61 protein-coding genes (1 of these 61 running past the window's edge) are annotated in these 57254 nt (G+C 38.3%); 27 read left to right on the top strand and 34 right to left on the bottom strand.

What is annotated here, in order from left to right; all coding sequences use genetic code 11:
* Together rlmD and OQX64_RS22500 are read right to left on the bottom strand one after the other, a co-directional pair.
* Nucleotides 1-440 carry the 5' portion of a 23S rRNA (uracil(1939)-C(5))-methyltransferase RlmD gene (gene rlmD, locus OQX64_RS20095; RefSeq protein ID WP_265820101.1) on the bottom strand. Its footprint begins 973 nt before the window's first position, so 440 of the gene's 1413 nt are visible here — the first part of the coding sequence; the start codon lies at nucleotides 438-440; the stop codon falls past the left edge of the window.
* A 158-nt stretch (nucleotides 441-598) separates the two neighbouring features.
* Entirely contained in the window at nucleotides 599-709 is a 111-nt protein-coding gene (locus OQX64_RS22500) for a phenylalanyl-tRNA synthetase subunit alpha (RefSeq protein WP_088303062.1), read from the bottom strand.
* A 229-nt stretch (nucleotides 710-938) separates the two neighbouring features.
* Between OQX64_RS22500 and OQX64_RS20085 the strand changes: the two genes are divergently transcribed.
* Nucleotides 939-2642, top strand: coding sequence for a M28 family peptidase (locus OQX64_RS20085; protein ID WP_265820100.1), 1704 nt, complete (start codon nucleotides 939-941; stop codon nucleotides 2640-2642).
* A 4-nt stretch (nucleotides 2643-2646) separates the two neighbouring features.
* A complete protein-coding gene (gene crtD, locus OQX64_RS20080; RefSeq protein ID WP_265820099.1) occupies nucleotides 2647-4119 on the top strand; it encodes a 1-hydroxycarotenoid 3,4-desaturase CrtD in 1473 nt (490 codons plus the stop codon).
* Here crtD and OQX64_RS20075 read toward each other — a convergent pair.
* The 5 genes from OQX64_RS20075 to OQX64_RS20055 are packed head-to-tail and all read right to left on the bottom strand — an operon-like array spanning nucleotide 4116 to nucleotide 7900.
* The gene (locus OQX64_RS20075) at nucleotides 4116-4619 is read right to left on the bottom strand and encodes a shikimate kinase (protein WP_265820098.1); all 504 of its coding nucleotides are present in this window, start codon (nucleotides 4617-4619) and stop codon (nucleotides 4116-4118) included. The genes crtD and OQX64_RS20075 overlap by 4 nt on opposite strands.
* 22 nt (nucleotides 4620-4641) lie before the next feature.
* Nucleotides 4642-5088, bottom strand: a complete 447-nt coding sequence (locus tag OQX64_RS20070; protein WP_265820097.1) for a DinB family protein — start codon at nucleotides 5086-5088, stop codon at nucleotides 4642-4644.
* A 2-nt stretch (nucleotides 5089-5090) separates the two neighbouring features.
* On the bottom strand, nucleotides 5091-6146 hold the full coding sequence (locus tag OQX64_RS20065) for an ABC transporter permease (protein ID WP_265820096.1): 1056 nt from the start codon (nucleotides 6144-6146) through the stop codon (nucleotides 5091-5093).
* Entirely contained in the window at nucleotides 6143-7297 is a 1155-nt protein-coding gene (locus OQX64_RS20060) for a BT_3928 family protein (protein ID WP_265820095.1), read from the bottom strand. The genes OQX64_RS20065 and OQX64_RS20060 overlap by 4 nt, the downstream gene beginning before the upstream one ends.
* Before the next feature lie 60 nt (nucleotides 7298-7357).
* On the bottom strand, nucleotides 7358-7900 hold the full coding sequence (locus OQX64_RS20055) for a DUF1599 domain-containing protein (protein WP_265820127.1): 543 nt from the start codon (nucleotides 7898-7900) through the stop codon (nucleotides 7358-7360).
* Nucleotides 7901-8000: 100 nt separating this feature from the next.
* On the opposite strand from OQX64_RS20055, the gene folP reads away from it, so the two are divergent.
* Together folP and cdaA are read left to right on the top strand one after the other, a co-directional pair.
* Nucleotides 8001-8855 (top strand): dihydropteroate synthase, encoded by an 855-nt coding sequence (gene folP / locus OQX64_RS20050; RefSeq protein WP_265820094.1) that lies wholly within the window; start codon nucleotides 8001-8003, stop codon nucleotides 8853-8855.
* A gap of 62 nt (nucleotides 8856-8917) precedes the next feature.
* The gene (cdaA, locus tag OQX64_RS20045) at nucleotides 8918-9709 is read left to right on the top strand and encodes a diadenylate cyclase CdaA (RefSeq protein WP_029286464.1); all 792 of its coding nucleotides are present in this window, start codon (nucleotides 8918-8920) and stop codon (nucleotides 9707-9709) included.
* Nucleotides 9710-10213: 504 nt separating this feature from the next.
* Here cdaA and OQX64_RS20040 read toward each other — a convergent pair.
* The 7 genes from OQX64_RS20040 to recJ form a co-directional block, all read right to left on the bottom strand.
* Nucleotides 10214-10624 (bottom strand): BrxA/BrxB family bacilliredoxin, encoded by a 411-nt coding sequence (locus OQX64_RS20040; protein WP_088303054.1) that lies wholly within the window; start codon nucleotides 10622-10624, stop codon nucleotides 10214-10216.
* A 101-nt stretch (nucleotides 10625-10725) separates the two neighbouring features.
* Nucleotides 10726-11199 carry a CCC motif membrane protein gene (locus OQX64_RS20035; RefSeq protein ID WP_216359274.1) on the bottom strand — a complete coding sequence of 158 codons (474 nt, stop codon included), beginning with the start codon at nucleotides 11197-11199 and terminating at the stop codon, nucleotides 10726-10728.
* Between the two features lie 5 nt (nucleotides 11200-11204).
* Complete coding sequence (locus OQX64_RS22495; protein ID WP_265820093.1) at nucleotides 11205-11528, bottom strand: DUF2752 domain-containing protein; 324 nt, start codon at nucleotides 11526-11528, stop codon at nucleotides 11205-11207.
* Nucleotides 11509-11928 (bottom strand): YkvA family protein, encoded by a 420-nt coding sequence (locus tag OQX64_RS20025; protein WP_265820092.1) that lies wholly within the window; start codon nucleotides 11926-11928, stop codon nucleotides 11509-11511. Before OQX64_RS20025 ends, OQX64_RS22495 begins: the two co-directional genes overlap by 20 nt.
* 254 nt (nucleotides 11929-12182) lie before the next feature.
* A complete protein-coding gene (locus OQX64_RS20020) occupies nucleotides 12183-13706 on the bottom strand; it encodes a GH3 auxin-responsive promoter family protein (RefSeq protein ID WP_088303051.1) in 1524 nt (507 codons plus the stop codon).
* Nucleotides 13707-13715: 9 nt separating this feature from the next.
* Nucleotides 13716-14456: an LPS export ABC transporter ATP-binding protein gene (gene lptB / locus OQX64_RS20015; RefSeq protein WP_088303094.1), complete on the bottom strand. Its 741-nt coding sequence runs from the start codon at nucleotides 14454-14456 to the stop codon at nucleotides 13716-13718.
* An 86-nt stretch (nucleotides 14457-14542) separates the two neighbouring features.
* Complete coding sequence (gene recJ, locus OQX64_RS20010) at nucleotides 14543-16243, bottom strand: single-stranded-DNA-specific exonuclease RecJ (protein ID WP_265820091.1); 1701 nt, start codon at nucleotides 16241-16243, stop codon at nucleotides 14543-14545.
* A gap of 53 nt (nucleotides 16244-16296) precedes the next feature.
* Here recJ and OQX64_RS20005 point away from each other — a divergent pair, with 53 nt between their 5' ends.
* The gene (locus OQX64_RS20005) at nucleotides 16297-17064 is read left to right on the top strand and encodes an MBL fold metallo-hydrolase (protein WP_265820090.1); all 768 of its coding nucleotides are present in this window, start codon (nucleotides 16297-16299) and stop codon (nucleotides 17062-17064) included.
* A gap of 140 nt (nucleotides 17065-17204) precedes the next feature.
* Here the strand turns inward: OQX64_RS20005 and OQX64_RS20000 are convergent, their stop codons facing one another.
* Both OQX64_RS20000 and OQX64_RS19995 read right to left on the bottom strand, forming a co-directional pair.
* The gene (locus OQX64_RS20000) at nucleotides 17205-17792 is read right to left on the bottom strand and encodes a YceI family protein (protein WP_265820089.1); all 588 of its coding nucleotides are present in this window, start codon (nucleotides 17790-17792) and stop codon (nucleotides 17205-17207) included.
* A gap of 146 nt (nucleotides 17793-17938) precedes the next feature.
* Nucleotides 17939-19012 (bottom strand): serine hydrolase domain-containing protein, encoded by a 1074-nt coding sequence (locus OQX64_RS19995; RefSeq protein WP_265820088.1) that lies wholly within the window; start codon nucleotides 19010-19012, stop codon nucleotides 17939-17941.
* 116 nt (nucleotides 19013-19128) lie between these two features.
* On the opposite strand from OQX64_RS19995, the gene OQX64_RS19990 reads away from it, so the two are divergent.
* Nucleotides 19129-19500: a glyoxalase gene (locus OQX64_RS19990; RefSeq protein ID WP_265820087.1), complete on the top strand. Its 372-nt coding sequence runs from the start codon at nucleotides 19129-19131 to the stop codon at nucleotides 19498-19500.
* Between the two features lie 166 nt (nucleotides 19501-19666).
* Here the strand turns inward: OQX64_RS19990 and gcvP are convergent, their stop codons facing one another.
* Nucleotides 19667-22543 carry an aminomethyl-transferring glycine dehydrogenase gene (gene gcvP / locus OQX64_RS19985; RefSeq protein WP_265820086.1) on the bottom strand — a complete coding sequence of 959 codons (2877 nt, stop codon included), beginning with the start codon at nucleotides 22541-22543 and terminating at the stop codon, nucleotides 19667-19669.
* Nucleotides 22544-22687: 144 nt separating this feature from the next.
* On the opposite strand from gcvP, the gene OQX64_RS19980 reads away from it, so the two are divergent.
* On the top strand, nucleotides 22688-23536 hold the full coding sequence (locus OQX64_RS19980) for a hypothetical protein (RefSeq protein WP_265820085.1): 849 nt from the start codon (nucleotides 22688-22690) through the stop codon (nucleotides 23534-23536).
* Nucleotides 23537-23577: 41 nt separating this feature from the next.
* On the opposite strand, the gene OQX64_RS19975 is transcribed toward OQX64_RS19980, so the two are convergent.
* The 3 genes from OQX64_RS19975 to OQX64_RS19965 form a co-directional block, all read right to left on the bottom strand.
* Nucleotides 23578-24141 (bottom strand): hypothetical protein, encoded by a 564-nt coding sequence (locus OQX64_RS19975; RefSeq protein ID WP_265820084.1) that lies wholly within the window; start codon nucleotides 24139-24141, stop codon nucleotides 23578-23580.
* A gap of 276 nt (nucleotides 24142-24417) precedes the next feature.
* Nucleotides 24418-25311 (bottom strand): EamA family transporter, encoded by an 894-nt coding sequence (locus OQX64_RS19970; protein ID WP_265820083.1) that lies wholly within the window; start codon nucleotides 25309-25311, stop codon nucleotides 24418-24420.
* 80 nt (nucleotides 25312-25391) lie between these two features.
* A complete protein-coding gene (locus OQX64_RS19965; RefSeq protein ID WP_088303041.1) occupies nucleotides 25392-26108 on the bottom strand; it encodes a pyridoxine 5'-phosphate synthase in 717 nt (238 codons plus the stop codon).
* A gap of 84 nt (nucleotides 26109-26192) precedes the next feature.
* Here OQX64_RS19965 and OQX64_RS19960 point away from each other — a divergent pair, with 84 nt between their 5' ends.
* The 3 genes from OQX64_RS19960 (at nucleotide 26193) to OQX64_RS19950 (ending at nucleotide 29375) form a co-directional block, all read left to right on the top strand.
* Complete coding sequence (locus OQX64_RS19960; protein ID WP_265820082.1) at nucleotides 26193-27833, top strand: ArnT family glycosyltransferase; 1641 nt, start codon at nucleotides 26193-26195, stop codon at nucleotides 27831-27833.
* Nucleotide 27834: 1 nt separating this feature from the next.
* Nucleotides 27835-28215, top strand: coding sequence for a GtrA family protein (locus OQX64_RS19955; protein ID WP_088303039.1), 381 nt, complete (start codon nucleotides 27835-27837; stop codon nucleotides 28213-28215).
* A gap of 176 nt (nucleotides 28216-28391) precedes the next feature.
* Entirely contained in the window at nucleotides 28392-29375 is a 984-nt protein-coding gene (locus OQX64_RS19950) for a polysaccharide deacetylase family protein (RefSeq protein ID WP_265820081.1), read from the top strand.
* Between the two features lie 4 nt (nucleotides 29376-29379).
* Here OQX64_RS19950 and OQX64_RS19945 read toward each other — a convergent pair whose 3' ends face one another.
* The 6 genes from OQX64_RS19945 to OQX64_RS19920 all read right to left on the bottom strand — a co-directional run bounded on the left by OQX64_RS19945 (nucleotide 29380) and on the right by OQX64_RS19920 (nucleotide 34102).
* On the bottom strand, nucleotides 29380-29601 hold the full coding sequence (locus OQX64_RS19945; RefSeq protein WP_088303037.1) for a VF530 family DNA-binding protein: 222 nt from the start codon (nucleotides 29599-29601) through the stop codon (nucleotides 29380-29382).
* A 66-nt stretch (nucleotides 29602-29667) separates the two neighbouring features.
* Nucleotides 29668-30303 (bottom strand): class I SAM-dependent methyltransferase, encoded by a 636-nt coding sequence (locus tag OQX64_RS19940; protein ID WP_265820080.1) that lies wholly within the window; start codon nucleotides 30301-30303, stop codon nucleotides 29668-29670.
* Nucleotides 30304-30717: a RidA family protein gene (locus OQX64_RS19935; RefSeq protein ID WP_265820079.1), complete on the bottom strand. Its 414-nt coding sequence runs from the start codon at nucleotides 30715-30717 to the stop codon at nucleotides 30304-30306.
* 148 nt (nucleotides 30718-30865) lie between these two features.
* Nucleotides 30866-32851: a M1 family metallopeptidase gene (locus OQX64_RS19930; RefSeq protein ID WP_265820078.1), complete on the bottom strand. Its 1986-nt coding sequence runs from the start codon at nucleotides 32849-32851 to the stop codon at nucleotides 30866-30868.
* Between the two features lie 93 nt (nucleotides 32852-32944).
* Nucleotides 32945-33685 (bottom strand): carboxypeptidase-like regulatory domain-containing protein, encoded by a 741-nt coding sequence (locus tag OQX64_RS19925; protein ID WP_265820077.1) that lies wholly within the window; start codon nucleotides 33683-33685, stop codon nucleotides 32945-32947.
* Between the two features lie 69 nt (nucleotides 33686-33754).
* On the bottom strand, nucleotides 33755-34102 hold the full coding sequence (locus OQX64_RS19920; protein ID WP_265820076.1) for a Spx/MgsR family RNA polymerase-binding regulatory protein: 348 nt from the start codon (nucleotides 34100-34102) through the stop codon (nucleotides 33755-33757).
* 247 nt (nucleotides 34103-34349) lie between these two features.
* Between OQX64_RS19920 and OQX64_RS19915 the strand changes: the two genes are divergently transcribed.
* From OQX64_RS19915 to ytxJ, 5 genes are all read left to right on the top strand, one after another.
* A complete protein-coding gene (locus tag OQX64_RS19915; RefSeq protein ID WP_265820075.1) occupies nucleotides 34350-35888 on the top strand; it encodes a sensor histidine kinase in 1539 nt (512 codons plus the stop codon).
* 33 nt (nucleotides 35889-35921) lie between these two features.
* Nucleotides 35922-36596, top strand: coding sequence for a LytR/AlgR family response regulator transcription factor (locus OQX64_RS19910; protein WP_088303033.1), 675 nt, complete (start codon nucleotides 35922-35924; stop codon nucleotides 36594-36596).
* Between the two features lie 65 nt (nucleotides 36597-36661).
* Nucleotides 36662-37153 (top strand): 6,7-dimethyl-8-ribityllumazine synthase, encoded by a 492-nt coding sequence (gene ribH / locus OQX64_RS19905; RefSeq protein ID WP_265820074.1) that lies wholly within the window; start codon nucleotides 36662-36664, stop codon nucleotides 37151-37153.
* A gap of 52 nt (nucleotides 37154-37205) precedes the next feature.
* A complete protein-coding gene (locus OQX64_RS19900; RefSeq protein ID WP_255353659.1) occupies nucleotides 37206-37328 on the top strand; it encodes a hypothetical protein in 123 nt (40 codons plus the stop codon).
* A gap of 88 nt (nucleotides 37329-37416) precedes the next feature.
* Nucleotides 37417-37749 carry a bacillithiol system redox-active protein YtxJ gene (gene ytxJ, locus OQX64_RS19895; protein ID WP_088303031.1) on the top strand — a complete coding sequence of 111 codons (333 nt, stop codon included), beginning with the start codon at nucleotides 37417-37419 and terminating at the stop codon, nucleotides 37747-37749.
* 78 nt (nucleotides 37750-37827) lie between these two features.
* Here the strand turns inward: ytxJ and OQX64_RS19890 are convergent, their stop codons facing one another.
* A complete protein-coding gene (locus tag OQX64_RS19890; protein ID WP_265820073.1) occupies nucleotides 37828-39336 on the bottom strand; it encodes a malate:quinone oxidoreductase in 1509 nt (502 codons plus the stop codon).
* Between the two features lie 323 nt (nucleotides 39337-39659).
* Between OQX64_RS19890 and OQX64_RS19885 the strand changes: the two genes are divergently transcribed.
* The 4 genes from OQX64_RS19885 to OQX64_RS19870 all read left to right on the top strand — a co-directional run bounded on the left by OQX64_RS19885 (nucleotide 39660) and on the right by OQX64_RS19870 (nucleotide 43502).
* The gene (locus tag OQX64_RS19885; protein ID WP_265820072.1) at nucleotides 39660-40949 is read left to right on the top strand and encodes a hypothetical protein; all 1290 of its coding nucleotides are present in this window, start codon (nucleotides 39660-39662) and stop codon (nucleotides 40947-40949) included.
* Nucleotides 40950-41085: 136 nt separating this feature from the next.
* Nucleotides 41086-41979: a lipoyl synthase gene (lipA, locus tag OQX64_RS19880; RefSeq protein ID WP_265820071.1), complete on the top strand. Its 894-nt coding sequence runs from the start codon at nucleotides 41086-41088 to the stop codon at nucleotides 41977-41979.
* 114 nt (nucleotides 41980-42093) lie between these two features.
* Entirely contained in the window at nucleotides 42094-42645 is a 552-nt protein-coding gene (locus OQX64_RS19875) for an RNA polymerase sigma factor (protein WP_088299376.1), read from the top strand.
* 2 nt (nucleotides 42646-42647) lie between these two features.
* Nucleotides 42648-43502, top strand: coding sequence for an anti-sigma factor (locus OQX64_RS19870; RefSeq protein ID WP_265820070.1), 855 nt, complete (start codon nucleotides 42648-42650; stop codon nucleotides 43500-43502).
* A gap of 64 nt (nucleotides 43503-43566) precedes the next feature.
* Here OQX64_RS19870 and OQX64_RS19865 read toward each other — a convergent pair whose 3' ends face one another.
* Nucleotides 43567-44268 (bottom strand): AIM24 family protein, encoded by a 702-nt coding sequence (locus OQX64_RS19865; protein WP_088299378.1) that lies wholly within the window; start codon nucleotides 44266-44268, stop codon nucleotides 43567-43569.
* A 274-nt stretch (nucleotides 44269-44542) separates the two neighbouring features.
* Complete coding sequence (locus OQX64_RS19860) at nucleotides 44543-46033, bottom strand: NAD(P)H-hydrate dehydratase (protein ID WP_265820069.1); 1491 nt, start codon at nucleotides 46031-46033, stop codon at nucleotides 44543-44545.
* Between the two features lie 165 nt (nucleotides 46034-46198).
* Between OQX64_RS19860 and yiaA the strand changes: the two genes are divergently transcribed.
* The 4 genes from yiaA to OQX64_RS19840 all read left to right on the top strand — a co-directional run bounded on the left by yiaA (nucleotide 46199) and on the right by OQX64_RS19840 (nucleotide 49958).
* Nucleotides 46199-46606 (top strand): inner membrane protein YiaA, encoded by a 408-nt coding sequence (gene yiaA / locus OQX64_RS19855; RefSeq protein ID WP_265820068.1) that lies wholly within the window; start codon nucleotides 46199-46201, stop codon nucleotides 46604-46606.
* A 14-nt stretch (nucleotides 46607-46620) separates the two neighbouring features.
* Nucleotides 46621-47325, top strand: coding sequence for a gamma-glutamyl-gamma-aminobutyrate hydrolase family protein (locus OQX64_RS19850; RefSeq protein ID WP_265820067.1), 705 nt, complete (start codon nucleotides 46621-46623; stop codon nucleotides 47323-47325).
* Between the two features lie 210 nt (nucleotides 47326-47535).
* Nucleotides 47536-49485: a beta-N-acetylhexosaminidase gene (locus OQX64_RS19845; RefSeq protein WP_265820066.1), complete on the top strand. Its 1950-nt coding sequence runs from the start codon at nucleotides 47536-47538 to the stop codon at nucleotides 49483-49485.
* Nucleotides 49485-49958 (top strand): CYTH domain-containing protein, encoded by a 474-nt coding sequence (locus OQX64_RS19840; protein WP_265820065.1) that lies wholly within the window; start codon nucleotides 49485-49487, stop codon nucleotides 49956-49958. The genes OQX64_RS19845 and OQX64_RS19840 overlap by 1 nt, the downstream gene beginning before the upstream one ends.
* A 222-nt stretch (nucleotides 49959-50180) precedes the next feature.
* Here OQX64_RS19840 and OQX64_RS19835 read toward each other — a convergent pair whose 3' ends face one another.
* From OQX64_RS19835 to OQX64_RS19825, 3 genes are all read right to left on the bottom strand, one after another.
* Entirely contained in the window at nucleotides 50181-51119 is a 939-nt protein-coding gene (locus tag OQX64_RS19835) for an FKBP-type peptidyl-prolyl cis-trans isomerase (protein ID WP_088299384.1), read from the bottom strand.
* 68 nt (nucleotides 51120-51187) lie between these two features.
* Nucleotides 51188-52162, bottom strand: coding sequence for an FKBP-type peptidyl-prolyl cis-trans isomerase (locus OQX64_RS19830; RefSeq protein WP_088299385.1), 975 nt, complete (start codon nucleotides 52160-52162; stop codon nucleotides 51188-51190).
* Nucleotides 52163-52199: 37 nt separating this feature from the next.
* Nucleotides 52200-53210: a DHH family phosphoesterase gene (locus OQX64_RS19825; RefSeq protein ID WP_265820126.1), complete on the bottom strand. Its 1011-nt coding sequence runs from the start codon at nucleotides 53208-53210 to the stop codon at nucleotides 52200-52202.
* A 198-nt stretch (nucleotides 53211-53408) separates the two neighbouring features.
* On the opposite strand from OQX64_RS19825, the gene OQX64_RS19820 reads away from it, so the two are divergent.
* From OQX64_RS19820 to OQX64_RS19810, 3 genes are all read left to right on the top strand, one after another.
* Nucleotides 53409-53828 carry a nucleoside-diphosphate kinase gene (locus tag OQX64_RS19820; protein WP_025144153.1) on the top strand — a complete coding sequence of 140 codons (420 nt, stop codon included), beginning with the start codon at nucleotides 53409-53411 and terminating at the stop codon, nucleotides 53826-53828.
* A 130-nt stretch (nucleotides 53829-53958) separates the two neighbouring features.
* Nucleotides 53959-54726 carry an FKBP-type peptidyl-prolyl cis-trans isomerase gene (locus tag OQX64_RS19815; protein WP_088299387.1) on the top strand — a complete coding sequence of 256 codons (768 nt, stop codon included), beginning with the start codon at nucleotides 53959-53961 and terminating at the stop codon, nucleotides 54724-54726.
* A 57-nt stretch (nucleotides 54727-54783) separates the two neighbouring features.
* Nucleotides 54784-54960, top strand: coding sequence for a hypothetical protein (locus tag OQX64_RS19810; RefSeq protein ID WP_172406415.1), 177 nt, complete (start codon nucleotides 54784-54786; stop codon nucleotides 54958-54960).
* A 76-nt stretch (nucleotides 54961-55036) separates the two neighbouring features.
* Here OQX64_RS19810 and OQX64_RS19805 read toward each other — a convergent pair whose 3' ends face one another.
* Nucleotides 55037-55327, bottom strand: coding sequence for a DUF721 domain-containing protein (locus tag OQX64_RS19805; RefSeq protein WP_265820064.1), 291 nt, complete (start codon nucleotides 55325-55327; stop codon nucleotides 55037-55039).
* On the bottom strand, nucleotides 55320-56423 hold the full coding sequence (recF, locus tag OQX64_RS19800; RefSeq protein ID WP_265820063.1) for a DNA replication/repair protein RecF: 1104 nt from the start codon (nucleotides 56421-56423) through the stop codon (nucleotides 55320-55322). Before recF ends, OQX64_RS19805 begins: the two co-directional genes overlap by 8 nt.
* A gap of 124 nt (nucleotides 56424-56547) precedes the next feature.
* Here recF and OQX64_RS19795 point away from each other — a divergent pair, with 124 nt between their 5' ends.
* Nucleotides 56548-57213: a tetratricopeptide repeat protein gene (locus tag OQX64_RS19795; protein ID WP_088299390.1), complete on the top strand. Its 666-nt coding sequence runs from the start codon at nucleotides 56548-56550 to the stop codon at nucleotides 57211-57213.
* Nucleotides 57214-57254: the final 41 nt, after the last annotated feature.

The following is a 57254-nucleotide window of genomic DNA, read 5'->3' as shown; positions in this document are numbered from 1 at the left end:
CGGTCCAGCCAACGTTTATTTGAAAATGTAAATTCTAATTTATTACGGTAGTATCTGTTTTTGACCGATCCTAAAATAGGCTCAGCTTGAGAAGTGTCTATTTTACCAAGCCGTTGCAATGCAGCCTCTACATTTTTTTGCTTAAATTTTAACTGAGCATCATAACCCATGTGTTGCCATTTACAGCCACCACAAGTTCCAAAATGAGGACAGAAGGGATCCGTTCGCAATGTCGATTTTTCATGCAATTGTTCAATAATGGCTTCAGCAAAATTCTTTTTCTTTTTTGTTAAGCGAACATCTACAACATCACCTGGAACGGCTTTGTCTACAAAAATGACCAATTCATCAGCTTTGCCAACGCCTTTTCCTTCTTCAGCAATATCTATAATTTGTACGTTTGGAATGATGGTTACCGTACCAGGTTTTCTTCTACTCATTATCCGGCAAATATAAGGCTAAAAGCTGAAAGACTAAAGTAGAAAGCTATAAGACCGAAGCTGAAAGATAAAAGTGAGGAAAGGAACTTGAAAAATTCAGGCAATAAGAAATAACCTGATAAAAAAATCAGTATCAGAAAAAATGCAGTAATGAAAAATTATTTTCCGAAAAATTTAAATGCAACGCCCCAAAAGCCATCTAACCAGTTAAAATTCAGGTCAAATTTTTCATCAACCAATACAGAAAACTCTAATATTTCTTTGCTCATGATAAAAAACCTCTCTATTTACACAATTATACAAAATTCATACCGAAAACCATAACGGTATAAGTTAAATATACATTAACATTACTTTAAATTTACCCATCAATATTATTTCATGGAAGGATTTAAAACTGCCACTGACCGATCTTAACATACAGATTCATTTCACATGATAAACCTTGTGCTGATCAGGAAAGAATATTCTTAGTATCTTTCGTTTTTAAATGGCACAATGAAGATAAAAATCCTTTTTTTCCTATTGTTTACAACAATAAACAGTTATGCACAAACCCCGGCTGATAAATACTTTAAATTAACGCGAACCGGATTTAAGGAAGATAATGCTTATAAAACCACTGCATTTGTGGAAAAATATTTCAGGGTACCTGGCAATACAGGATTCAATGCCAGCATCCATTATGTAGAAAACATTTTAAAAAAAGCCGGCTTTGTTGAGCAGAAACAAAATGAACAGGAGGCTCCTTTAAGCTATCGCATTGAAAAGCGTTCCATGACGCACAATACCTGGGAGCCTGTTCAAGCGAACATTGATCTGATCGGCGATTCAACTCCTTTAATTTCCTACCAAACCAACCGTAATATGATTCCCATTAATTGTGTTTCTACAGCGGCAGAAGGTGTAATGGCGGAGGTGCTTTATTTAGCTGACATCAAGCCTGCCGATATGGAAAAACTGGATTTAAAAGGGAAGATCATTTTTTCAGAAAATCATCCTTCAAGATTATTACCACTTGCCACTAAGGCTGGGGCGATTGGTGTGTTAGGCTATTCGATGCCCAAATACACACAGCCGGAAATTAACCAGACCTCCATTCAGTTTAGCAGCATGAAGCCCAACAGCGAAGTCTGGACTTTACTCCTATCTTATGCTGCCAAAGAAAGGCTGAGGGCAGCTTGCCTGAAAGGTATCACAAAATTAAAAGTCAATATTCAAACTAAAATTTATCCTGCTGAAGAACTAACCATTGTGGCCAATGTAAAGGGTAGTGTAAATCCTGATGAACGTTTTGTTTTTAGTGCACATGTTCAGGAGCCGGGTGCAAACGATAATGCCAGTGGTGTTGGAACCCTGGCTGAAATGGCCAGGCTTACTGCAGAATTGTATCAGGCCAAGAAGATAGCACCACAACGCACACTTACTTTTTTATGGGGTGATGAGATTGTATCTACAAAAAGATACATTACTGAGGATACTGTTAGGGCAAAGGGCATTTTATGGGGAATGAGCCTGGATATGGTTGGTGAGGATACCAAAAAAACAGGAGGTTCATTTCTGATTGAAAAAATGCCTGATCCTTCTGCCATCTGGACGAGGGGAAATGACAAACATACTGAATGGGGTGCCGGAGATGTAAAGGAAAAAGACCTTTTTCCACATTATTTTAATGATTTCGTTTTTGATATTTGTAAGGCCCAGGGCAAATTCGCAAACTGGACGGTTAACTATAATCCTTTTGAAGGCGGCAGTGACCACACCCCATTTTTACAAAACAAAATCCCGGGATTACTGATGTGGCATTTTACAGATGTATTTTACCATACCGACAATGACAGACTGGACAAGGTTTCACCCACTGAAATGAAAAATGTAGGCGTTAGTGCATTAACAGCAGCCTATTGTCTCATCTCTGCTGATGAAAATGCCGCGAATGCTGTTATTAATCAAATAAAAACCGATGGACTGGCCCGTTTAAAAACTGAATTTGAGCTGAGTAAAAAAGCAATTGGAGAAGGAAAATCAGCAGCTGAAGAGAAACATATTATGGAGGTCTGGAGCAAATGGTACATAGATGCCTTAGCCACTATTCAAAACTTGCCGGTAAAAAAGGAGACTACGAAAGTAGGTTCAGCCATTAAAGTGGCAAGTATGGAGATGGAGAAACAAACCCTTATTTATATAACAGCATTAAAATAACATCATGCCTAAAGCAATCGTTATCGGAGCAGGAATTGCAGGAATTGCTTCCGCCATCCGCCTGGCCATAAAGGGCTATCAAGTTGATGTTTTTGAAGCCAATGCCAAACCAGGAGGTAAATTAGGTGAAATCAGGATGAATGGTTTTAGATTTGATACCGGCCCGAGCTTGTTCACCATGCCACAATATGTTGATGAACTTTTTACGCTTGCAGGCAAAAATCCGAAAGATTATTTTGATTACATTAAACTGAAAGAAGTTTGCCGTTATTTCTACGAAGATGGGTTGAGGTTGAACGCAAAGTCAGACATTGATTTATTTGCGCAGGAAATAGAAGCTAAAACCAATTCTACAGCAGAAGAGGTGAACAGATTTCTTAAAAAAAGCGCAACCATTTACGAAGTAACACACCAGGTTTTTTTAGAACGTACCCTTCACAAAATAAAAAGCTATCTGCATTGGGATACGCTAAAATCGGTTTTCAGGTTTTTTCAGATTGATGCTTTCAGAACACAAAACAAAGCCAATAAACACTTTTTCAAAGATGAACGGATTGCACAATTGTTTAACCGATATGCGACATATAATGGCTCAGACCCCTACCAGGCACCTGCCACCTTAAATGTTATCCCTCATTTTGAATATCATTTTGGGGCCTTTCTACCTAAAAACGGCATGTATGGCATTGTGACGGCATTGGTAAAACTGGCAGAAGAACTGGGTATAAAATTCCATTATAACCAGAAAGCTGAAGAAATTCTTTACTCTGATGGTGCAAAGCCTGAAGTACTGGGTATAAAGGTTTACGATAAAACTTATAAAGCAGCGGTGGTAGTTTCTAATCTCGACATTTGGTTTACCTATAAAAATTTACTTAAAAATATTGATCCGCCTAAAAAATTACTCAATCAGGAGCGCAGTAGTTCTGCCTTGATTTTTTACTGGGGCATGGATGGAAACTATAGTGACCTGGGTTTACACAATATCTTTTTTGCCAAAGATTACCAGGCTGAGTTTAATGTAATCTGGAAAGATAAATCCATCAGTGATGATCCTACTGTTTACATCAATATCAGTGCAAAACACCTGAGGGGGGAATCGCCAAACGACAGTGAAAACTGGTTTGTGATGATTAATGTTCCATCAAATAATGGACAAAACTGGGATTCTATGATTCAGGCTGCCAGGGTGAATATTATTAAAAAAATCAGCCGGGTTTTAAACAGAAATATAGAGAAGGACATTATCAGTGAACAGATTTTAGATCCCAGGAGCATTGAAAGTAAAACAGGGTCTTACCAGGGTTCACTTTATGGAAATAGTTCAAACAGCCAGTTCGCAGCCTTCTTAAGGCACCCGAATTTCAGTTCAAAAATTAAAGGACTTTACTTTTGCGGCGGCAGTGTGCATCCGGGTGGCGGCATCCCCCTTGCCTTGCTTTCAGCTAAAATTATTGATGATAATCTTCCGGGCTAAAGTTTGCCAACTATGGCGCTTTCTAAGATTTCCGCATCCAGGTCAAAAGCATTTATAATCATTTTGGCCTGGGTATAAAAAGGATTCCGCTCTGCTAGTTTCAGCTGAATGAATGCCAACAGTTGTTCATCATCCAAATCCTTAATTAAAGGTCTTTTTTGCCTGTTTTGAAGCCGGGAGACCAATTGTGCCGGCTCCATCTGAAGATAAACGGTTGTGCCATTTTCATTCATCCAATCCATATTGTCAAAAAAGCATGGCAATCCTCCTCCTGTTGCCACCACACAGGTTTCAGGATATGGAAATGTTTTAAGCATGTTGCTTTCATAATCCCTGAAGCCACTTTCGCCAAATTCAGCAAAAAATTCAGCAATCGTTTTCCCTGATTTTTTTACAATTTCAGTATCCAGATCAATAACCGGATAGCTTAAACGTTGCGCCAGCTGTTTCGCTTTTGTGCTTTTACCACAACCCATATACCCGATAAGAAAAATCTTCATTTATATTACGCTTTCAATAGACCTACAATAATTGGTCTCGTTTTAATATGATGTAATCAGTTACTGGTGGTTCAAAACCGGCTTTCTTCAATAAGGTAACCACCTGTCCGCGATGATAAGTAGAATGATTAAACAAATGCAATAGAATTTCCTCCACCCGGTTTTCATAACGTATGCCTTTGGAATTATGATAATAAATAACCTGATCTGAAGTGGTTTCACTCAATGCCAGGTAAATGAGTTTAAAATTTTCCTCGGAGATTTTATTAAAATCCTCCTGCGAATGGAGTTCCCAGACCCCGTAAAGCGGCCTGAGGCCCAACATCCGTTTTCCCCAGATATGCTGTGCATTAAGTACATGGCTGAACAATCGCGCTGCTTCGGGCTGTGCCACTGTTGACTGATTAAAAATCGCTATGATATATTGATCAGCAACTTTGGTATAATCGGTAATTTCCTTCTCAGTCATGTCTAGCTTAGTTTTACCCTTGGATCAACATAGGCGTAAAGAATGTCGACCAAAATATTAATCACCACAAATACAAAAGCAATAAATAATATGGAGCCCATGACTACAGGAAAATCTGACATTTCTAACGCAGTAACAGTAGTTCTGCCCAGTCCATTATAACCAAAAATATATTCTACAAAAAAAGAACCTGCCAGCAGGGAGGCGAACCATCCAGAAATAGCCGTGATTACCGGATTCATCGCATTTTTTAAGGCATGTTTATAAATGATGGCATTTCTACTTAATCCTTTGGCTCTCGCCGTGCGGATATAATCCTGCGCCAGAACATCAAGCATGGCACTTCTGGTTAACTGAACAATGATCGCCAATGGCCTTAGGCCTAAAGTAATCATCGGTAACCACAAATTTTTTAGGGTTAAGATTTCACCATTAAACGGATCATAAGAATATAAACTCCCACTCATTTTCAATCCGGTATAATCACTTAGCATGAAGCCAAAAATCCAGGCGATGATGATCCCCGCAAAGAATGAAGGTGCAGAAATTCCGAGGATGGCAAAGGCATTTGCAGACTTGTCTATCCACGAATCTTTATAAACAGCTGACAGCACACCTAAGAAAACACCTATTGCAGTGGCAAATATCATCGCTGTTAATGCAAGTATGAAGGTATTGGGCACCGTCTCAGACAAAATTGCGGTCACATCTCTTTTAGTTTGATAAGAACTTCGCAGATAGGGCCACTTTAAGGCCAATGCTTTTTGATCAAAGCTGATCAATTTTACAAAATGATACTTTGCCTTATTGGCACTATCATTATCTAGCACACTTACAGGTGAGAGATCATTAATATACAATAGAAACTGTACTGGCTTTGATTTATCCAGTCCAAATTCTTTACGAACAGCTTCTAAGGATTGTATATCGGCCCGTTGTCCCATCGTCATCCTGGCCGGATCACCGGGTAAAATATTAAAAAGCACAAAAACAACCAGCACTACGCCGGCCATCACCAGTAAACCATAAAGTATTTTTTTTATGGCGTATCCAATCATTGCTTATCAAAATATTTTCTGCTTAGCTGATCAAAGGTAGGTACATTATGAAAATGCCATTTATTAATCACCACACCATTTTTCAATAATAAAACACCCGGATTAGCCCGTACCATGCTTTTTAAAGGCACTGCATCGGCATAAAACACTTCCGAAAACAGGTTATTCTTTTTCACAAAAGCTTCTGCCTCCTGGGCTGCATTGGATGTGAGCAGAACCGTACGGATATTAAATTGCTGTGTGGCATTCATGGCAATGGCATTCAGTTTCCCAATCGCATTTTCATTGATATTTTTCAGATCGTAAGCAACAAAAATCAAACTGTAGTAAGGATTTTCAATAATTTCTTTCGTATAATCTGTACCCGAGGCATCACTGATAACCAGATCTTTAATCTTCGGTTCATAGCCTTTTTTAACCAGACGCTTTACCGGCTCACCTATAATTTCCCAGTTATTGTCTTTCCAGATTTCAGTTTTAAGGTAATCCTTATCACTCATGTCCTTTTCTTCTTTTGTCTGCTTATTTTTGAGGTGATACATGATCTCAAATTCATCAGGTTTTTCACCCGGAGGAATAACCATCAGCGAGGGAATATGTGCACCCACTTTGTAAGGCAGAAAATCAATTACGGGAAGCACATTGTAGGTATATAAGCCAAAGCCTAAAGACAGCAATGTTACCAGAACAGCCATGTTCCGCTGGCTGGACGCTTTTTTAAATAATGGCTGAATGGCATCCCTGCTGATGAAAATAATGATGATCAGCACCAGTAGAATTAAATCTTTACCAAATGACTGCCAAGGTGTAAGCGGAATGGCATCACCAAAACAGCCGCAACTGGTTACCACTTTAAATGCTGCCGAAACGAATGTAAGCAGCGTAAAAAATATAATTAACAACAATAAACCCCAGGCTACCTTTTTACTCCAGAAACCCAAAATCAGCAATGCGCCCAATACAATTTCAAGTGTACAAAGCAGGATGGCCATACCAGTAGCCACCGGAATAAGGAAATCCATATGGAAAACTTCAAAATACTCCTGAAGTTTATAACCGAAACCCAGCGGATCATTTGCTTTGATTAATCCTGAGAAAATAAATAATGCGCCAACAAAAAAACGGGAAAAGTTCAACAATATATTTCTCATTCGTATTTATTTATTTTCAATGAAATGTTTAATTTACAAATAATGGCGCTCATCAGGACATTATTTAACACCCAGTTTAATCAATGCAAAAACTGAATAATTGAGCATGTCCTGGTAGTTGGCTTTCACCCCTTCTGAAGCTAATGTCTCCCCATCGTTATCCTCAATTTGTTTGACTCTGAAAATTTTCATTAAAATCAAATCGGTTAATGAGCTCACTCTCATGTCGCGCCAGGCTTCGCCATAATCATGATTTTTAGCCAGCATTAAATCTCTTGTTTCCGTAATTTTTTCCTCAAACAAACTTTCAACCTGTTGAAATGGCATTTCGAGCGGATTGCTTTCACTCAATTCAAGCTGCATCATGGCGATTACACAATAGTTAATGATGCCGATATATTCCGGAACAATTCCCTCACCAACCTTACTTACTTTTTTTTCTTCAAGCGTACGAATGCGCTGCGCCTTAATAAAAATCTGATCGGTAATGGAACTTGGCCTGAGGATACGCCAGGCAGTACCATAATCTTTCGTTTTTTTCAAGAACAATGATCTGCAAACTGCAATTACTTCATCAAATTCTACAGCGGTATTTGTTTGTATCAAAGCCAGTATTTATTAAGTTTTAGTGTATTTTTGTTGCGAAAAACAAAAGCTAAAGATACATTTTTATAGCGAAACTCAAATCCCGGAAGGGCTTATCATGTCAGAAAAAAAATTTTTCGAACCTAAGCAAAGCATCAATATTAAGGGAAAGTTAATGGATTTAAGCTCGCCAAAAGTAATGGCTATTTTAAATGTTACGCCCGATTCTTTTTACAGCAACAGCCGAACAAAATCTATTGATGATGCGCTTACAAAAACTGAAGCCTTTTTAAAAGAGGGTGCAACCTTCATCGATATTGGCGGATACTCGTCCAGACCGGGCGCCATTGATATCGCTGAAACCGAAGAATCAGATCGTTTGATTCCTGTGATAGAAAGTTTGGTGAAAGAATTTCCGGAGGTAGTGATTTCGGTTGATACCTTTAGGGCAAAAGTGGCCGAAGAAACCATCCATGCAGGCGCACAGATTATTAATGATATATCTGCCGGAGATTTAGATCAACACATGTTCAAAACGGTGGCCAGGCTACAGGTGCCTTATATTATGATGCACATGCAAGGTACGCCTCAAAACATGCATCAAAACCCAACATACCAAAATGTAGCCCTGGATGTAATTGATCATATGGCTCAAAAGATCGCAGCATTAAAGGCACTTCATATCCACGATGTCATTATTGATCCCGGGTTTGGCTTTGGTAAAACCATCGAACATAATTATGAATTGCTTCAAAACCTGGATGCTTTCAAAATATTTAAGCTTCCGGTACTGGTTGGTTTCTCCCGGAAAGGTATGATTTATAAAGCACTTCAAACCACTGCTGCCGAAGCCCTAAACGGAACCACTGTTTTAAATACGATTGCCTTACAAAAAGGCGCTGGCATCCTGCGTGTTCATGATGTGAAGGAGGCCATGGAATGTATAGAACTCATTGCCAGATTAAATGGTTAAAATAACATTGTCAAATCAATTGAAAATTGTAAACTGAAAACGGTTTTGCTATCTTGCCACTAATGAAAGGATTTGATTTCGATTTTCTTAAAGTATCTGTAACCGATGTGGTAGATATTGTGCTGGTAGCACTCTTAATCTATTATGTTTATACGCTGATTCGGAATACACTTGCTGTAAATCTGCTCGTGGGAATGTTCATTATCACTGTTTTTTACTGGGTAGTGAAAGGTTTGCATATGGAGTTACTAACCACTATCATCGAGAAATTCATGAGCGTGGGCATCATTGCTTTAATCGTTATCTTCCATCCCGAGATCAGGCGGTTTTTGTTACTGATTGGAAAAAATGCATTCCTGCAGAAGAACAAGGCCTGGTGGGGTTATTTGTTTGGGCGCAAGGAAATTGAAAGAAATAACCTGACCCGCATTAAGCCGATTATTGATGCTTGTAAAACGATGAAAAAGACCAGAACGGGTGCTTTAATTGTTTTTGTAAAGTTCTATGACGAGCAGTTTTTCGCAAACAGCTGCGAAGTGGTGGATGCCAAAATATCCAAAAGATTACTAGAAAGTATATTTCAAAAAAACAGTCCTTTGCATGATGGTGCTGTAGTGATTTCAGAAAATAAAATTAAAAGTGCCAGTTGTATTTTACCGCTAACAGATAACGACCAATTGCCTTCGCAGTTTGGATTAAGACATCGTGCCGGTATCGGTGTTTCCGAAACAACAGATGCCGTTGCGGTAATCATTTCTGAAGAAACCGGAGAAATTTCATATGCCAAACAAGGCAGAGTAAGAATGAACGTTTCGTTCGGAGAACTGGAGAAATTGCTCAATAAAGATTTTTAGTAAACACAGATTAGCGGATTTAAGTTGATTACACAGATTTTTGTTCTCTGTCATTCTGATCCGATAGATATCGGATACAGTGAAGAACTGCGTCGCAAGCATGAATGCCTTTTAAATCTTAAATATATTATGAATAATCTCTGACCTATGAAAAACTAAACTTTCAATCAACGGAACAACACGCTACAATGAAGATCCTTCGACTTCGCTACTAATAACAGACTCCAATAGAATGGTCGTCATCTCGACCAGAGCAACGCGAAATGGAGAGATCTTTTTACCAAGTTATTTGAAATAAAATTTAAAAGATTTCTCCACTACGTTCGAAATGACGCCCCTTGTATATCTGTCATAAACCTCCATGTTTCAGTGCTTCCTTGGCAAAATAAAACAGTTAGTTTATCAACACCACAACCACAAAAAGGCAAATGTTTCCATTCACCTTTTCAATATAATTTTAAGAATCACCTATCGGTGTAATCCAAAAATCTGTGCAATCAATTATTAGCAGTACTGCTCAAAAGCACCAATCAGGTTATCAGCAATCATTTGCGCTGGTCTGCCTTCAATTTGATGACGCTCAATCATATGTACCAATTTGCCATCTTTAAAAAGGGCCATAGCTGGTGATGATGGAGGGAAAGGCATCATATAATTTCTTGCCTGATCTACAGCTTCTTTTTCCATACCTGCAAAAACAGTTACCAATTTATTAGGGTGTTTTTCATGTGCTGCTGCTGCTCTAGCTGCCGGACGGGCATTAGCTGCCGCGCAACCACATACAGAATTTACAACCACCAATACAGTTCCTTCACCTTTTATTGCCTGGTCTACATCTGCTGCATTTTTTAATTCTTCAAAACCAACGTTGGTTAATTCCTTACGCATTGGTTCTACTAAATATTCTGGATACATTATCGTGAGTTTTTTATTTACAATTTGGACAATACAAAAATAACAAAATCGGATGGCTTGTGTCATCCGATTTATATTTTTAAGGTAAAATTAGTAAGCTCTTAATGAATTCCTTTGAAAAAACTATCGTAAGCAGAAGGATTTGCAATCGCACCTACAATAACCAGAATTACAATTGCGATAAATAATACACTTAATATAGTGGCAATCATTCCGCAGATTTTACCTGCTTTCGCATTTTTATAAGATGATTCGGTATATAAAGTTGGATTTAACTGATATTTTTTAACATCACCCGCGCCTAAAATCCAGGCAATAATACCAAAAATCAAACCAAAAATACCATAGAAGCAACAGGCTGGAATGGCAATTATGCCCAACACCAATGCAGCAGTGGCATTTGGAAGATTTTGCTGCCCCATGCCCATTCCACCGCCAAACTGACCAAATGGTGGAGGTTGCTGAAATGGCGGAGGTGTTGTAAACCCGGTATTTACAGGGTTTGGTTGTGGTATTTCATTTTTACCCAAATTAATGGGTTGGTTTTCCTGAGGTTTTTCCTGCTCTTCTGACATGCGTTTTAGCTGATAAGTTGATGAGTGTATATTTTATAAATGTAATTGATAAAAATAATTATTGCAATACCTGCAAAAGCGATTTTGATAATTTGTGCACCGCTTTTAAAATCTATTTTAAGATGAAGCAGGGTAAAAAGAATTAATAAAATAAGTGGTATCGCAGCTGGATAAAATTTGAAGGATTCAGCTAAATTTCCTTTAAGCAAAGCAATAACTGATCGCTGGAAACCACATCCGGGACAATCAAACCCAAAATGAGATTTAAACGGACAAGCGAAAAGATGATGATTCAGCCAGTCTAAAAAACTATGTTTCGGTTGAACCATCTATATATTCAATTTGAGCATCTTTCCAGACTTTATAATTTTCAAGATCTTTGACCACCTGCTTATAAACCAGGTTTAATATAAAAATATCATCTATAAAACCCAGTACAGGAACAAAATCCGGCACCACGTCTATTGGCGATAAAAAGTACACCAATCCACCTAAAATGGCTACAATTGATCGTTTGGGGATTTCGGTATAATTCCCGTTAACATAATCTTTTGACACAGCGAACAGCAATACCATTTTTTCCCAAATGCCATCCAGCTGTCCTTTATTGGTTACAGCTTTCCCCAATGCATCTTTAATAGTGGTATTGGCCTTGGATTTATCTTTCAGGATTAAAGTTGCCCTGTTTTCAGATTTCCTGAAAAAATCCAATATTTTTTGTCTGTTCATCTTCATAACAGATGCTTCACAAATTAACGGCCAAAAGTATCATAATTATCTTCCGCGTATTTGATAAAACGATCCAAAAGCTTGATGTTTTTATTTTCAATTGCGGTTAATTATTGTCAACATTTTATTCCACAGGCACATAACACTCTACCGGATTAAAAAACTGGCGGCAAGTACTTTTCCTAAACACGTAACTATGCCGGGGGAAAACGGTGTTTTTCAAAATCTGCAGATCCAGTTTGCGAATATTTTTATTATGCTGCAGATGCACTAATCATGATCAAAATATCATCTATGTATTTCCTTTCGTTAGCCAGGCGCGGAACTTTATGTTGCCCACCCAGTTTATCCCTGGCTTTTAACCAGTTGTAAAAAGTATTGGCCGGCGCATTGTGTACCGTTGGCCTACACAGGGCCATATCCTTAAATCTTTTGGCATCGTAATCTGAATTGACTTCACGCAAGGTATTATCCATCACATCAATAAACTTTTCGAAATCATCGGGCTGTTTATCAAATTCTATAATCCACTCATGTCCGCCTGCTTTCTCGCCTTCAAAATAAATTGGCCCGGCGGTATAATCTTTTATTTCAGCACCCGTTTCAAGGCATGCCCTGGTTAAAGCCTGCTCTGCATTATCAATAATCACCTCTTCACCAAAAGCATTGATAAAATGTTTGGTTCGTCCGGTAATTTTAATACGATATGGTGCAAGTGAGGTAAACTGGATGGTATCTCCAATCATGTAACGCCACAAACCGCCGTTAGTGGAAATCACGATAGCATAATTTTTATGGAGTTCTACTTCACCAAGCAATAAGGCTTTAGGATTTTCTTCGCCTATATTTTCCATTGGAACAAACTCATAGAAAATACCATAATCAAGCATAAGCAGCATTTCATCAGAATTATCCTGATCCTGAATGCCGAAAAAGCCTTCAGAAGCATTATAAGTTTCCAAATAATACATGTCATTTGAAGGAATAAGTTGTTTAAACTGCTCGCGATATGGGGCGAAATTCACCGCACCGTGGATATACACTTCAAGGTTGGGCCAAACTTCCAACAGGTTGTTTTTGCCGGTTAATTCCAAAACCTTTTTGGCCAGAACGATGGTCCAGGTAGGTACGCCTGAAATACTGGTTACGTTTTCCTGAATGGTGGCTTCAGCCATGCGGTCCATCTTTACCTCGTAATTATCCATTAAAGCGATAGACATATCAGGTGTACGGTAAAACTCGGCCCAGATAGGCAGGTTTTTAATCAGCACTGCTGATAGATCGCCATAAAAACAATCTTCGTTAAGCTGATTGACCTGGTGGCTGCCGCCCAGCACCAAACCCTTGCCGGTAAACATTTGATTATCCGGCCGGTTGTTACAATAAATGGAGAGCATGTCTTTCCCGCCTTTAAAATGGCATTCCTCGAGTGATTCTTTCGAAACAGGAATAAATTTACTTCTATCGCTGGTGGTACCCGATGATTTGGCAAACCATTTAATATCCGATGGCCATAAAATATTCTGTTCGCCGGCCAGCATTCTTTCGATATAAGGCTTTAGGGTATCATAATTCTGAATAGGAACACGTTCCTGATATTGTTGCGGGGTAAGGATGCTTTTATAGTCATACATCTTGCCCCATTCTGTATTTTCTGCACTATCAATTAAGGTATGAAACCATTCCTGCTGAACATCATAAGGATATTTCATAAAAAGTTCGATCTGGTGGATCCGCTTTTTCATCAGCCAGGTAAAAATTGAGTTTACAATTGCCATGCCTTGTAATTATATGTCGAATTTTTTACGCTTCAGTACAAAGTTTGAACCCAGATATACTTTTCGCACCATTTCATTCTCTGCCAGCACTTCCGGCACACCTTGTTCAAGAATTTTACCTTCGAAAAGTAAATATGCCCGATCAGTAATGGAAAGTGTTTCCTGCACATTATGATCGGTAATTAAAATACCGATATTTTTATGTTTAAGTTTCGCCACAATGCTCTGGATTTCTTCTACCGCAATGGGGTCTACACCAGCGAAAGGTTCATCCAGCAGAATAAAGCTGGGATTTGCTGCCAGCGCACGGGCAATTTCTGTTCTTCTGCGCTCTCCGCCTGATAATAAATCACCGCGGTTTTTGCGTACTTTATGCAAACTGAATTCATTAATCAACTCTTCCAGCTTATCCTTTTGTTCTTCCTTAGACAGGTTACTCATTTCCAGAATAGCCAGAATATTATCTTCAACCGTAAGCTTTCTGAATACCGATGCTTCCTGAGCTAAATAACCAATACCTTTTTGCGCCCTTCGGTACATGGCATCCTGCGTAATATCTTCTTCCTCTAAAAAAATCCGCCCTTCATTTGGTTTAATCAACCCCACAATCATGTAAAATGAGGTAGTTTTACCTGCCCCATTTGGCCCCAATAAGCCTACAATTTCTCCCTGACTTACACTAAACGAAACATCATTTACAACGGTTCGCTGTTTATATTTTTTAACCAGATTTTCGGCTCTTAATATCATATTTTCCTTGCTCGTCATCCTGAATTTATTTCAGGATCTTTTTAATGGAGGTGCTGAATCAAGTTCAGCATGACGATTTTATTTGTTTAATTAACTTTTATCCCTTTAACATTAAGCTGCATACGTTTCTTATCTCTCCACACATTTTCTTCTATGGTATAACAAACAGAAAACGGCATATTTGGTTGTAAAAGATTTTGAAATTCTGCCAGTCCAAATGCAATGCATTCAAAAATAGGCGAATTTTGTTGCTTTATGATAATTTTTAAATGATTTGCGCCGACAGCCATTGCAGCTCGATCTAAATAAACACCATGTGAAACAAAAACCGGTGCCATATTTTCTGGTCCGAATGGGCCCATTTGTGCCAAAACCCTGAAGAACTTGCCATCAATCTGAGCCAACTCAATTTCAGCATCAATCTTAAGCATTGGGGTAAGCAATTCATCGGTAATGGAAGCCGAGACAATTTCTTCAAATTTATCTGCAAAGGCATCAACATTATGGGCCTGCATGGTTAAACCTGCAGCAAATTTATGACCTCCAAACTGATCCAGAAGATCTGCACATCCACTCAAAGCTTCGTACAGATCAAAGCCCACAACCGAACGGCAGGAACCTGCTACATGCCCGTTTGATTTGGTTAGCACAATAGTGGGGCGATAATACGTTTCAGTCAGTCGTGATGCCACAATTCCGATCACACCTTTATGCCAGTTTTCATTGAATACCACCGTGGTTTTCCTGTTAATCAATGTATCGCTACTCCCAATCAGGTCAAGTGCCTCACGGGTAATGTCCTGATCGTACGTTTTTCGTTCTGTATTTTTAAGGTTGATGGATTCGCTTTGCTCCAGCGAATTGCTGTCTACCTCACACAACAGCATGGCTACTGCATGTTTGGCATGGTCTATCCTTCCGGCAGCATTGATCCTGGGTCCTAAAGTAAATACCACATCAGTAATAGTATAATTTTCCTTTTTCCCAGATACTTCCATCAGCGCCCTTAAACCTTCACATGGATTAGTATTCAGTTTCTTTAATCCGTAGTAAGCCAGTATCCTGTTTTCTTCAATTACCGGAACAATGTCTGCGGCAATACTCACCATGACCAGATCCAGGTACCGGAGATAAGTATCGGCAGGAAGATCATGCTTTTGCGCATAAGCCTGGGCGAGTTTAAAACCGATTCCGCAGCCAGCCAATTCTTTAAAAGGATAGGCACAATCACTTCTTTTCGGATCTAAAACAGCAACCGCTTCCGGGATTTCATCACCGGGTAAATGGTGATCGCAAATGATAAAATCGATACCCAAACTGTTCGCATAATCAACTTTATCTAATGATTTTATCCCACAATCCAGCGCAATGATGAGCGAAAAACCATTTTCATGGGCATAGTCAATCCCCGCGGTAGAAATTCCATATCCCTCCAGGTAACGATCAGGAATATAATATTCAATATTTTCGGTAAACTGAGAAAAGAAGCTGTAAGCCAGGGCTACGGATGTTGTTCCATCTACATCGTAATCGCCGTAAATAAGGATTTTCTCATGAGTAGACAAGGCCTTTTCAATCCTGCAAATGGCTACATCCATATCTTTCATCAGGAAAGGATCGTGAAGGTGAGCCAGTTCCGGTCTGAAAAAATATTTGGCCTGATCAAAATCACAAATGTTTCGCTGAACTAAAACTTGCGCTAATGACCTGTCTATATTAAGTTGTTCTGCTATTTTCTTTACCGTGTCATCATTACAATTTGATGTCAGCACCCATCTTTTTTCCATTATATTTGTCTCCGAACAGTAAATATACTTTTTTAATTTAAATCTCCATTACCTTGCAAGTTCATACCCTTTTTGAAGGAACCTATTCGGTAGATGCTACCAAAAAATTTATCCCTTTTGATGCTGCCGTTCATAATTTTAAAGACCGGCCAGCCTCACTGTTCATCAATGTGCAGCCTTTTTTAGTGGAACTGAACAATGATTTAGTTCTTTTTGATACTGGATTGGGTTTTAGCGATGACCATGGCGAACTGATTTTACACAAAAACATACGCAATGCAGGCTTTGATCCGACCGATGTAACCAAGGTTTTAATGTCGCATTTGCATTATGATCACTCCGGAGGAATGGTACATCAAAAGGAAAATGGAAAAACAGAATTGAGTTTCCCGGATGCGGAATATGTCATTAATCGTGGAGAGTGGGAAACCGCTTTTAGCAGTAATTCCAGTTCTTACCATACTGATATTTTTGATTTTCTTCAGCGCAATGCCCAACTGAAATTTATAGAAGGTGATGGTAACCTGGATGAAGCCATTGCCCATGAGTTTACCGGGGCGCATTGCCCAAATCATCAGGTTTTTTTACTAACGGAGGGAAATCAAAAGGTATTTTTTGGTGGTGATGTTTTGCCTGAACCGGGTGAACTGATTAAAAATTTCATTGCCAAGTATGACTTCGATGGCAGAAAAGCAATGGAGCTACGCAAAGCATTTGGTAAAAGAGCTGCTGCCGAAAATTGGGAATGTTTATTTTACCACAGCAAAGAACAGGCAACCGGTTTTGTGGAAGCGCTCGACGGAGGGTTTAGAATAAGATAGAATTTATACCCGAAAGCGGAACCAAAGCTTAAAGACTAAAGTCCAAAGCAAAAAACGATCAGCTGAAAATTAAAAAAGATCCCGACAAATGCCGCGATCTTTTTTTTTACGAACTATCCTTTTTGAGGAAGGCTTCGAAATTATTTTTTAGCTACTAATTTCACACCGATTTCGAAGTTATCATCAATTGCTTTATCGCCGATGCTGTCGAAAAATGATTTAGAACCGTAACGGATATCATATTTAGTTCTGTCAACTAAAATTTTACCAGCTAAAGCTGAAACTGTTCCATCAGCATTTACAGCTACAGTTGCAGGAAAAGTTACTGGTTTAGTAATTCCTTTGATTGTTAAGTTACCTGTAACCGTTAATGCAGTACCAGAACCAGCCACTTTAGTAATGACGAAAGTTGAAGTTGGGAATTTTGCAGTTCCGAAGAAATCATCGGCTTTTAAGTGGCCTTCTAATTTAGCGCTACCATCGGCATCTTTGATGGAGTTCATATCAATGGTAAAAGTTCCGCCGGTTACTTTTTTACCATCAACATTTAAAGTTCCTGATTGTAAAGCAATTGTTCCGTTATGAGAACCAGTTACCTTTTTACCTACCCACGTAATGGTAGATTTTGCCGGATCAACGGTATAAGCTACTGGTTTAACAGGGCTTTTAAAAGCTGACAATGATACTACTGCCACTAACAAAAAGATTGAAGAGATTTTTAATTTCATGTTTGGTTTTTTTTAATTGTGATACAAAGATATAATGAAGGCTTATCCTTTATTATTGACCTATGTTAACTTTTTCAAATGTAATAGATTTATTTAAAATCATTCTATGGACATCAGATTATTGCAGTAGTTTAATGAAATTGAAATTAATTTTTCCCGAATGTATTTAATGCTAGTGTAGCAATATCTTTAACCACTTGTGTGGGCGAATTACAATCACAATTGCTTAACCCGAGCACATAAATATCCTGTTCGGGAATATATACCCCCATTGTTTTAAATCCGAAAATACTGCCTCCATGTTCTCTGGTAGCTACGCCATTAATATCTTTTAAATGCCAGCCGTATCCATAATTAAATGTTTCGCCACTATTTAATTTATATTTCGAAAATGCTTTTTTGATGGTTTCTGATTTAAGGATTAACCGGCTGTTTAAGGCATTTTGCCAGCGCAACATATCATCAACCGTAGACATTAAGGCACCAGATGAAAATGGAATACTAAAACTAATAGCGGTTTTATTCACGTAGCCCGATGTTTTCTGCTGATAACCATAAGCACGGTCTTTTATAATCGCCACATCAGATGCATAACGGGAATGCTTCATACCAATTTTTTCGAAGATATTTTTATTGAGGTAATTTTCATAGGTATCGCCAGAAACCAGTTCAATGAGATATCCGAGAATTACATAACCAGAATTATTATATTCAAACTTTTCTCCTGGATTAAAATCCACAGGCCCATTTTTGAAAAAATCGACCATCTGTTTTGGAGATAAATTTTGTTGTGCAATCTGATTGAGGGATTTCATTTTAGTAAAATCCTTTATACCCGAAGTGTGGGTAAGCAAATGATGAACTGTAATCTGATCGCCCATAGGGTAATCTGGAATATACGCTGAAATGGGTTTTTGCAAATCTATTTTCCCTTGTTCAACCAACATTAAAATGGCTATGGCCGTAAATTGTTTGGTCATTGATCCCAGCTGAAATACGTTTTGAGTTTGCATTTTAACACCTAATTCAATATTGGCATTACCGAAAGCTTTTTGGTATACGGATTTACCATTTCTGGCAACCAAAAATACACCTCCGGGTCCGTTTTTGTCCTTAAAGATTTGGTTAAGTAAACCATCTACTTTAGATTCAAAAGTTTGTGCCTGACTAAAGCTAAAAGTAATGGCTGTTAATATGAATAACGTAAGAATTTTTTTCATTTTGATTTTATTTGCGGTATCAGACGATATTTCTTAATCTTGGGTTACAATTGATATTAATATAATTGATACTGCATTGCAGGAAATAACAATGTTTTTAATTTAAAATTGACCAAATGAATAAACAGGTAAAATCAATGCGCCCTTTTATTGGCGCAAAAGATTTCGGAACATCCAGAAATTTTTATAAGGATTTAGGATTTGAAGAAACCAATTTAAGCGATGGGATGTCTGTTTTTAAAATGGGTGACCTGGCTTTTTATTTGCAAAATGCTTACGTAAAAGATTGGGTTGATAACACTATGATCTTTATGGAAGTTGCAGATGTAAACCAATTTTATAATGACCTCACAGCATTAGATTTACCAGCTAAATATGAAAATGTAAAATTAAGTTCCATCCGAAATGAAGACTGGGGAAGTGAATGTTTTCTTCACGATCCATCAGGAATATTATGGCATTTCGGAGCTTTTAATTCGAATAATTGAACCTTACAGGAGTAGCAGCAAAAAAAATCTGCAAGCTTGGTGAAAATGATTTCACAAAACTTGCAGATAATTATTTAATGAAGATTGCTTCGTACTTTTTGCCAGGAAGAATTAGGCTTTAAAAAGGAAAAACCTTAAACCTTCCGACTTTATACCCTCAACCTTTTTAAGGAACGATTTCTTCCAGATAACTCTCTACCGGCGGACAGGCACAAATTAATGAGCGGTCGCCATGGCTATCATTCACGCGGCCAACTGATGGCCAGAACTTGCGCTCTAACACGTAAGGCAATGGGAATGCAGCGGTTTGACGGCTGTAAGTATGTTCCCATTCATTCGCCGTAATCACAGCAACCGTATGCGGTGCATTTTTTAATGGATTATCAGCCTTATCAAAGCTTAAGTTTTCCACCTGATCGATTTCTTTTTTGATCGCAATTAAAGCATCACAAAAACGGTCTAACTCATGTTTAGGTTCAGATTCAGTAGGCTCCACCATTAAGGTTCCAGCAACCGGGAAAGATACGGTTGGTGCGTGGAAACCATAATCCATTAAACGTTTCGCAATATCGGTTACTTCAATTCCGAAAGCTTTGAATGAACGGCAATCCAAAATCATCTCGTGTGCACAACGTCCCTGAGCACCTGAATAAAGTACCGGATAATGCTGCTCTAAACGCGCTTTCATGTAGTTTGCGTTTAAGATTGCATATTTCGTAGCATTGGTTAAGCCCTCTGATCCCATCATGGCAATATAAGCATGAGAGATAATCAGGATTGAAGCTGAGCCCCATGGCGCCGATGATACAGCAGAAATTGATTTTCCTTTATCAATATCAACCACAGCATGCCCCGGAAGATAAGGAACCAAATGTTTTGCTACACCGATTGGACCCATACCCGGACCACCGCCACCGTGAGGGATACAGAAAGTTTTGTGTAAATTCAAGTGGCAAACATCGGCACCAATATTAGCCGGACTGGTTAAACCAACCTGTGCATTCATATTTGCACCATCCATGTAAACCTGTCCGCCGTTGGCATGGATGGTTTCGCAGATTTCAATAATGCTTTCTTCAAATACACCGTGAGTTGATGGATAAGTAACCATCAGACACGAAAGGTTATCCTTATGCAATTCAGCTTTCGCCTTTAAATCTTCCACATCAATGTTTCCATTTTCAAGAGATTTAACCACTACAATTTTCATATCGGCCATTGCCGCAGAAGCTGGATTAGTACCGTGTGCAGAAGCAGGAATTAAAGCCACATTACGGTGGAAATCTCCACGATCATGGTGATAAGCACGAATAACCATCAAACCTGCATACTCTCCCTGAGCACCAGCATTTGGCTGTAAACTCATGGCTGCAAAGCCCGTAATTTCACTCAACCATTTATCCAGTTCGTTAAAAACGGAATAATAACCCAACACCTGATCAGCCGGTGCAAATGGATGAATACGACCGAAGTGAGACCAGGTTACCGGAATCATTTCTGCTGTTGCATTCAATTTCATGGTACAGCTACCCAAAGCAATCATGGAGTGGCAAAGCGATAAATCTTTTGCTTCTAATGATTTGATATAACGCAACATTTCATGCTCTGAATGATAAGAGTTGAAAATCCGGTGCGTTAGATAAGCCGAAGTACGCTGTAAAGCTGAAGGAATAACCGTTTCTACTTTTTCAACCACTTCCACCTGATCAGCCGCTACGGCTTTAACTTTAGCAAAGATTTTAGCCATTAAAACTACATCTTCAAAAGTAGTCGTTTCATCAACTGAAATGGTAGCGATGTTTCCATCATAATTTAAGTTGATCTCGTTATCGATACAACCAGATTGAATGCCACCTTTTAAGTCGCCTAAATCAAAACGAATCGTATCGAAATAAGCGGAATTTAATTGTTCAAAACCTAAGCCCTTTAATGTTGAAGCCAAGCTAACGGCCAAACCATGTGTACGTTCTGCAATGGCTTTTAAACCTTTCGGACCATGGTAAGCGGCATAAAAGCCAGCCATAATGGCTAATAATGCCTGTGCGGTACAAATGTTAGAAGTTGCTTTGTCTCTACGGATGTGTTGTTCGCGGGTTTGCAAAGCCATCCTTAAAGCATAATCACCGTGGCTATCAATGGTTACACCAATGATCCGGCCTGGGATTGAACGCTTGTATTCTTCTTTGGTTGCGAAAAATGCCGCATGCGGTCCACCAAAACCCATCGGAATACCGAAACGCTGTGTTGTACCGACCACAATATCAGCACCCCATTCTCCCGGAGGCGTTAATAAGGTTAAGCTTAAAATATCAGCTGCAACCGTTAATTTAATATTTTGATTATGCAGTGCTGATGCAAAATCTTTGTAATCAAAAACTTCACCATTACCTGCCGGATACTGCACCATTGCGCCGAAGAAATCTTCAGTAGCTACAAAATCCAGATGACTGCCAATAACCAATTCAATACCATAAGGATTGGCACGGGTTTTTAAAATATCAATGGTTTGCGCAAAAAGTAATTCAGAAACGAAGAATTTCTTAGCCGCCTGATTTTTACGTGTACTGTATTGCATAAACATCGCCTCAGCCGCAGCTGTACCTTCATCCAAAAGTGAGGCATTGGCAATTTCCATTCCGGTTAAATCAATCACCATCGTTTGGAAATTTAACAGGGCCTGCAAACGACCTTGTGCAATTTCTGCCTGATAGGGCGTATATTGTGTATACCATCCTGGATTTTCAAAAACGTTGCGTAAAATTACACCTGGCGTAATCGTATCATAATAACCCTGACCGATAAAGCTTTTAAAAACCTTGTTTAGTAATGAAGTTTGTTTTAAAGCACCCAGATATTCCGTTTCTGACTTTGCTGCAGGCAAATTTAAAGGCTGTTTTAACCTAATCGTTGCCGGAACAGTTTGTTCAATCAGCTCATCAATAGAATTTACGCCAACAGTTTGCAACATTTCGGCTGTATCTGCCTCATTTGGTGCAATATGACGATTTTGAAAATCTTCCTTGTAATGGATATTTAAGCTCATGCGGTATGAATAATAAATTTCCCGCAAAGGTAAGAAAAAGGCAACTACTTTAAGGTATCAAAAGATAATATGGATCGTCATATTTTCGTAGTGAAATAATAGACAAAATCCAGGTTTTTAGTAGCTTTGGCAACAAATCTATTTATGTCAGAACCTCACCATAATATTGCCTTACTGGTTCATACCTGTGACCGATATGAATTTCTTTACCCAGGCTTTGACATCTTCTTCTCCAGAAACTGGGATTTTAAGATTCCATGTAATTATTATTTTGCCACTGAAGTTAAGGATGCAACAATATCAGGCTTTAAGAATATTAAGTCGGGCCAAGGCGAATGGGCTGATCGGCTAACTACCTTATTAAACAGCATAGAAGAAGAATATATCCTTTATTTCCAGGAAGATATGTGGTTAAGCAAACCGGTAAATTCTGAGTTTTTTAAGCAATTATTTGATTATGCAAAGCAGCACGACTGTAAGCAGATCAAACTTCATAGCGCCAGTGTATATAAAACCTTAGTAACTGATCAGTTTATGGAGGGTTTCAACATTGCTACAATAGACAATAAAGCTTCAGATTTCTTGATGTCACATCAGGTTACACTTTGGAAAAAAGATTTCCTGTTAGCACTGCTATATAAAAAAGAGCATCCCTGGCGAAACGAACGAAAAGGAACCAGGCGATTAAAAAAACTAAATCCACTGATTCATCATGTTGATTATTTTGCTGAAAATGGTGCCAATGAAATTAATCAGAATAAAAAACCATTTAAAAGAAGCGAATACTTTGCCGTTTCTTTTAACAGCACTTTAAACGATAATGTACTTTGCTTTATTGATGAATTAAAGTCCGGTAACGCGGCAGAAAAAAAATACGGAAAAGATTTACAACATCATTATGATCATGAACTGACACATGATGGTAAATCAAGACCAAAAAAGACAGATTTATTTAAAAAATTTAAAACCTGGTTTTTGAAGCATAAAAATTAAGCGGTTAAAATACAATCCCCTTTAGCCATTCCTACACAAACTTATTTTTGTACCCGCCAACCTTCTTCTTTATCCAGCTTTAATTTATAGGTTTTGATAATAAAATTGCTGTTCTTGTTCGCTTCTTTATCAAAAGGCTCAAAATCAGTGGTTATCATTTTTAACGAAACGGTAACCTTCGCTGTACTGGAATTCACCTGTTCAAAATTAACAGGCTTCTCATCTGCTAAAACGTATTCTACAGCTTTCACAGTTGCCCGGTCTGCATCTTGTTTCAACACCATTGAACTGGCTTTATCCGTTAAGTTAATCTGGTAAACAAAACTGCTGTCTTTTGAAAGAAATTTCTTTTTTGCCTGCTTTAAATTTAAAGTAATTAATCCCTTACTGGCTAAAGACTTATATTTTCCAAGTTCAAATAAATCGTTGGTACTGTTGAATTTTATCTCACCAAATTTAAACCGGATGGTTTTATATTCTGGATTGGCTTTCAAATATTCTGTAATCACCTCCCCGGCCTCATCCTGATTAATGGTAACTTTGGTTTTACATCCGGCTAAACCGATAATAATCAGCGATAATATATAAATGGTAATTTTTTTCATGGTTTTATCATTTGCTTTTAAAGGTATTTAATTTTAGTTTAACCGCAAAGGGTGCACATTGTTTCGTTTCAATTTTAACCACAGAGGGCACGGAGATTGCACAGAGGAAACAGAGTGCAAGCTGGTTACATGCAAAGAAAGTAAAAACCAACTACACGCCATACCCCGGTGTGCTCTGTACCTTTTTTCTCTGTTTACCCCGTGGTTATCATTTGTTTCAGCCTCCCAACTTTGCGCTCTTTGTGTTTTAATCCTCCATTCTTTGCGGTTAAAAACTTACGCCTTACGCTTCAAATACTTCAGATTTGGCAAAATCATGGCCGATAAGATGATCGCCACACCCATCCATCGCAAAAAAGATACCTGCTCCTGCAATACAAAGCCAGCCATCATCACTGCTACCGGCAGCTCCGCTGCGCTTAATATTGAACTTAGTGCTGTACCGATTTTGGGTACACCTTCGGCATAAAACAGCGGTGGAATAACTGTTCCGAAAACGGAAATGATTAACCCCCACTTTAACAGGCTGCCACCTAAAGTACCATTGAATAAAAATGCAGGCGGGAAAATAATAAATATCAATATACAAGCCCCGGTAATCATGAGGGCACTTTTTTTCAATGTTGGATATTCATTGCCGATTCTTCCGCTTAGCATTAAAAAGCCGGCATAACAAAGGGCAGCCAACAAACCAAAACCAATCCCTTTAAGGTTTAATGCTGAAATACTGGTTTCTAGCATTCCACTCGCCAGAACTGTTCCGCCTAAAACCAGCAGAACTGCACCTAATTGCAAGCCTGACGGCTTCTTCTTAAAAATCAGGAACTCCAGCAAAATGCTCATCCAGATAAATTGCATCAGCAAAATGATGGCAACAGAATTTGGAACCAGTTTAACGCACTGATAATAAAAAATACTGACAAGTCCGGTACAGGTTCCTGCCATGATCATTTTCCACCAGGGCGTAATGATTTTGATTTCTTTTGCCCGATATGTTGATGTCTTGCTTTGAATGAAAAATAAAACCCATAAAATCACCGCACCAAAAAATGCCTGCGCACCGGTTACGTCTCCTAAAGTATAGCCTTCGTGGTAAGCCAGTTTAACAAATGTAGAGAGGATACCAAAGCTACAGGCACCCAAAAAAACAAGGAAAATTCCTTTTAACATATTGAAGTTGAAAGTTTAGCGTGAAGAGTTAAAGTAGAAAGCCTAATAAATTAATTTAACTTTATACTTTTAACTTTCAACTATAAAAGTTGTTGCAAATATTTCTGAACAGTGGTTTCCAGCCCCAAATAAAGTGCATCGCTAATTAAAGCGTGACCAATGGACACCTCTAGTAAACCAGGGATGCTTTGGGCGAAGTAATGCAGGTTATGTAAATCTAAATCATGACCAGCGTTGATACCCAGGCCTAATTGATTGGCATGATGGGCAGCAGCAATATAATTTACAATCGCTTTCTCACGATCTGCATAATAATTATGCGCATAAGCTTCTGTATATAGTTCTATCCGGTCTGTACCAGTTTCTACGGCACCTTCTACCATTTCCACTACAGGATCTACGAAGATGGAAACCCTGATACCTTCTTTTTGGAAAACTGCAACCATTTCTTTTAAATAGTCCTGATGCTTAAGAGTGTCCCAACCATGATTGGAAGTAATCTGACCTTCAGCATCTGGCACCAAAGTAACCTGCGCAGGCTTGTTGGCCAAAACCAGGTCTACAAATTTATCTTCACGGCAATTCCCTTCAATATTAAATTCAGTGGCAATAACAGCCTTCAGGTCATATACATCCTGGTACCTGATGTGACGTTCATCCGGGCGGGGATGCACTGTAATCCCCTGGGCACCGAAACGTTCACAATCTAATGCCACCTTAACCAAATCAGGATTATTACCACCGCGGCTGTTGCGAAGTGTAGCAATTTTATTGATGTTAACCGATAACTTTGTCATGCCTCAAAGATAGGGCTTTGCCGCTGTTAATCGGAAAGCTTAAAGAAATTTGACTTTTTTTTGCTCATATTTGTTCGAATTAAAATGAATTTAAAGGATACCACACTATATCAATTCCTGATCGTTTTCCTTGCACTGGCAAGCATACCGGCTTTATTCGGAGGCGTAATGGAACCCGACGGCGCATTATACGCTTCCATGTCGAAAAATATTATCCTGTTTCAGGACTGGTTTAACCTGTATGGCCGGGGTGCCGACTGGCTGGATAAGCCACACTTAACTTTCTGGATTACCGCCACATCTTTTAAAGTTTTTGGCATATCAGCTTTTGCCTATAAACTGCCTTCATTTCTTTTCGGCCTGCTAGGAGCCTGGTATTTATTTAAACTCGCCAAAGATATTTACGATGAGAAAACAGGTTTAATTTCCGCAGTAATTTTTTTGAGTGCGCTTCACATCATTACCTCCACTTTTGATGTCAGGGCAGAGATTTATATTACCACCTTTACCCTTGCTTCCATTTATCATTATCATAAAGCATATCAGGCCTCTTTCTGGCACCTGATTGCAGGTTCATTTTTCGCTGCCTGTGCCATTTTGATTAAGGGTATTTTTGTACTGATTCCTGTTTTTGCCGGTTTTATTATCTACTGGCTATTTACTAAGCAATACAAACAATTGTGGCAGCCAAAATGGTGGATTGCAATTGTATTGATTTTTGTTTTCATCACACCGGAACTTTATGCGCTTTACACCCAGTTTGATCTCCATCCGGAAAAAATTGTTTTTGAAAGAACAGGGGTTTCCGGCTTAAAATTTTTCTTCTGGGACAGCCAGTTTGGTCGTTTTTTTAACAACGGCCCCATTAAAGGGAAAGGCGATATTTCGTTCTTCCTGCACACCACGCTTTGGGCTTTCCTGCCTTGGTCAATATTATTCTACACAGCTGTTATCAATCTTTTTAAGAAAAAAAACCGCATTAACTTAGCACCTGAAAGCATTATGATCTGGGCAAGTGCTGCCGTTACTTTTTTAATCTTTTCTTTATCCAAATTTCAGCTGCCGCATTATATATTAATTGTCTTCCCACAGTTTTCGATCATAACGGCATTATATTTAAGAAAGCTGGAAGGTAAAAGCCTAAAGATTTTCTTTAATGTGCAAAATGTATTAGCCATTTTGGTTTTTGCATTACTTTCTGCTTTGAGTGTAGTTTACGGCTTCGATTATCCTTATTTAATGATTGGGATGCTACTGGTAGTTTTAGCAGGTTCTTTTCTTTTTTTCAAAGGAATAAAATTAGAAACTATTATGGCAAGAAGTGCATTTGTTTCGGTAGGATTGATGCTTTTCCTTTTTATCTTCTTCTACCCTGCAATTTTGAAATACCAGTCTGGAGGCATTGCCGGTGAATGGCTAAAGAAAAATTATCCAACTGCAAAACCTGCTGTTTTAAATTATATCGATGCTTTTTCTTTTGATTTTTATGCGCCTGGAGAAGTGAAGTATCTACATAATTATGAGGATTTAGACAAGATTAAACATGAGCAGAATTTGGTAATCTATGTGCCAGAAGTGGAACTTAAAAAATTAAAAAGTGAATACGGCGCTGAAGTTTTAAAGTCCTTTGAATACTTTCACATCACCAAATTAACAGGTAAATTTTTAAATGCGAAAACGCGCGCTCAGGTTTTAGAACATTTCTATCTTGTTAAACTGCATTAATATGGATGTATTTTTTCGCATTATAAAATTCGGCCTGACAGGCTTGCTAGGGATGGCCATCGACTTTGGTGCCACCTGGCTTTTTAAAGAAAAAGTCAAAGTAAATAAATATGTGGCTAATGCCATTGGCTTTAGCCTTGCAGTAACCAATAACTATTTAATTAACCGGGTATGGACCTTTCAAAGCACAAATGTACACTGGGGAACTGAATTTAGTAAATTTCTGGTGGTGAGCTTAATTGGATTAGGCTTAAATACATTTATTATTTACCTTTTTCACCAGAGAAAGAATGGAACAAACTTTTATATGGCGAAATTCTTCGCAATTGTAATTGTATTCGTCTGGAATTTTCTGGCGAATATGCTCTTTACTTTTAAGTAACGTTTTTGCCAATAAAATAAAATACCACAAGCCAGATCAATCCCTTAATCAGGAAGAATAAAAAACCGATTAAGCCTACACGCTTAAACCATAATTTTACCTTTTCTTTGTTCATGACCTTCTTTGGTAAAGATAAAATTTTTAGACTAAATTAGAAAGATTTTAAATAAGGAATAATGAAATTATCCAGATCGCTATACATTGTTTTGATGATGATGCCATTCATTGGCACCAATAGTTTCGGACAGAATTTTGATCAGATCAAACAGTATAAAGCTAATTTTTCTATTGCGGTCAAAGGCACTGATAAGTTCCTAGCCATCAGAAGTTTCGTTAATAAAAATCAAAAATATTTATTACTGGTCAATACAGAAACACTGGATACCAAAGTGGATTTGGCTGGCAATTATAATACCAGTAGTTTAAAAGGGCCGGAAATAATGACAACATTTAAGAACAGCCCATATATAAAATCCTTGCAGGCTGCAGCGACAAAAGACTTACAATTGCAAAATGCAGGGATAGACCATGCTATTCCCAAGGAAAAAGGGATTGCACTTACCATTGATCTTTGTCCTTCACATAAAAATCTGGATCGTATTATCTTTCAGTCGGTTTTTGATGAATTTAAAAAAATAGAACAACCAGCACCTATCGCCATTTCCATATCGGGGAAATGGATGTTAAAACACCAGGATGATCTGAACTGGCTGAAAAGTCTGGTGCAGAAAAACGAGCTGGATATTACCTGGGTAAACCACTCTTATCATCATGACGTAAATACCCTGCCATTAGCAGAAAACTTTTTATTGGCTCCGGGAACGAATTTAGATGTTGAAGTTTTAGAAAATGAAAAACTGATGCTGAAAAATGGCTTAACACCTTCCATATTTTTCCGGTTTCCGGGTTTGGTATCCGATCAGCGCATCGTGAATAAAATTGAAGCTTATGGCTTAATCCCGGTTGGCAGCGATGCCTGGCTGGCCAAAGGGCAGCAGCCAAATGCCGGCAGTATTGTACTGATTCACGGAAATGGAAATGAAGAAATTGGGGTAAAAGATTTTATACAATTATTGAAAAACAAACAAGCTGATATCAAAAATAAACAGTGGTTGCTGTTTGATTTGAGGCAGGGTTTGGAAAAAGAGTTTGACCAGTAAATTTCTATTGATGAAAGGTAGTCAAATATAGATCTTCCACTTTTTTACGTGCCCAGGGCATTCTACGCAAGAAATTTAAACTTGATTTAATGCTCTGGTTATTGGTGAAACAATCGATCCTGATTAAGTTACCCAGTTTCTCCCAGCCATAGTGCAACTGCAGATCCGTTACAATTTTTTCTAAGGTAATACCGTGTAAGGGATTGTTCTTTTGTATTTCTGCCATAGGTGGTTGTTAAGGTCAAATTTGGTAAGATGGATTAATACCTTGCACAAAGGTAAACTAAAATAATTAACCTTTATCAGCTCCCAAATCAGGAGAATATTGTGCCATCCAAACGTTTGCTCCACCGCAGCTTTGATCATTAACCTGATATTTAAGTACTTTAAAATGATTTTTCAATAAAGTGGATTCGTATCTTGATGTATCCAGGGAGGCATGAAATAAATCCTCACCTCCTATAAAGCCCCAGGCCTCACCATTTTCTGTTCCTGAAGTGAACAACAAGATACCTTTATCATGAAGGTGCTCTGCAAAAAACCTGAACATATCAGGCTGATCTGCGGCAGGCAGATGAAAGAAACTGTGCCAGGCAATAATGGCACTAAACTTTCTACCCAATTGAAGTTTTCGCATATCCTCAAGTATGAAATTTTCGGCAGGGAAACTTGCTCTTGCCAGTTCAAGCATTTTATCACTGGCATCTACACCTGTTACTTTCAATCCTGATTGAAGTAGATATTCCATGATGGGCTTACCATTTCCGCATCCTAAATCTAAAACTTCAGCTTCTGAAGGCAGAAATTGTATCAGTTCATCCAGATAGTTCTTTTCACCTATCGAAGGAGATCGATTTTTTGAATACCAATCCGCAATCTTATCATAAACTTTGTAAACATTTTTTCGTTCAGCTGATTTATCCATCATTTAAGCATTAACAGCAGTTGCATCAATTTCTATTAACATCCCATCCAGTGCTAACCTGCCCACGGGAATAAGGGTATTCACCGGAAATTTCAGGTCTGGCCAGATTTTAGTTGATTCTTCAATCAGGATCTGATGTTTTTCATCGTCATAACCTACAACCAGTGTAGTCAGTTTGGCAATATGCTGCATATTCAAACCTTTACTGGCAAGCGCAATCCCAATATTTTCAAAAACGATCTTTACCTGTGTTCTGAAATCATCACTTAAGATGCCATCCATTCTACTTCCACCCTGCCCCGCTACAAAAACCAATATGTCTTTGGCTGATACGGTAGCTACATGCGAGTAAGCATGTGCACGGGGATCATATATTCCTTCCGGATTCGTTATTTCTAAGTGGTTATTTTCCATCATTATTAAATTTCAGAAACTAAATTATTCATTTAATTGGATCAAATGGTAGAAATATTGCCATAAAAAAACCCGGCAAACAAATGGCCGGGCTTAAATATAAATTCCGTTTATTTACGGCTGTATCTCATCAGTATATCCTGTGCTTTCACTATTCACCGGTTGATCCTGCCGTCCAGGTATTGTTATCCGGATTACTATCTGGTAAAACCTTATCCGGATCTAAAGTAACTGAAACAATTTCTTCAGTAGTTGGATAACGAACCAGCCAGCTGGTGTTTTTCATCCATACATCAACCGGGACTTTAACTATATCGGTTTTACCACTTTTTGTTTTCACATGAAGAATAATAGGCATCGGCATTTTTTCGAGGTTAAGCACTTTAATGGTATATCCGGTAAGCTTTCCATCGGTGGTTTTAACTTCCTGAACGGTACTTACAGCCTGGTCCATTTTCCAGTTATTTAAAAACCAGCTTCTCCAGAACCATGCTAAATCTTCGCCGGCCCCATTTTCCATTGAACGGAAAAAATCATACGGCGTAGGGTGTTTAAAGGCCCAGTTTTTAATATACTGGCGGAAGGCATAATCAAAACGATCTTCGCCTAAAATTTCATTTCTTAAAATATTCAATCCCCATCCCGGTTTGGCGTATAGGTTAATGCCAATATTCGCTTCAGTCATCCCATCAGGCATTAACATGATGTTTTCAAATTTCGGGTTACCAATCACCTGTTTGCCAATGGCATTCATATTAGCAGCACGTTGGGCATATTCTCCATGATTAAAGTTTTTTGATGAAATGCCATTGATAAAGGTATTGAAACCTTCATCCATCCAGCCGAATTTGCGTTCGTTTGAACCAACAATCATCGGGAACCAGGTATGGCCAAATTCATGGTCAATCACGCCCCACGCACTGCCTTTTTTGGCAGTCCATCCGCAGAAAACAATGCCTGGATATTCCATTCCACCAATGTTTGTAGCTACGTTAACAGCCATGGGGTAAGGATATTCAAACCATTTGGTAGAATAATGTTCGATGGTGCTTTTTACATACTCCACACCTCTTCCATAAGCATCTGTGCCATTACTTTCTACAGGTTGTGCAGAAACAGCCAGTGCCTTTTTACCACTTGGTAAATTAATCCTTGCCGCATCTAAAACAAAGGCTTTTGATGAAGCCCAGGCGGCATCACGTGCATTGATAATCTTATATTTCCAGGTTAATTTATCCTTTTCCGGACGAGATTTCGGATCAGTAACTTCTGCTTCTGTACGGATGTGAACCGTTTCATCACTGTTTTTTGCTGCATTCCATCTTTTTAATTGTTCTGGCGTAAATACCTCCGATGGATTTAAAAGCTCACCCGAACCCATTACAATATGACTGGCGGGTGCTGTAATGGCAAAGTTAATATCCCCATATTCGCAATAAAACTCACCGCCACCCCAGTAAGGTAAAGTGTTCCATCCCAGCACATCATCATACACACACATCCGCGGGAACCATTGCGCAATGGCAAAAATTTCACCGTTTTTAGTCGTTAAATGACCCGTTCTATCCGATCCTTCCTTCGGGACAACATAAGCATAATCAATTTTAATGGTGATGACATCGCCATTTGCCGCTAAAGGTTGATCAAGGCGAATCTGCATCCTGGTATCCTCAATTAATGAAGTAAACTTTACCACACCCGATTTTTTGGATACACTTACATCTTTGATCTGGTATCCGCCATCAAACTTTTCACCTTGTGCACCATAACGGCTACGGGCAGGCGTAATTTGTTTACCACGGGAATTTTCTTTAAATGTATTCTGATCCAGTTGTAACCATAAATACGGTAACTGATCCGGACTGTTATTTTTGTAGGTTAAGGTTACTGAGCCTGTAACCAGGTTTTGTGCCTCATCTAAATTGGCGGTGATGTTATAATCTACCCGGTTTTGCCAGTACTTCACTCCTGGCGCACCATTGGCTGAACGAAATTCATTTCCATTTTGTGTATAGAACAGGGGTCCAAAGGCATCTGCCGGATTATAATTGGATACTGGTGCAGCCTGTTGTGCAAAAGCAGGTAAAGCCGAAGCACAACTAAAAGCGCAAATTGCGATTAGTCTGGTTATTTTCATGTGAATAAGTTGCAAAGAAGCTGTAAATATAAAGAATAAGCACATACGACTACATATGTGCTTATAATGTTACCGCAAGAAATCAGGCTTTTATTAATTGACCTTTAATTTTGGTAAATCCTGTAATTTTTTCTGCTGTGGAGTTAATTTTTGCCAGGCAACAAATGCTCTTGAGATATAATAATCATAACGATAAGGTCTTTCTGATTTTATCTGTTCTATTGACGGGCGATAAATGATCATAAAACTTTTAAGGTCTTCGCCCTGCAGTTTAGTTAAATCTGTAATGGCCTTCTCACTAAAATTTGCATCAATCTCTTCCTGATACATATCTTTCTCTTCCAGTTCAGCTTCTTTACGTTGTTGCCTTTTGTACTTCCCGTAACCCAGGTTCAGACCTAAACCCCCTACTTTATCTGTCATCCTTTTTCTGTTCAGATTTCCGCCTGTACTCAATAAGGTATATTTTTCTGCCAGCGGATCTTTGGCATCTGTAATCTGACTATTCATTCTTACGCCTCTCACATCCACATCAGCCAGGCTGTTAGATTTTACAGGGAGGTAAATGGTTCTGTTTAATAAATTGGTTAAGTATAAGGTATCAGTATGGTAACCCACTGCCGAGAATTCTATCAAATCGCCAATGGTAGCGGCAATAGTGTATTTACCTTCCCTATTGGTGCTGGTCGTTTTTTTGCTGTTCAGGTTGCGAACGGAAACACCAGGTAAAGAAATGGTTTTCTTTGAGTAATCGAACACAGTACCAGTGGTTACGGTTTGCGCAATAACGCCAACAGGCAGGGCAAAAAGAATAAAAATGATCAGCTTATACATATATCAAAAGTAATGGAGTAAATTTTTTAAAGCCCGCTTTTAACAAACTTTAACAATACAACAAATGTGTCAGGTTAGTGTTTGAACATAAAGTGCTTCATCGAAAGATATTAATATCGCCTGCCCATCTTTTTCAATAACGGGACGCTTGATGGCACTTGTATTTTCAATAAGATAAGCAATGGCCTTCTCCTGGTTATTGATATTGGCCTGTTCTTCCTTATTGAGTTTTTTCCAGGTCAGGCCCTTGCGGTTCAACACCGTTCCCCAACCGAACACAGCACACCATTCATTTAGCTTTTCTGCAGTGATCCCTTTTTTCTTAAAGTCGTGAAACTCGAAATCAATTTTATTTTTCTTTAACCAGTCGAGGGATTTTTTTACTGTATTGCAATTTGGGATTCCGTAAACGATCATATCATTATTGAGTGAGTGAATGGGTTAATTATTAAATGAATGAATTAGTGAATTATTTAATGAGTGAATTATTAAATGAGTGGATTATTTTGTGCTCAAAGATAATAAGATAATGAAATATTCTTATTTATGCTTTAGATCCATAAACGCAGAAATCTTCCGTTCATCACATTTTTTAATGCATCCATCACATTTTAAATCACAAATAAATAACTCTTTGTAGCATTGCAGTATAATTTAGCATCACATGTACGTATTATCTGAAATTGCCCCACCCGATAAAGCAAAAAACATTAACCAGCTGGAGTTCTGGATTTCTACCACCCTTTACATTCTGGCGCTAATCAGTATTTGCTCACAAACTACTTATGGTTCTGGAAACAGCTACCGGTTTGAAGAGAGTGGCATTGATTTTTCTGTAATAGAGAATTTCTTTCTTCCTGAGTTATTCAAAATCAGCATTGTATACATCAGTTTCCTGCTTTTTAATTTCTGTTTTATGCCTCAGTTAACCCGAAAAAATAACATCGCATTGAATGTTATTTTATCAGTTATTGTTACCGCTATTTCAGTGATTACCTGGATGGTTGCCAATACTTATTCGCAAGCCTATCGTGTAATCGAATTTCACGATTTAAATCATGGGTATGGTCTTTTTTTCGGTGAGGCCTTTACCTACATTTTCTTTCTCTACCTCCTTTTTAATGTGTATGCCTATTTTAATGAACAGGGACTGGCACTCATCAATAAAATTCAGTTTCTGAAAAGCTATGGAAAGAGCATTATTTCCGAAATATTTATGGCCGCCAAAATATGGTTAATATCCTTAATGATTTTGATGGCAGTGATATCAGCTAAATCTGATAACGAAATTTTAGTATTCTGGCTCATTGCACCACCGGTAAATGTAATTCTCGCCTTTCTTTCCATTTACCATATTATCCCTAACCTTCGAAAGGAAATGAAGGGATTTGGTCGCTATTTTTGGGGAAACGTAGCCTTATCAGCCCTCATCATTCCGTTACTTCTTCTTTTACTTGCCGGTTTTATGGGTGGCGGAAATGCAGTTCCATTGGCGTTAATATTAACATTGATCAGTTTGGTTTGTATCACTACCCCAGCCGCCTGGTATATTTATAAAAATAAGTTTGAGAAGCAGACAGAAATACAAATGCTGAAAACTGAACTCGGAAAATCGGATGCCAGTTTAAGCTTCTTAAAGTCTCAGATTAATCCACATTTTCTGTTCAATGCCCTCAACACTTTATTTGGTACGGCCTTACAGGAAAATGCAGAACGAACAGGCGAGGGAATTCAGAAACTCGGAGACATGATGCGCTTTATGCTGCATGAAAATATGCAGGATAAGATTTCCTTAATGCGTGAGGTGGAATACCTGAACAATTATATCGATTTACAGCAGCTCAGAACATCACGGTCAGCAGATATTAACATTAACACCCATATTGAGGAACAACTGAATAACTTTCAAATTACCCCCATGTTACTGATTCCCTTCATAGAAAATGCTTTTAAACACGGAATCAGCCTGCAGCAGCCTTCCTATATCAAAATCACCCTGCAAACAAAAGAAAACACCCTGTATTTTGATGTAAGCAACAGCATTTACATCAAGGCAGATCATGATCCTGAAAAATTAAAAAGTGGCATCGGACTGGAAAATGTGAAACAGCGTTTATCAATGCTTTATTATGGCAAACACGAACTGATTATTCGTGAAAGCGCCAAAGAGTTTTTTGTTCATTTAACCTTACAGTTAGATTAATCTTAATTATATTGCTGCCTTGAATACATAAGGATGATAGCTATTGCCATAGATGATGAACCCATTGCGCTGGATATTGTAAAATCCCATGCGGCGAAAGTGCCGTTTTTAGAGTTGTCAGAAACGTTTACCGATGCTTTTCTGGCCATCAGTTTCATGCAGGAAAATAAGGTCGACCTGATTTTTTTGGATATTAAAATGCCAGACATCAGTGGTATTGATTTCCTGAAAAGTTTAAGCAACCCACCAATGGTGATTTTCACAACGGCATACACTGAACATGCGGTACAAAGTTTTGAACTGGATGCGGTTGATTACCTGCTCAAACCCTTCTCACTTTCCCGTTTTTTAAAAGCCTGCAATAAGGCGAACGAGTTGTATAACCTTCGCAACCAGACAACAGAAGCCAAAGCCAGTTATATTTTTATAAAAGACGGTTATGAACAGATTAAAGTAGAATTGACTGATATTCTCTACATGGAAGCTTCGGGAAACTATACCCAAATCCATTTGAAAGATAAATTGTTAAGTTCAAGAATCACAATTAACGATTTAGCAGAACTTTTGCCTAAAAATGCGTTCATCCGTTGCCATAGGGCATTCATCGTTGCTAAAAATCAAATTACAAAGTTTGACAGGAACCAGATCTGGATTGGCAACAAAATCATTCCCGTAGGCGCAACTTACAGCGGTATACAATTAACCTGATCAAAACTTACAACCGTTAAACATTTCTGTTTCCAACATTCAAAGCTTAGCCTTATCTTTACGCCATGTCAACACAACTTAAAAATCTTTCTGATTTCTCTCATACTACGGTGCCCAATGGTGCCAATTACAAATTTGGAATTATTGTAGCCGAATGGAATGCTGAGATTACCGGTTCTTTATACAATGGTGCTTTAAAAACCTTAATAGAAAATGGTGTGAAGGAAGAAAATATTATTTCTTTGCCCGTTCCCGGAAGCTTTGAATTAACCGGAGGAGCAGAAATATTATTAAGCAAAAGAAGCGATATTGATGCCGTGATTTGTTTAGGTTGTGTGATTCAGGGTGATACCAAGCATTTTGATTTTATTTGCGACGCCGTAGCGCAGGGCGTAACCAATGTAGGTATCAAATATAGCAAACCTGTTATTTTTGGGGTATTAACCACCAATAACCTGGAGCAGGCTCAGGATCGTGCAGGCGGAAAGCATGGTAATAAAGGAGATGAAGCGGCCATCACAGCAATCAAAATGGCTGATTTCGCGACAAACATTTAACCTTGTGCTTTCACAAACTATTTGTACCTTAGCGAATTAAATTAACCATCTGATGAAAAAAGTAGCCATCTTATTATTGGCGGTGTTTTGCACCATTACCATTTTAGAATCCTGTTCTTCTAAACTTTGTCCGGCATACAGCTCTTATCCTGAAGGCAGACGCAGAAGAAACTAAATACAAACACATTTATTAATTTTCATTTTTAGGTCATTTGCAGAACATTACCTTCATGCAACTGTTATCCCTATAAACAATATTTACTATGACTTGGGTTAATTTAACATCACTGGATCAGTTAAACGAAATTAAAAGTGCAGAAGGCTATAGCTTAATTTTTAAGCACAGTACCCGTTGCTCCATTTCGATGATGGCAAAAAGAAATTTTGAATTTAACTGGGACGTGATTCCTGAAGATACAACACTTTACTTTTTGGATCTGATCAGTTATCGCGAAATTTCCAATGCAATAGCAGAAGTATTTCAGGTGGCACACCAGTCCCCACAAATTTTATTGATAAAAAATAGTGAATGTGTTTTAGAAGCCTCACACAGTGATATCTCTGCAGATGAAGTTGCAGAAGTTATTGCAGCCTAAACCACATCTTAATAGTTCAAACATAAAAAAGGGCGAAAAATTATTTTCGCCCTTTTTTATGTACTATCCTGAAACCAATCAGGTATTTTCTATTTCCAAAACTTTAGAAGTTCTTTCCCTGGTTTTTTTACAAAGTTCCGCATCATTTGATAATTCCTGACCATAAGTGGGGATCATATCTCTGATCTTGGCCTGCCACTCATCTGTAGCGAGGTCTTCCTTAAAACAACGCGCCAGTAATTCCAGCATAATGGAAACTGCAGTTGAGGCACCAGGTGATGCACCCAACAAAGCTGCAATTGAACCATCGGCAGCACTGACCACTTCAGTACCAAACTCCAGTACCCCGCCTTTTTTTGCGTCTTTTTTAATCACCTGAACCCTTTGTCCGGCATATTCCAATTCCCAGTCCTTTAATTCGGCGTGAGGTAAATATTCTTTTAATGCATCTAATCTGTCTTCGGGAGATTGTCTTACCTGATCAATTAAATATTTTGTTAAATCGATGTTGTGCAATCCGGCAGAAATCATCGGACGGATATTGTTAAACTTGATTGATTTGGGTAAGTCAAGAAATGAGCCGTTTTTCAGAAATTTTGTAGAAAAACCGGCATATGGTCCAAAGAGTAATGCCTGTTTGCCATTAATCATCCTGGTGTCTAAATGCGGAACAGACATTGGAGGCGCCCCTACAGCTGCCTTTCCATATACTTTTGCATGGTGTTTGGCTATAATTTCATCATTCGTACATTTTAACCACTGGCCACTTACCGGAAATCCGCCAAAGCCTTTTCCTTCCGGAATACCTGATTTTTCCAACAAAGGTAAGGAACCTCCACCAGCGCCGATGAACACAAATTTTGCCGTGCGCTTACGGCTATCATTGGTTTCCAAATCTTTAACCTTAACGATCCAGTTGTCATCGTTATTTTTCTTCAGATCGCGGATTTCATGGTTAAAATAAAGATTTACATTTTCCTGTTCCTTCAGGTGGCTGAACATATCACGGGTTAAAGAACCAAAGTTAACGTCAGTTCCCAGATCCATTTTGGTTGCTGCAATTTTTTCATCTTTTTTGCGACCGTCCATAATCAAAGGTGCCCAGGTATCAATTACTTTTGCATCCTCCGTATATTCCATCTCACTGAACAGGGTACATTTTTGCAATGCATCATAACGCTTTTTCAGGTACTCTACATTCTTCTTTCCCCAAACAAAGCTCATGTGCGGAATTTTGCGAATAAAATTTCCCGGATTTGAAACCAATCCTTTTTCAATAAGGTAAGCCCAGAACTGTTTAGAAACTTCAAAGTTTTCGGCAATCTGTACGGCCTTTTTGGTTTCAACCGTACCGTCCTTTTTTTCGGGAGTATAATTCAATTCACAAAAAGCAGAATGACCGGTCCCTGCATTATTCCAGGCATCAGAACTTTCTGCCGCCGCAATGTCAAGTCTTTCGTAAATTTCGATGCTTAAACCAGGTTCTAACTCTTTTAATAAAACCCCAAGGGTAGCGCTCATAATACCTGCGCCTATTAAAATCACATCTACGTCAGTTTTGCCAACTGTCTTTTTCTTTTTAGTCATTTTATATTAAAGGAGTTACAAATTTAGAATCATTTTAAACATACAACGAATTTTGCAGTCGGAAAACTAAAAAAATTGCCAAAAAATTAGAATTTAATGTAGTAAAATATTTTTTTCGAGAATCTGATTCGCAAAAGCCATTCCGTTTTAAACCACCTGATCAAAATTTGATAAAAATGGCATTATAAAAACAGAACCAAAGATCATATCGCCTGAATTAAAAAAATCTATTGCATAAACAAACATTTGATCCTGCGATAGTTTGAAAAAAAACTAGTTTTGATTAGCCAGCATTTTGGTTTACCTATTTATTTTAAATGATAATGATGAAGTATTCGCTCTTATTAATTTGCACAATTTTCCTTTGGGCTTGTTCTGGTGACCAAACAGATGAAGCCTTACTTCTTTTGGATAAACAAAAGCTACAGGAAAACATCAATTATGATAAAATCATTTTTTATAAGTTTACCAAAATTGCCATTCGTGCAAATGCGGTGCTGGACACTAATATGTCCGAGTATCAGCATTTTTCTAAGTACAACCAATCTGTTTTGTCGTTAATGGACACCAGCAAGCATCACATTTCGGTGTTGGAAGCCTTTAAAATCTACAACAATTACCGTAAGGTGAAAACTTTTGTAAAAGAAACCGACGAAGATATTTTCCCGGGATTGATACAGGGTTTTAATGTGCTCTACGGTGCGCCAAAAGTAAATTTAAAGACCATTGACCCGGCAGAAAGGCTTCTTACGCAGAATATTGAGCACGCCATTTTAAGCATGGCAGTATTAACTACCCGGGATTTAGGTCAGCCATTTGCCTTATATGAATGCTCAAAAACACAGCCCGAACTTTTGCCTGACTCTGAAATGAAAACATTGCTGGAATTTGTACGGGGATTCTTATTTTTTGGAAATAACCTGTATTATCTTTCAGAGGATGGTTTATCAAGAAACATCAAGTGGCTTGATCAAAATAAAGATATGCCTTTGCCCTATACCAAGGCTTTTTTTGGCTGGAGAAATTTAAGTGACGCCCAAACTCATATTGCCTTTGATGGAATGAATTACCTATTCAGAGGCTTCGACAGAATGCGCATGGCACGCAAGATTGATGAAGAAAGATCTTTAGAAGATTTTGAATCCTTTTTAAAAGATATGAATAAGCTAGGCCTTCAAAACGAATTGGTATGGATTATTGACGCTTATCTGCATCTAAAAAGAGATCAACCGGAAAAAGCTGTTCCTGCGCTTGAAAAGCTAAAGAAAAGCCCTTTGTTTTCAGACACAGAACATAAGGCTTTTCAAGAAATCATTGATTTTGCGGGTGAAAGAAAATCAGATACAGCGTTGAATGGTGTTTATGATAAAGCCTTTATCACAAAACTGGTTTCAAAATACATGATTGCTACCCTATCAAAAATTAACTGGGAACGGGTAATGAAGGAAAACAATGTTCCACACACTAAAGAGATTTTTGCAGGCATTCATAAATTCAGAAACCTTTCAAATGCAGTTAGTCAATATACCGGGTCATCTACTATAAACAACGGTAAAAAAGAAATCACCAAAAAAGGGAATGCGCTATTGAACCAAGCAAAAAGTTTATGGTAAGCTATTGGCGGCATGTCTAATTTGCAGGATCTGAATCGGAGAATTTACATTTCCTTTAAAAAGTAACCTTCAAACATTACAACATTACAACATTTCCATATTGTTACATTTCAATCCTAATCCTTAACTTTGCATTATGATTGATCTACCAGTTGTACCTGCAGTAACCGAAGTTAAACGTAAACCGGATTGGTTGCGTGTAAAATTGCCTGTTGGCAAAGAATACGCTCAGGTTCGCAGTCTGGTCGATACCCATAAACTCCACACCATTTGTGAAAGTGGTAACTGTCCGAATATGGGCGAATGCTGGGGTGCTGGTACTGCAACGTTCATGATTCTTGGAAATATTTGTACGCGTAGCTGCTCTTTTTGTGCTGTGGCTACCGGACGGCCCTTAGCTGTTGATGTTGATGAACCAAACCGGATTGCCGATTCAGTAAGATTAATGGGGGTGAAACACTGCGTAATCACATCAGTAGACCGTGATGATCTAAAAGACGGTGGTTCTATTATCTGGGCTGAAACATTGCAGGCCATCCGCAGGGAAAGTCCGGTAACAACACTGGAAACTTTAATTCCTGATTTTAAAGGGCAGTGGGATAATTTATACCGTGTGCTGGAAGAACGTCCGGAAGTGGTATCACATAATATGGAAACGGTTAAACGCTTAACCAGGCAGGTAAGAATTCAGGCTAAATACGACAGAAGCCTGGAAGCACTGAAAAGAATTTCTGATTTTGGTTTGAGAACTAAAACCGGTATTATGCTTGGTTTAGGAGAAACGGATGAAGATATCTTTGAAGCGATGGATGACCTGGTTGCAAATGGTGTTCATATTCTAACATTGGGCCAGTATTTACAGCCTACCCGCAATCACCATCCGGTTATCGATTGGATTCATCCTGATCAGTTTGCCATGTATAAAGAAGTGGGTTTATCAAAAGGATTAAAATATGTAGAAAGTGGCCCACTGGTTCGCTCTTCCTATCATGCTGAAAAACATCTTTTCCAGATTGATGGTATAGCATAAAGCAGAAAATGATTGCAGTTTAAAAAATGTTTTAAAAATTGCACTCCCTGCAGGAATTTCTTTATAAAACATTTTTTTGCTTTTCGTGTTCAGTAATGTATCTTAGCAAGCATAGTGACCGCATTGAAAAAAACTACATTAACTGAACCTGAACTTGTTTTTGCACTACAATCGAGAGATTCGTCAGTGTTAAAAACACTGTATGGGATGTATTCATCTGCACTTTACGGCGTTATTTCCAGGATTATTACACATACGGAGCTTGCTGAAGATGTATTGCAGGAAACCTTTGTAAAGATCTGGCAATCTGCTGAACATTACGACAATTCCAAAGGAAGACTGTTTACCTGGATGATGAATATTGCACGAAATTTATCTATTGATAAGTTACGTTCTAAAGATTTTAAAAATTCACTCAAAAACCAGGATATAGAAAATAACGTAAGTTTCGTTGATGAACAAAACAAAGTTACTTTTAACCCGGATGTACTTGGGATAAAGCAGCTTGTTGAAAATCTAAAACCGGACTTACATGCCGTTCTTGATTTAGTTTATTACAAAGGCTATACACATGTAGAAGCCGCAGAAAAGTTAAATCTGCCATTGGGTACGGTAAAAACCCGCATTCGTTTGGCTATTATTGAATTGAGAAGGAATTTTAATTAAGCGTGGAAAATTTAAAAGCATATATCGAATCAGGAGTACTTGAACTGTACGTTTTGGGTGATTTATCGCCCCAGGAAGCGCTGCAGGTACAGGAACTTGCCAGTCAGCATCAGGAAATCAGAAATGAGCTTGCTGCCATTGAAGATGCGCTGGAAAAATATGCCATGCAAAATGCAGTACAACCTGCTGCGTTTGTTGAAACAAAACTATTTGAGAAATTAGGTATTGGTGCAGATGAAGAAACTGAGCCTGTTCTTATACCATCTTTACCACAAGAAACGAAAATAGTTCAGCTTGAAAACCATAGCGGAAAGGTAAAAACCTTGCGTTATGCACTGGTTGCCTGCATTGCACTTTTGTTGATGAGTACAGCGGCATTGTTTATCACCTATAGTAAGTTAACCGATGCACACGACCGGATTGCGAGTTTAAATTTAGATAAACAAAAATTTGCAGGTGTTGTAAGCAAACTCGAATATTCTAACCAGGGATTAAATAATCTGGTACAGATGAATGAGAGTAAAGAATGGGCAACCATCAAAATGAAGGGGCAGGCCATAAGTCCTCAGGCAAAAATGAATGTCTATTGGAATAAAAAAAATAAAAATGTTTTGATTAATTACCTGGCAATGGATCTTCCGAAGGCAGATGCGCAACATGAATACCAACTTTGGGCAATGGTAAACGGAAAACCGGTAAGTCTTGGTGTATTTGGCAAAACGGATTCGACATCAAAAGAAGCCCTTTTAAAAATGCAAGCCATTCAGGATGCACAGGCTTTTGCAGTAACACTTGAACCGATGGGTGGAAGTGCAAACCCAACGATGGAAAAACTAACCGTAATGGGTGGTGTTTAATTAGAATATTTAAATAAAAAAATCCCGGCAGGTTTTAAATTTGCTGGGATTTTTTATGATATTTTTATTTTTGTGCGTATTTCACTTCTTCATATGGCTGCACTAACACCCAGCCCTCTCCGAAAAACTCTAATTGAAATGATTCGCCACTGCCTCTTCCGATGAATGAGCCGAAAGTAAGATTGGTCTTAATATTAGGTGATAAATTTTCTGACCAGGCCACTGTTGCATTGGGATCCGTATAAACCGGCTGATTGGCACTTACCCTCAACAAAATGGGCTCTCCGTGTGTGGTAATGGCAATATACCCGCTGCCGGATAATTTAACCTGAAATAATCCGCCACTCATCATTCCTGCAACACTTTTTAACATCTTGATTTCATTCTTAATGCTGTCTTCAAGTGCCAGAACATCGTTTCCATTCACAAAAACGGATTCATTCTGAAGTTTAATGATTTTAACCTTTTTACCTTCATCGGCTAAATAAAGTTTGCCTGTTCCTGTTGCATGCATCAATGATGTGCCTTCTCCGGATATCGCTTTTTTCAATAAGCCGCCTAATCCTTTACTTAACAAACCTTCGCGTTTAAAATCAACGTTGCCAATATAGGCTACCATCGATCCTGCTTTGGCCATAATTTTCTGGTTTTTCAGATTGACTTCCAGCAAGGCAGGTTTCTCCAGTTCAAAAAAATCATTTTCATTGGGATCTTCTGCCGATTCCTGAATGAGCTCCTTTAAGGTATACTCTTTTTTTGTTTCCATAATTAAATATTGTTTTTCGGTTTTCTAACACCCTCATCAATTCGTGAGCCAAATCATTTTATAAATAGCTGTTTGCCTGAAGTATGCACACGAATAAAAAAAATACGGCTCTTAAACATTCCCAAAAGGGGTTTAAGCCATTTTTAATTTGTGATTAATTTTTTCAGTAATACCATGTCGTCAGTGATAACTTAGGCAAATCGGACACTTTTAAAAACACATTTATCACTGAATAGATCCACCCGAATAGTACTCAGGAAATTACATGCTTCAATTACATCAGCTTCTGAATGGTATCCGCAATTCCGGCAGCTACCTGTGAAGCCGTAACCACAAATTTATGCTGAGCGAGACTGTCACCGGTTTTTCCATGTACAAAACAACCTAAAACAGCGGCATCGGCAGGCTTATATTTTTGCGCTAAAAAAGCCGCAATTACTCCGGTTAAAACATCGCCCATTCCGCCCTGCGCCATGGCAGGATGACCGGTTGAATTAATTAAAACTTCACCTTCGGTAGTACAGATAAAAGTAAACTGATTTTTAAGCACAATAACGACCTGTAATTTAACAGCCTGTTCTTTTGCAGTTTGCAACCGGTCCCACCAGTTGTCGTGTGACCCGAAAAGCCGGTCAAACTCCTTCATATGTGGTGTTAAAATGGAATGTGCGGGCAACTTGCCTAATAAATCTGGCCTTTCTGATAACATATTTAAGCCATCAGCATCAATAACCAATGGACAATCAAATGTCATCAAACTTTCCATTAAACGCTCATTTTCAACAGAAACACCTAAACCTGGTCCTACAGCAATGGCCTGATATTTCCCTGGGTGTTCTATCCGGGTATATTCATCACGTGGTAAAGCGATTACCTCAGGAAGGGCCGTGTTCAGTGCAATTAAGCCGCCAGGAGGAATACAGGCAGTAGTTAAACCTGCACCGGTATGCAGACATGCCATGCAAGAAAGCAGGGCGGCACCCATGGTATTTGTATTTCCGGCAATAATTAAGGCATGACCATAGGTACCTTTATGGCTGAACAATCTCCTGGGTTGGAGTATATTTTTCACATCGCTTTGCTCGATCAGATAAAAACCTGACGTTTGTTTCTGCATAAAATGCTCATCTAATCCGATTGCCACAACTTCAACCTGTGTTGTCGCCTGTACCGATTCAGGCAGAAAAAAATTAATTTTTGGCCGTTGGAAACAAATCGTTTTAAAGGCTTTTATTCCATTATATTCTTTTGGCAACCTTCCTTCTGCAAAAAAGCCAGTCGGTACATCAACAGCATAAACCTTTCTTTGCGATTGATTGATCAGTCTTGCCAGTGCTGCATACTCACCTTCCAGCGGCTTATTTAAGCCGGACCCTAAAATGGCATCTATAATGATATCGGATTTGATACTTTTTAAATCTGCAGCTGCATTTAAAACTACCTTTTTACACCTGGATTCTTCCAGCCGCTGAAGGTTAATGGTAAAATCGGCACTTTGCTTTTCAGAAAAATTAACCAGGTAAACTTTTATATTGTTATATCCATTACTGAGTAAAAGATGTGCTATGGCCAGTCCGTCGCCTCCGTTGTTCCCCTTACCACAAAATATAGCAATGCTTTTATGCGTGTCGAATTCATCTCTTAAAAAACTATATATAAAGGCCCGGGCTGCCTTTTCCATTAAATCAATAGAAGCAATAGGCGTATTTGCTATCGTAAATTCATCCGCTTTGCGCATTTGCGCTGAAGTAAGTAGAGTCTGCATTAAACTAAGTTAAGATTTAAGTATAATAAAGAATTGTGTATTATTGTTTTGGCAAGGTATTCAGGTGTTGGAAATGATCGGCACAAATACTGACCAACCAAAAATTATATATCTTTAACCTTTACCATTAATAAATCAATTACATTTTTATTAAACGCTAATCAAATGAACCAAAAACCATCAAATGCATTTATAGCTGCTTCCTGGATTGCTTTAGGCACCGGAATGATCGGCTTTATTGTTGGCCTTTGGCGTTCAGACATGCTACTGAATGAAAAAGGATATTATTTCACTGTTTTAATGTTTGGCCTTTTTGCTGTAATTTCCTTACAAAAAGCTATTCGCGATAAACTGGAAGGCATTCCGGTAACTGAAATTTACTATGGCTTAAGCTGGTTCTCTACTTTGCTCACCATTACCCTGCTGGTGATTGGCTTATGGAACGCCACACTATTGCCCAGTGAAAAAGGTTTTTATGCCTTTGCTTTTTTACTTTCGCTTTTCGGTGCCATTACTGTTCAAAAAAACACCAGAGATAATCAGATCTACAATAAAAATAAAGATCTCAATTAATCACTTTTTATTTAATGGCTGAAAAAATAATTATTGGTGTTACCGATTGCAGCAAATTCTCTATTTATCGGGATTGGGTGTTATCATATGATAGCCGCATAGCAGTAATTCAGCTGGGTTATAAACTCGATAATTTTGAAGCCATCAGAAACTGCCAGGGGATTGTATTAACCGGTGGAGAGGATGTGCATCCCCGGTTTTACAATCAGCCAGACTATTATCCATACTGCCATGAAGATGATGTGGATGAACTCCGGGACGAATTTGAATTTAAAATTTTAGCATATACAGAGGCAAATCATATTCCGGTTTTGGGCATTTGCAGGGGAATACAGGTTGGCAATGTTTTTTTTGGCGGAACTTTAATTCCGGATATTGCCACCTGGGGAAAGTTTGACCATTCTAAAATGCCCGACAAGCAAGACCGTTATCATGAGATTATCATCAATCCATCTTCCTGGTTAAAACAAATTGTACATACTGATTTTGGTTTGGTTAACAGCAATCACCATCAAAGCACCGATCGTATTGGCAAAGGTTTAGTGGTGAGTGCCATTTCACCAGATGGTATTGCCGAAGCCATAGAACGCCTTGAACCCGCTGGCAAGTCGTTCCTTTTATTTGTGCAATGGCACCCTGAACGTTTAAAGGATCAGCAAAGCCGCTTTAGCAAAAACCTGCATGATGCATTTATACAGTCCATCAAAAATCGGCTGTAACTTTCGCTATGGTATACACAGGGAACAGCTTCCAAAACCATACTGACTTCATTAAGCCCTTAAACTCTCCAATACATTAATCGGCACTGATTTTTAAGCACTAAATCGACTTAGTAAAGCCATCCATTCATGATTAGTAAAGAGAAAATAGGCTAATTCCTAACTTTTTAATAAATTGCAGATCAATAATTTTCAATTTTAAATACTTAAATGAAGAAACTATTCCTGTTGTTGTCATACTGTATTCTTACTGCCAATACCTATGCACAAAATTTAGTCGGTGAAACTGAAATCGGCGATACTGAAAATGCAGTCTCAACAGCTCAGATTGCCATTATTCCGGAACCTGTATCGCTGATGAAAAAAGCCGGACAATTTACCTTACCTGAAAACGTAAGTATTCAGACATCAAAAAATGAAGGTTTAAAACAAAGTATTGCTTTTCTATCAGAAAGAATTAAAACAGCTACGGGGAAATTTGTGAGCACCGTTTCTACAGCAAATCATCCAACAATTAAATTGATACTGAATACTCAAAGTGATGCACAGTTGGGTACAGAGGGCTATAAATTAAATGTGAACCCCAACCAAATTATCATTACGGCCAATCAACCGGCAGGAATTTTCTGGGGTGTTCAATCACTCATTCAACTGTTTCCGGTTGCTATTGAAAGTAAGGAACTGGTCGAAAACGTAAAATGGAAATTGCCCTGTGTTGATATCGTAGATTATCCGAAATTAGGCTGGAGGGGACTGATGTTTGATGTTGCACGTCACTTTTTCACAAAGGATGAGGTAAAGCAGTTTATTGATAACATGGTCCGCTATAAATTTAACCTGCTGCACTTCCATTTAACGGATGATGAAGGATGGAGAATTGAGATTAAAGGTTTACCAAAATTAACCGAGGTTGGTGCATGGAGTGTTAAAAAAACCGGAACCTTTGGCGACTTTATTCCGCCAACCGCTGATGAACCCAGAAATTATGGCGGTTTCTATACACAGGAAGATATTAAAGAACTGGTACAATATGCCCAGGATCGTTTTGTAAATATCATGCCGGAGATTGACGTTCCCGGACACAGTTTAGCGGCAATCGCCTCTTATCCGGAACTTTCCTGCACTCCGGAGGCAGTTAATTACAAGGTTCGTTCAGGTGAAAAGATTATGGATTGGAGCCGTGGTGCACCTCCCCTCGCTTTAGTAGATAATACGCTATGTCCGGCGAACGAAAAGGTTTATGTTTTTCTGGACTCCGTGATTACACAAGTAGCCAAACTTTTTCCTTTTGAATACATACACATGGGCGGTGATGAAGCCCCTCATAATTTCTGGGAGAAGAATGACCAGGTAAAGGCGCTGATGCAAAGGGAAGGTTTAAAAACCATTCCGCAAGTACAGGCTTACTTCGAAAAACGTGTAGAGCAGATCGTTGTTTCAAAAGGCAAGAAGTTTATGGGCTGGGATGAAATTCTGGAAGGCGGGGTTTCACCTACGGCATCAGTAATGAGCTGGAGGGGTTTAAAATATGGCATTGAGGCTTCAAAAGATAAGCATAACGTGGTGATGAGCCCAACTGAATTTGCCTATCTAGATTACATGCAGGCCGATGTGATTACAGAACCTAAGGTTTATGCTTCCCTTCGGTTAAATAAGGCGTATCAGTTCAATCCAATACCTGCAGGTGCAGATCTTAAATATATCATCGGAGGGCAAGCCAATCTCTGGACAGAACAGATTTTCAACTTCCGCCAGGTGCAATACATGGTATGGCCACGTGCCTTTGCTATTTCTGAAGCGATATGGAGTCCTATAGAAAAGAAAAACTGGACGAGTTTCGTTGACCGTACAGAAGAGCACTTTAAAAGACTGGATTTAGCTGAAGTTAAATATTCACCTGCTATTTACGATCCGGTTTTTACAGTGAAACGCAGTGCTGATAAACAATTGATGATTGAATTGACACCTGAAATTGATGGCTTAGACATTTATTATAGCTTCGACAATTCTATGCCAGATCGTTTTTATCCTAAATATACAACCGCGATTACGCCACCAAAAGATGCAACTATGCTTCGTGTGATTACGTATAAGGGAAAACAGGCTATAGGAAGAATGATCAGTATGCCTGTTGCTGATTTGCAAAAAAGAGCCAGATAATGGGTATCGAAATCGAAAGAAAATTTTTGCTTCATCACGAAGAATGGCATCAGGTTATTAAACCAGCAGGAAAGAACCTCAGGCAGGGTTATATCCATAATGATCCTGCTAAGACCATTCGGGTAAGAATAGCGGAAGAAAAGGCCTGGCTAACAATAAAGGGCATTACAGTAGGTGCCTCAAGATTGGAATATGAATATGAAATCCCTCTGGCCGAAGCAAAGGAGTTGCTTGATCATTTTTCAGAAGGTGAACTGGAAAAAATCAGATACGAAATTGACCATCAGGGTAAAACCTGGGAAGTAGATGTATTTTCTGGTGATAATGATGGATTGATTGTAGCAGAAATTGAGTTGTTAGCTGAAGACGAAGATTTTGAGTGTCCACCATGGATTAATGTAGAAGTAACTGGTGATAAGCGTTATTATAATGCCAGTTTAACTACTTATCCTTACAAAGACTGGGAGGATTAGGTAAATTTTTATTGCTAATAGATTTTTTTGGAGATATGAAGCAATCTTAAGGCGATCGCCATCTACGTTTAGTCATAGTGAGATGCTACAACCAGGCGAGATGCAAAGCAACCTCTTTTTCTTAATCAATTATCAGAAATGAGATAACCTCAATCGATTAAAATCGATTGAGGTTATCATGAAAAATAAAAACGCCTGTTATGAATACAATCTGGCTATATCTTATTTAATTGCTTTTAAAGAAATATCAAAAACCAACGGGGTAAAAGGATTAATCGGACCGCCACCATTTTCTCCATAACCTAATTTGGAAGGAATAATGATTTTGATTTTTCCGCCTACACCAATCATCTGAACACCTTCAATAAATCCCGGAGCCAGTTGCCCCAAAACTAATGGACGGGCTGCATATTGTGCCATTGGTGAGTAAATACCAGCTTCTTTGGCAACCTTCGCATCTGATGTATCAAAAACGTTGATTTTACCATCGGCCTTTTTATTGGTGAACTGACCTGTATAATCAACCATGATGGTATCAGTTAAGGTTGCCCTTTGCGTATTACCCGGTGCCTCAATGATATATTGCAAACCCGATGCTGTTTTTTGGGTTTTCAGGTTATTATCAGCAATATACTTCGCTATTTTCGAAGCCTCATTAGCTTTATTTTTTGCAATTAAAGTTTTGTATTCTTCTTCAAAAAATGAACGCTTCTTTTTCTCAAAAATAGAATCAGCCTCATTAGCCGTTTTATGTAAAACCTTTTCTATTTTAATGGTAAAAGTAGAAAAGTTATCTTTTGCGCCGGTTGGTTTAGGCTGACCTGAATATTTGGCCATAGAATCTAAATTCAATTTAAAAACAGCACTATCTCCTTCGCCCAGTAATTTTAAAGCAGAAGCCAGGTCTCCTTTAAACATTGATTTGCTGATGGGAAAAAATGCAGGTCTTTCATTGTCATAAGTATTCACCAGGGTAGAATCCCCATTTTTGGTTTCAATCACCTGGATCCCATTTAACTTAACGAAATCACCTTCCTGGATTTTAGGTTTCCCTTCGCTATTGTAAATTTTATAGGTCATGTCGCCTTCGCCCTTTTCAAATTTATTACAGGCAGATAAACCTAAAGCTGCCGCCAGTATCATAATTATTCCTTTTTTCATTTTCTGCTATGACTTAATGGGACAAAAAAAAGGTGTTGCTCAGAAAGAACAACACCTTTTTAATTTATTTATTTTTTTATTGGTGCGGCTGCTGCTGCAGGAGCCTTTTTGATATCTGTGATCTCAATATCAAATACAATTGGGTTGTAAGGCATAATACCTACCTGTGGGGCACCCTGCTCACCATATCCTAATTTAGAAGGAATGATAGCAGTGATTTTTCCACCTTTACCAACCAATTGCAATGCCTCAGTAAAACCTGGAATGGTTCCGCCCAAAGCCATTTTAGTTGGGCCATATGGTCTGCCTGCCTGGAATTTATTTTCAGCTTTGGCAATTTTTTCATCACTGGTATCAAATACCGGATATTTACCTTTACTGTCTTTTTTAGCTAATCTTCCGGTATAGTTTAATGTTACTGTATCACCTAGTTGTGCACGTTCTGCATTTCCAGGTGCTGTAATGATATATTGTAAACCACTTGCAGAAGTTTTCGTTTTTAAATTGTTATCAGAAACGTAAGCTTTAATTTTACCCTCTTCAGCACCTTTCTTTTTCTCTGCACTGGCTTTAAAATCTGCCTGAAAAAACTCACTTGCTCTTTTATTGAAGGTTGAATCAGCTTCACCTTTATTCTTTTTGAAAACTTTTTCTACCTTGATAGTGAAGGTAATATACTTATCATTCTTAAACTGCTCTGGCTTAGGCTGTTTACTATAAAAAGCCATGGTATCCAAATTCACTTTGAAAGTTGCACTATCACCTTCTCCAAATAAAGTTAACACATCATTCATGTCACCAGCATACATTTTCTTTTGAACTGGAAAAACCTGTGGATTTTCATTATCATAAGTGCTGCCCAAAACAGAGTCTTTATCATTTTTCTGGATGAAATTCATTTTAATGATATCACCTTCTTTGATTTTCTCTTTTCCTTCAGAATGGTGAATGGTATACAATAAACCACCAGCACCTTTTTTTTCTTTGTTACAAGCTGCCAACCCTAATGTTGCAGCTACAAGAACAATAATTCCTTTTTTCATTTTGTATTTTAAACTTTATTTAATTTGGTTATCTGCTTTACGCAATTAATTGATTTTTATACTCTTCTAAAATGGATTTGAAATCGTTTACTACCGCATCCAAAGGTTTTTCTGAGGCACCACCGGCAGCATTTCGATGTCCGCCACCATTAAAATATTTTTTACAGATTTCATTTGCCGGAAAATCACCCGTAGATCTTACTGAAAGCTTTACTTTATCACTGCGCTCAATAATCAGTGCTGCCAGCCTGATGCCATTAATGGAAAGCGCATAATTGACCACGCCTTCTGTATCACCTGTAGTACTGTTAAAACGGGCTAATTCTTCTTTAGTGACAGCAATGATTGCAGTATTGTAATCCCTGATAATTTCTAATTTATTGGAAAGGCAATAACCCAGGAACCTCAAACGGTCTTCACTGGCATTATCATATACCTGCTGATGAATTTTCCAGTGTTCAGCACCTAAATCAATCAGGTCTGCCGCAATTCTGTATACATCAGATGTAGCTGATTCGAAACGAAACGATCCTGAATCCGTCATAATACCAGTGTATAAACAAGTGGCAACATCTTTATTGATTCCAGCTTTATCTTCCAGCTGGTTGACAATAAAGTCATATACCAACTGTGCTGCCGCACAGGCATTAATGCTCCAATGGCGGTAATCATCAAAATCTTCAGGCTCTAAATGATGATCAATCATTACTTTTTTAGCACCTGACGCCCTGACGAGCTCACCTAGTTCATTAATTCGACTTAAGGTGTTAAAGTCTAAACAAAAAATCAAAGCAGCTTCATCTACCAGTTTGGCAGCCTTTTCATGCTCCTCAGTATAAATAATTACATCAGAATTGTTAGGCATCCAGTGTAAAAAAGTTGGATAATCAGTTGGCGTGATGACTTTTACATGATGACCTTTTTGGATTAAATAACCATACAGCCCTAATGATGAACCCATGGCATCTCCATCCGGCTTGTGATGTGTGGTAATGACAATTCGTTGTGGCGTAGCCAGTAAAGATTTTAACTCAGGTAGTGTAAGCATATATTTTTTGCGTTGCAAAGCTAAGTATTTTTAGTATAGGATTAAAGGATTTTAAGACAGCCGGATGATATATCATGAATAAGGCTTTCCTGAAGATGACTGATTGTACAACTATTAAGTATAGCATGATCTTATACAAGGCTGTTGATTATTCATCAATAAAACGTATTTTTGCAGAAAAATTGATATTCAAACACAATGAGCACGAACAGAACTTTTACCATGATCAAGCCTGATGCAGTTGCAAACGGCCACATCGGATCGATCATAAACGACATTACCAATGCAGGTTTCAAAATCATCGCATTAAAATATACCAAATTAACGGATGAAACTGCCGGTCAGTTTTATGCGGTGCACGCTGAACGCCCATTTTACAAAGATTTAGTAAGCTTCATGTCTTCAGGACCAATTGTTGCTGCTATCCTTGAAAAAGACAATGCGATTGAAGATTTCAGAAAATTAATCGGCGCAACCAATCCTGCCGAAGCGGCAGAAGGTACGATCCGTCAGAAATATGCCAAATCAATTGATGCCAATGCCGTTCACGGGTCTGACTCTGATGAAAACGCGGAGATTGAAGGAAACTTCTTCTTCAAGGCAGATGAGCGTTTCTAATCAATTGTAAAAAATATTTTTATGCTAAAACCCCGAGATTTCGGGGTTTTATTGTTTTATCAATTTCGTATCTTTCAAGCTTAAAATATCCAGCGTATAAAACCGTTTTAACATTACACCTTATTATTAAATGAAAACAATTCTCCTGGCAGCCTGCCTTTCAACCCTTTCCATTGCCACTTATGCACAAAAAAAAGCAGCCGTAAAAAAACCTGTTGCTAAAAAAACAACTATAACTAAAACCACCAGGGTTATTTCTGGTTTAAGAACTGGGTTAGATTCTACCAGCTATGCCTTCGGAACCTCTATTGGAGCAGGGTTAAAAACGACCGGATTATCAGCTTTAAATTATGAGATGCTGATAAAAGGCTTAAAGGATTCATTTACAGGCGGAAAATTAATCTTAACACCACAACAGGCTCAGGAAAATATCAATGCAGCCATTACCAAAGCATCAGCAGTTAAAAATAAGGCTGAGGCTGAAGCCAATAAAATTAAATACGGACCAATGATAAAAGAAGGACAAGATTTCTTAGAAGAAAACAAAAAACGCGCAGGCGTACAAACGACTGCCAGTGGACTGCAATACGAAGTGATAACCGCTGGAACAGGTGTTAAACCTATCGCTACAGATTCTGTTTTAGTACACTACAAAGGAACTTTGCTGAACGGAAAACAATTTGACAGCTCATATGATCGTGGTGAACCCATCAGCTTTCCGTTAAACAGGGTGATTCCAGGATGGACTGAAGGTGTACAATTGATGCCTGCAGGATCTAAATATAAATTTTTTATCCCATACCAACTGGCGTACGGCGAGCGTGGTGCCGGAGCTGATATTCCACCATATAGCGCTCTAATTTTTGAAGTGGAATTGCTAAAAGTTAACGGTAAATAGCCCGTGATTAAAACTTTATTTCGTATTCGATGTTAGCTATAAAAAAATAACATCAGTATGAAAAAGATATTACCTGTAGCATTAATCGCATTTTTATGCACTACCTTAAGCAGTTGTGAACTTGTTGGAGGTATTTTCAAAGCCGGCGTTTGGTCAGGCGTAATCGTAGTCGTAATAGTAGTAGCACTAGTGATCTGGATTCTGGCTAAAATATTTGGCGGCGGAAGAAGTTAATTTGAAAGGCACTTGGTGCTGAATCAAAATAAGAAAGCGTTGGGTTATACATCCAGCGCTTTCTGTTTATAAGCCATTATAGAAATATCATTTCATTGATGACCACACTACCGGCATGTTCATTTAACTTTTGTATAATGCCCTGACGAACCATTACCAGTTCATTTTTAATTACGGATGATTCTATTCTGATAAATAACTTTTTATCCTTTATATAGATTTGTGTAGTTCTATTTGCAATGGCGGTACCCATAATTTCCGGCCAGATAGCCAGGATGGATGTTTCATCAAATTTTCTACGTAAACGATATACATCAAGCATTTTGCTGATGGCATCTTTCATCGTTACATCATTCGGCTTACGCATGGCTTATTTGTCCTTCTTTAACTTCAAACAAAGTTACATCAACTTCTATTTTTTCAAAGACAGATTTTACTCTTTCTTTTCCGGTATCTGTAATAAAGATCTGCCCAAAATCCTGGTGAGATACCATTTGCATCAATTTCTGTACCCGGTGATCATCCAGCTTATCGAAAATATCATCCAGCAACAGCAGCGGTTTAAAACCTTTATTTTTTGCCAGGTAGGCATATTGCGCCAGTTTTAAAGCAATTAAAAAAGACTTCTGCTGACCTTGCGAACCAAATTTTTTCAGCGGCATATCACTGATGACAAAAGCGAGCTCATCTTTATGAATACCGGTTGTAGTGCGTTCTAACACCCGATCTTTTTCAACCGATTTTCGCAATAACTCATCAAATGGCATATCTGACAATTGCGATTGGTAATTTAAGGCAACTGTTTCTTTATTTTCGGTAAGGTACTGATAATAGTCGTTAAAGAGTGGAATAAACTCATCCATAAATGCTTTTCTGGTTGCGAAAATTTTGTTTCCCGCGATCACCAGTTGCTCATCCAGAATCTCCAGCAATGTCGGATCATATTTTCTGGTGATGGCGATTTGCTTTAAAAAAGCATTTCTATTTAAAAGAATGCGGTTGTAGGCAATGAGCTGATCAAGATAATGTGAATCGGTCTGAGAGATAACATTATCTATAAATTTCCTGCGCTCCTCACTACCTTCCATAATCAGGTTCACATCATATGGAGAAACCATCACCACAGGAAATAAACCAATATGGTCGGCAAGTTTTTCGTATTCCTTTTTGTTCAGTTTGAACTGCTTTTTTTGATTTCTCTTTACGCCACAGGTAATTTTATCATTTTTTTCATTGCGGTCAAAATCACCCTGAATCATAAACAGATCTTCTCCGGTCTTAATCTGCTGACCATCAATCGGGTTAAAATAACTTTTACACAGGCATAAATAATGAATGGCATCCAGCATGTTGGTTTTACCTGAACCATTATTCCCGGTAAAAACGTTTACAGTATCTGAAAATCGGAGATCTGCATCGCAATAGTTTTTAAAATTTAAAAGCGTAATATTCTTTAACCACATAAATATGGCGCAATTTACCGTTTTTTAACCTCTAAATAACTAATGTTTAATTAAATACTTCAAAATAAAGGTTGATACTTTGATTGAAAAATGTATTTTTGCAATCTTAATTTTTTAAACAAACATGTCTACAACAGATAACCAGACTACTCAACCTATTAAAAAAGGTTCATTTTTACAGGAAAATAATAAGAGCTTGCTTTTTATTGCAGGTGCTGTAGTTTTATTAATCGGTGTATATTTTTGGTATCAAAATGTGTACTTAAAAGGCCGTGCTGAAGAGGCAGCAAGCAAAATGTTTAAGGCTGAATCTTATGTAGGTGTTGATTCTTTATACAATAAAGCTGTTAAAGGTGAAGGTGGTTATCCAGGCTTAGCACAAATTGCTGATGAATATGACAATACTAAATCTGCTAATTTAGCTAACCTTTATCTTGGCGGAATTTATTTACGTAAAGGTGAATATAAACAAGCTATTGATGCACTTGGAAAATATAGCGCAACTGGCAGTCCGGTTGCAGATCCATTGGCTTTAGGCTTATTGGGTGATGCGTATAGCGAACTGAAAGACTACAAGCAAGCTGCTACTTATTATAAAAAAGCATCAGACAAAGCCAGTAAATTTACTTCACCAATGTTTCTTAAAAAACTAGGTCTGGTAAATGAAAACCTGAAAGATTTTAACGGTGCGGTTGATGCTTACACCAAAATCAAGACACAATACCCTGAAAGTGCAGAAGCACAGTTGGTAGATGCCTATATCGCAAGGGCACAGGAACAGGTTAAATAACTTAAACGACGATATCACGAAAAAAGACCATTGAAAGATGG

It is taken from the genome of Pedobacter sp. GR22-10 (genome assembly GCF_026239715.1).
Taxonomy (GTDB): Bacteria; Bacteroidota; Bacteroidia; order Sphingobacteriales; family Sphingobacteriaceae; genus Pedobacter.
Note: the sequence above shows the minus strand (reverse complement) of the source record. Positions and strands in the feature narration are given on the sequence as shown.

Coding starts and splice junctions, on each gene's coding strand:
- OQX64_RS22500 (WP_088303062.1), bottom strand. CDS start 709: ATGAGCAAAGAAATATTAGAGTTTTCTGTATTGGTTGATGAAAAATTT.
- OQX64_RS20085 (WP_265820100.1), top strand. CDS start 939: ATGAAGATAAAAATCCTTTTTTTCCTATTGTTTACAACAATAAACAGT.
- crtD (WP_265820099.1), top strand. CDS start 2,647: ATGCCTAAAGCAATCGTTATCGGAGCAGGAATTGCAGGAATTGCTTCC.
- OQX64_RS20075 (WP_265820098.1), bottom strand. CDS start 4,619: ATGAAGATTTTTCTTATCGGGTATATGGGTTGTGGTAAAAGCACAAAA.
- OQX64_RS20070 (WP_265820097.1), bottom strand. CDS start 5,088: ATGACTGAGAAGGAAATTACCGATTATACCAAAGTTGCTGATCAATAT.
- OQX64_RS20065 (WP_265820096.1), bottom strand. CDS start 6,146: ATGATTGGATACGCCATAAAAAAAATACTTTATGGTTTACTGGTGATG.
- OQX64_RS20060 (WP_265820095.1), bottom strand. CDS start 7,297: ATGAGAAATATATTGTTGAACTTTTCCCGTTTTTTTGTTGGCGCATTA.
- folP (WP_265820094.1), top strand. CDS start 8,001: ATGTCAGAAAAAAAATTTTTCGAACCTAAGCAAAGCATCAATATTAAG.
- cdaA (WP_029286464.1), top strand. CDS start 8,918: ATGAAAGGATTTGATTTCGATTTTCTTAAAGTATCTGTAACCGATGTG.
- OQX64_RS20040 (WP_088303054.1), bottom strand. CDS start 10,624: ATGTATCCAGAATATTTAGTAGAACCAATGCGTAAGGAATTAACCAAC.
- OQX64_RS20035 (WP_216359274.1), bottom strand. CDS start 11,199: ATGTCAGAAGAGCAGGAAAAACCTCAGGAAAACCAACCCATTAATTTG.
- OQX64_RS22495 (WP_265820093.1), bottom strand. CDS start 11,528: ATGGTTCAACCGAAACATAGTTTTTTAGACTGGCTGAATCATCATCTT.
- OQX64_RS20025 (WP_265820092.1), bottom strand. CDS start 11,928: ATGAACAGACAAAAAATATTGGATTTTTTCAGGAAATCTGAAAACAGG.
- OQX64_RS20020 (WP_088303051.1), bottom strand. CDS start 13,706: ATGGCAATTGTAAACTCAATTTTTACCTGGCTGATGAAAAAGCGGATC.
- lptB (WP_088303094.1), bottom strand. CDS start 14,456: ATGATATTAAGAGCCGAAAATCTGGTTAAAAAATATAAACAGCGAACC.
- recJ (WP_265820091.1), bottom strand. CDS start 16,243: ATGGAAAAAAGATGGGTGCTGACATCAAATTGTAATGATGACACGGTA.
- OQX64_RS20000 (WP_265820089.1), bottom strand. CDS start 17,792: ATGAAATTAAAAATCTCTTCAATCTTTTTGTTAGTGGCAGTAGTATCA.
- OQX64_RS19995 (WP_265820088.1), bottom strand. CDS start 19,012: ATGAAAAAAATTCTTACGTTATTCATATTAACAGCCATTACTTTTAGC.
- OQX64_RS19990 (WP_265820087.1), top strand. CDS start 19,129: ATGAATAAACAGGTAAAATCAATGCGCCCTTTTATTGGCGCAAAAGAT.
- gcvP (WP_265820086.1), bottom strand. CDS start 22,543: ATGAGCTTAAATATCCATTACAAGGAAGATTTTCAAAATCGTCATATT.
- OQX64_RS19980 (WP_265820085.1), top strand. CDS start 22,688: ATGTCAGAACCTCACCATAATATTGCCTTACTGGTTCATACCTGTGAC.
- OQX64_RS19975 (WP_265820084.1), bottom strand. CDS start 24,141: ATGAAAAAAATTACCATTTATATATTATCGCTGATTATTATCGGTTTA.
- OQX64_RS19970 (WP_265820083.1), bottom strand. CDS start 25,311: ATGTTAAAAGGAATTTTCCTTGTTTTTTTGGGTGCCTGTAGCTTTGGT.
- OQX64_RS19965 (WP_088303041.1), bottom strand. CDS start 26,108: ATGACAAAGTTATCGGTTAACATCAATAAAATTGCTACACTTCGCAAC.
- OQX64_RS19960 (WP_265820082.1), top strand. CDS start 26,193: ATGAATTTAAAGGATACCACACTATATCAATTCCTGATCGTTTTCCTT.
- OQX64_RS19955 (WP_088303039.1), top strand. CDS start 27,835: ATGGATGTATTTTTTCGCATTATAAAATTCGGCCTGACAGGCTTGCTA.
- OQX64_RS19950 (WP_265820081.1), top strand. CDS start 28,392: ATGAAATTATCCAGATCGCTATACATTGTTTTGATGATGATGCCATTC.
- OQX64_RS19945 (WP_088303037.1), bottom strand. CDS start 29,601: ATGGCAGAAATACAAAAGAACAATCCCTTACACGGTATTACCTTAGAA.
- OQX64_RS19940 (WP_265820080.1), bottom strand. CDS start 30,303: ATGATGGATAAATCAGCTGAACGAAAAAATGTTTACAAAGTTTATGAT.
- OQX64_RS19935 (WP_265820079.1), bottom strand. CDS start 30,717: ATGATGGAAAATAACCACTTAGAAATAACGAATCCGGAAGGAATATAT.
- OQX64_RS19930 (WP_265820078.1), bottom strand. CDS start 32,851: ATGAAAATAACCAGACTAATCGCAATTTGCGCTTTTAGTTGTGCTTCG.
- OQX64_RS19925 (WP_265820077.1), bottom strand. CDS start 33,685: ATGTATAAGCTGATCATTTTTATTCTTTTTGCCCTGCCTGTTGGCGTT.
- OQX64_RS19920 (WP_265820076.1), bottom strand. CDS start 34,102: ATGATCGTTTACGGAATCCCAAATTGCAATACAGTAAAAAAATCCCTC.
- OQX64_RS19915 (WP_265820075.1), top strand. CDS start 34,350: ATGTACGTATTATCTGAAATTGCCCCACCCGATAAAGCAAAAAACATT.
- OQX64_RS19910 (WP_088303033.1), top strand. CDS start 35,922: ATGATAGCTATTGCCATAGATGATGAACCCATTGCGCTGGATATTGTA.
- ribH (WP_265820074.1), top strand. CDS start 36,662: ATGTCAACACAACTTAAAAATCTTTCTGATTTCTCTCATACTACGGTG.
- OQX64_RS19900 (WP_255353659.1), top strand. CDS start 37,206: ATGAAAAAAGTAGCCATCTTATTATTGGCGGTGTTTTGCACCATTACC.
- ytxJ (WP_088303031.1), top strand. CDS start 37,417: ATGACTTGGGTTAATTTAACATCACTGGATCAGTTAAACGAAATTAAA.
- OQX64_RS19890 (WP_265820073.1), bottom strand. CDS start 39,336: ATGACTAAAAAGAAAAAGACAGTTGGCAAAACTGACGTAGATGTGATT.
- OQX64_RS19885 (WP_265820072.1), top strand. CDS start 39,660: ATGATGAAGTATTCGCTCTTATTAATTTGCACAATTTTCCTTTGGGCT.
- lipA (WP_265820071.1), top strand. CDS start 41,086: ATGATTGATCTACCAGTTGTACCTGCAGTAACCGAAGTTAAACGTAAA.
- OQX64_RS19865 (WP_088299378.1), bottom strand. CDS start 44,268: ATGGAAACAAAAAAAGAGTATACCTTAAAGGAGCTCATTCAGGAATCG.
- OQX64_RS19860 (WP_265820069.1), bottom strand. CDS start 46,033: ATGCAGACTCTACTTACTTCAGCGCAAATGCGCAAAGCGGATGAATTT.
- yiaA (WP_265820068.1), top strand. CDS start 46,199: ATGAACCAAAAACCATCAAATGCATTTATAGCTGCTTCCTGGATTGCT.
- OQX64_RS19850 (WP_265820067.1), top strand. CDS start 46,621: ATGGCTGAAAAAATAATTATTGGTGTTACCGATTGCAGCAAATTCTCT.
- OQX64_RS19845 (WP_265820066.1), top strand. CDS start 47,536: ATGAAGAAACTATTCCTGTTGTTGTCATACTGTATTCTTACTGCCAAT.
- OQX64_RS19840 (WP_265820065.1), top strand. CDS start 49,485: ATGGGTATCGAAATCGAAAGAAAATTTTTGCTTCATCACGAAGAATGG.
- OQX64_RS19835 (WP_088299384.1), bottom strand. CDS start 51,119: ATGAAAAAAGGAATAATTATGATACTGGCGGCAGCTTTAGGTTTATCT.
- OQX64_RS19830 (WP_088299385.1), bottom strand. CDS start 52,162: ATGAAAAAAGGAATTATTGTTCTTGTAGCTGCAACATTAGGGTTGGCA.
- OQX64_RS19825 (WP_265820126.1), bottom strand. CDS start 53,210: ATGCTTACACTACCTGAGTTAAAATCTTTACTGGCTACGCCACAACGA.
- OQX64_RS19820 (WP_025144153.1), top strand. CDS start 53,409: ATGAGCACGAACAGAACTTTTACCATGATCAAGCCTGATGCAGTTGCA.
- OQX64_RS19815 (WP_088299387.1), top strand. CDS start 53,959: ATGAAAACAATTCTCCTGGCAGCCTGCCTTTCAACCCTTTCCATTGCC.
- OQX64_RS19810 (WP_172406415.1), top strand. CDS start 54,784: ATGAAAAAGATATTACCTGTAGCATTAATCGCATTTTTATGCACTACC.
- OQX64_RS19805 (WP_265820064.1), bottom strand. CDS start 55,327: ATGCGTAAGCCGAATGATGTAACGATGAAAGATGCCATCAGCAAAATG.
- recF (WP_265820063.1), bottom strand. CDS start 56,423: ATGTGGTTAAAGAATATTACGCTTTTAAATTTTAAAAACTATTGCGAT.
- OQX64_RS19795 (WP_088299390.1), top strand. CDS start 56,548: ATGTCTACAACAGATAACCAGACTACTCAACCTATTAAAAAAGGTTCA.